We start from the raw sequence: 57,671 nt of genomic DNA, 5'->3' as shown, positions 1-57,671 counted from the left end.
TACCCTGACCTATCCGCATATCGGTAATACCGGCACCACGCCGGAAGATGCCGAGTCCGATCGGGTCTGGTCGGCTGGCCTGGTCATTCGTGACTTGCCGCTGATCGCCAGCAACTGGCGTAACACCCTGTCGCTGTCCGACTACCTCAAGGCCAACAATGTGGTGGCCATTGCCGGTATCGACACGCGTCGCCTGACCCGCATCCTGCGTGAGAAGGGCGCGCAGAATGGCTGCATTCTGGCCGGCGACAACATCACTGAAGAGGCAGCGATCGCGGCTGCTCGTGGCTTCCCGGGCCTCAAGGGCATGGACCTGGCCAAAGTCGTCAGCACCAAGTCCAGCTACGAATGGCGCTCCAGCGTCTGGGAGCTGAAAACCGACAGCCACGCGACCATCGAAGCTGCCGACCTGCCTTACCACGTGGTCGCCTACGACTACGGCGTCAAGCTAAACATCCTGCGCATGCTGGTCGCTCGCGGTTGCCGCCTTACCGTTGTGCCGGCGCAAACCCCGGCCAGCGAAGTATTGGCGCTCAACCCGGATGGCGTGTTCCTCTCCAACGGCCCTGGTGATCCGGAGCCATGCGACTACGCCATCCAGGCGATCAAAGAAATTCTGGAAACCGAGATCCCGGTTTTCGGTATCTGCCTGGGCCACCAACTGCTGGCGCTGGCTTCCGGCGCCAAGACCGTCAAGATGGGCCACGGTCACCACGGTGCCAACCACCCAGTCCAGGATCTGGACACCGGTGTGGTCATGATCACCAGCCAGAACCACGGTTTTGCCGTCGACGAAGCAACCCTGCCGGCCAACGTTCGCCCAATTCACAAGTCGCTGTTCGACGGTACCCTGCAAGGTATCGAGCGCACCGACAAGAGCGCGTTCAGCTTCCAGGGTCACCCTGAGGCAAGCCCAGGCCCGACCGACGTCGCGCCATTGTTCGACCGTTTCATCGATGCCATGGCCAAGCGCCGCTGAGCATCTGGCGAGAAGGCCCTGAACCGGTGCAAGCCGCGTTCAGGCGCCGCCCCCAAGATTGTTCAATGCGGCTTGCCGACTGACCTGCGGAATTGAGTGACAACCCATGCCAAAACGTACAGACATTAAAAGCATCCTGATTCTCGGCGCTGGCCCGATCGTTATCGGCCAGGCCTGTGAATTCGACTACTCCGGCGCCCAGGCTTGCAAAGCCCTGCGCGAAGAGGGTTACCGCGTCATCCTGGTGAACTCCAACCCGGCCACCATCATGACCGACCCGGCCATGGCCGACGCTACCTATATCGAGCCGATCAAGTGGCAGACCGTTGCCAAGATCATCGAGAAAGAGCGTCCAGACGCGCTGCTGCCGACCATGGGTGGCCAGACGGCCTTGAACTGCGCACTGGATCTGGAGCGCGAAGGCGTTCTGGAAAAGTTCGGCGTGGAAATGATCGGTGCCAATGCTGACACCATCGACAAGGCCGAAGACCGCTCGCGTTTCGACAAGGCAATGAAGGCTATCGGCCTTGAGTGCCCGCGCTCCGGTATCGCCCACAGCATGGAAGAAGCCAACGCAGTGCTCGAGAAGCTCGGCTTCCCGTGCATCATCCGTCCGTCCTTTACCATGGGTGGCACGGGTGGCGGTATTGCTTACAACCGTGAAGAGTTCGAAGAAATCTGTGCCCGTGGTCTGGACCTGTCGCCGACCAAGGAACTGCTGATCGACGAGTCGCTGATCGGCTGGAAAGAGTACGAGATGGAAGTGGTCCGCGACAAAAAGGACAACTGCATCATCGTCTGCTCCATCGAGAACTTCGACCCGATGGGCGTGCACACCGGTGACTCGATCACCGTTGCTCCAGCACAGACCCTGACCGACAAGGAATACCAGATCATGCGCAACGCCTCGCTGGCGGTGCTGCGTGAGATCGGCGTTGAAACCGGTGGTTCCAACGTTCAGTTCGGCATCTGCCCGAATACCGGTCGTATGGTCGTGATCGAGATGAACCCGCGGGTATCGCGTTCTTCGGCCCTGGCGTCGAAAGCCACCGGTTTCCCGATCGCCAAGATCGCTGCCAAGCTGGCCATTGGTTACACCCTGGATGAGCTGCAGAACGACATCACTGGCGGTCGTACCCCAGCGTCTTTCGAGCCGTCCATCGACTACGTCGTGACCAAGCTGCCGCGTTTCGCCTTCGAAAAATTCCCGAAAGCTGATGCCCGCCTGACCACCCAGATGAAATCCGTGGGTGAAGTCATGGCGATTGGTCGCACCTTCCAGGAATCTCTGCAGAAAGCACTGCGCGGTCTGGAAGTCGGTGTATGTGGCCTGGATCCGAAAGTCGATCTGGCTTCGCCGGAAGCTGCAAGCATTCTCAAACGCGAGCTCACCGTTCCAGGCGCCGAGCGTATCTGGTACGTGGCTGACGCCATGCGTTCGGGTATGACTGTCGACGAAATCTTCGACCTGACCATGATCGACCGCTGGTTCCTGGTACAGATGGAAGACCTGATCAAGGAAGAAGAGAAGGTCAAGACCCTGGCGCTGTCGGCTATCGACAAAGACCTGATGCTGCGCCTCAAGCGCAAAGGCTTCTCCGATCAGCGTCTGGCCAAGCTGCTGGGCATTACCGACAAGAACCTGCGTCGTCACCGCCACAAGCTTGAAGTGTTCCCGGTCTACAAGCGCGTTGACACCTGCGCCGCCGAGTTCGCAACTGATACCGCCTACCTGTACTCGACCTATGAGGAGGAGTGCGAAGCCAATCCGTCGACCCGTGACAAGATCATGATCCTCGGTGGCGGCCCTAACCGTATCGGTCAGGGTATCGAGTTCGACTACTGCTGCGTACACGCGGCATTGGCTCTGCGTGAAGACGGGTACGAGACCATCATGGTCAACTGCAACCCGGAAACCGTTTCCACCGACTACGACACCTCCGACCGCCTGTACTTCGAGCCGCTGACGCTGGAAGACGTGCTGGAAGTGGTGCGGGTCGAGAAGCCCAAAGGTGTCATCGTCCACTACGGCGGCCAGACCCCGTTGAAACTCGCTCGCGCCCTGGAAGAAGCCGGCGTACCGATCATCGGTACCAGCCCTGATGCCATCGACCGCGCTGAAGACCGTGAGCGTTTCCAGCAGATGGTTCAGCGCCTGAACCTGCTGCAGCCGCCAAACGCCACCGTGCGCAGCGAAGACGAAGCCATCCGTGCTGCCGGTGTGATCGGTTACCCGCTGGTGGTGCGTCCTTCCTACGTGCTGGGCGGTCGCGCCATGGAGATCGTCTACGAACTGGACGAGCTCAAGCGCTACCTGCGTGAAGCGGTGCAAGTGTCCAACGACAGTCCGGTACTGCTTGACCACTTCCTCAACTGCGCCATCGAGATGGACGTGGATGCGGTCTGCGACGGCACTGACGTGGTTATCGGTGCGATCATGCAGCACATCGAACAGGCGGGTGTTCACTCCGGTGACTCGGCGTGCTCGCTGCCGCCTTACTCGCTGCCAGCCCATGTTCAGGACGAAGTCCGTGAACAGGTCAAGAAAATGGCCCTGGAGTTGGGCGTTGTCGGCCTGATGAACGTCCAGCTGGCCCTGCAGGGTGACAAGATCTACGTGATCGAGGTCAACCCGCGTGCTTCGCGTACCGTGCCATTCGTTTCCAAGTGCATCGGTACGTCCCTGGCGATGATCGCTGCGCGCGTAATGGCTGGCAAATCGCTCAAGGAAATCGGCTTCACCAAGGAAATCATTCCTAACTTCTACAGCGTCAAGGAAGCGGTGTTCCCGTTCGCCAAATTCCCGGGTGTTGACCCGATCCTCGGCCCAGAGATGAAATCCACGGGTGAAGTCATGGGTGTGGGCGATAGCTTCGGTGAAGCCTTTGCCAAAGCCCAGATGGGTGCCAGTGAAGTGCTGCCGACCGGCGGTACTGCGTTCATCAGCGTGCGTGACGACGACAAGCCACAGGTGGCCGGTGTCGCTCGTGACCTGATCGCCCTGGGCTTCGAGGTGGTTGCCACTGTCGGCACTGCCAAGCTGATCGAAGCGGCTGGCTTGAAAGTGCGCCGCGTGAACAAAGTGACCGAAGGTCGTCCGCACGTGGTCGACATGATCAAGAACGACGAAGTGTCGCTGATCATCAACACCACCGAAGGTCGTCAGTCGATCGCTGACTCCTACTCAATTCGTCGCAATGCGTTGCAGCACAAGATCTACTGCACCACCACCATTGCGGCCGGTGAAGCTATCTGCGAAGCGTTGAAGTTCGGTCCGGAAAAGACCGTTCGCCGCTTGCAGGATCTCCATGCAGGACTCAAGGCATGACTAAATACCCAATGACCGTCCAGGGCTTCAAGGCCCTGGAAGAGGAGCACGCCTTTCTGAGCAAGGTCGAGCGTCCACGCTTGAGCCAGGCTATCGGTGAGGCGCGCGAGCTTGGTGACCTCAAGGAAAACGCCGAATACCACGCTGCTCGTGAAGAGCAGGGCATGGTCGAGGCGCGTATCCGTGACATCGAAGGTCGTCTGCAGAACTCGGTGGTGATTGACGTCACCACCATCGCTCATACCGGCAAGGTGATCTTCGGTACTACCGTTGAAATCGCCAATGTCGAGACTGACGAGAGCGTGAAGTACAAGATCGTTGGCGAAGATGAAGCTGATATCAAGGCCGGCAAATTGTCGGTCGGCTCGCCCATTGCCCGCGCCTTGATGGGTAAGGAAGAGGGTGACGTGGTAGCGGTTAAAACGCCTAGCGGTCTGGTTGAGTACGAGATTGTCGAAGTCGCACATATCTGATCGTCGCCGCGGCTTTGCCGCGGCCACGGTAATCTGGCAACTGACTCAGGTGTTCTGGGTCGGTGGCCTGTGGATGTTGCATTTCGGTCTGCTGCCGGCGTTGGGCAAGATAGGCCTGGCACCATTGCTGATCGAAGATATCGGCAGCCTGATGGCATCACTACTGGTGGCGTTTGCGGCGTTTTGCGCGGGCGTACAAAGTGTGGTGCTGGTTCAGGCGCAGGGCTTGTCCAGTATTTGGCGGGACGTGCGTGGTCAGCTACTGCTAATGGCGATGCTGGCGTGTGTGGCGTATTTCGCCGTGCGCGTGGGATTGCCTCAGGAACTGCGCTGGCAATTGTTCTGCTATCTGGTGCTGGGCTTGACCGGCTTGTTGCTGGTCATGCAGCCCGTGCCGGGCAGGGCGCGCCAGGCGCGCCACTGACCGGGGCGAACATCACTTGTAGCGATGGATGTTCGAAAGCTGCTTGTTTGGCTGTGGGTTGCGGCGGTAGATCAGCGCTTTTTTGCCGATGGTCTGTACCAGTTCGGCGCGACCGGCCTTGCACAGTGCAGCGATTGCGGCAGCACGTTCTTCACGATCTTCCGAGCGAATCTCTACCTTGATCAACTCGTGATCAGCCAGAGCGCGTTCGAGTTCGGCGATAACGCCCTCAGTCAGCCCATTGCCTGCCACAATCAGAACTGGTTTCAGATCGTGGCCAATGGATTTGTACTGTTTCTTCTGCTCGTTATTGAGCGGCATAATCTGACCCTTGTGTCTGATTCTGTAAAAATGGCGGCCATTTTACCCGAGGGCCCGTGGATCCGCCCAGTTAATCACGACCCTAATCATCGAGGTGCCCAGTGGCGCGTTCCAAGACAAGCCTTGGCTGGCTAAAAGAACACTTCAACGATCCTTACGTCAAAAAGGCGCAAAAGGACGGATATCGCTCGCGTGCGAGCTATAAATTGCTGGAAATTCAGGAAAAGTACCGGATTATCCGCCCAGGTATGAGCGTAGTCGACTTGGGTGCAGCCCCAGGTGGCTGGTCTCAGGTCACCAGTCGTCTGATTGGTGGTCAGGGCCGGTTGATTGCATCGGACATCCTGGAAATGGACAGCATTCCGGATGTGACCTTTGTTCAGGGTGACTTCACGCAGGATGAAGTGCTGGCTCAGATTCTCGAGGCGGTAGGTAATTCACATGTGGACCTTGTGATTTCCGATATGGCCCCCAATATGAGTGGTACGCCTGCTGTGGATATTCCCAAGGCCATGTTTCTCTGCGAACTGGCCCTTGATCTGGCGACCCGGGTACTCAAGCCGGGTGGCGATTTTCTGATCAAGATCTTCCAGGGCGAAGGTTTCGACGTTTATCTGAAGGACGCTCGTCAGAAATTCGACAAGGTCCAGATGCTTAAACCTGATTCATCGCGTGATCGCTCCCGTGAGCAGTACTTGCTGGCGCGGGGCTATAAAGGCGAGTAAGGCTTCAGGCCGGTGGCTTTCAGGGTATTCGATAGTTTTTTCCAATCGGATGTCATGCCTGACCTGGACGAACATCGTGTAGTCTAGGTTTCACAAAGGGTTACAGACGGCGCCTGCAGATGTGTAGGTTATGTAGTAAGTTAAGCCGGTGAATATCATGCGAGGCACGGCTGCGCCGTCAGCCGGCTTCAGAGGGTAGCTAATTGAACGATATGGCAAAGAACTTGATCCTGTGGTTGATCATCGCAGCCGTCCTGGTGACGGTGATGAACAACTTCTCCAGCCCGAATGAGCCGCAGACCCTCAACTATTCCGACTTCATTCAGCAGGTCAAGGATGGCAAGGTCGAGCGCGTTGCGGTCGATGGCTATGTCATCACCGGCAAGCGAACCGATGGCGACAGCTTCAAGACCATCCGTCCGGCAATTCAGGACAATGGCCTGATCGGTGACCTGGTCGACAATCACGTTGTGGTCGAAGGCAAGCAGCCTGAGCAGCAGTCCATCTGGACGCAACTGCTGGTGGCAAGCTTCCCGATCCTGGTGATCATTGCTGTATTCATGTTTTTCATGCGCCAGATGCAAGGTGGTGCAGGTGGCAAGGGCGGGCCGATGAGTTTCGGCAAGAGCAAGGCGCGCCTGTTGTCGGAAGATCAGGTCAAGACCACCCTGGCCGATGTCGCAGGTTGCGATGAAGCCAAGGAAGAAGTCGGTGAGCTGGTCGAGTTCCTGCGCGATCCGGGCAAGTTCCAGCGCCTGGGTGGCCGTATTCCCCGTGGCGTGTTGATGGTCGGTCCTCCGGGTACCGGTAAAACCTTGCTGGCCAAGGCAATTGCCGGCGAAGCCAAGGTGCCGTTCTTCACCATCTCCGGTTCGGACTTCGTCGAAATGTTCGTTGGTGTGGGTGCCAGCCGTGTTCGCGACATGTTCGAACAGGCCAAGAAACACGCCCCTTGCATTATCTTCATCGACGAGATCGATGCTGTTGGTCGTCACCGTGGCGCCGGCATGGGTGGTGGTCACGATGAGCGCGAGCAGACGCTCAACCAGTTGCTGGTTGAGATGGACGGCTTCGAAATGAACGACGGTATTATCGTCATCGCTGCCACCAACCGTCCTGACGTACTCGACCCGGCACTGCTGCGTCCTGGTCGTTTTGACCGCCAGGTTGTGGTCGGACTGCCGGATATCCGCGGTCGTGAGCAAATCCTCAAAGTACATATGCGCAAAGTGCCGGTCGGCGAGAACGTCAATCCAGCTGTGATTGCGCGTGGTACGCCTGGCTTCTCCGGCGCCGACCTGGCCAACCTGGTCAACGAGGCGTCGCTGTTCGCTGCGCGTGGTGGCAAGCGCGTCGTCGAAATGAAAGAGTTCGAACTGGCCAAAGACAAGATCATGATGGGCGCTGAGCGCAAGACCATGGTCATGTCCGAGAAAGAGAAGCGTAATACCGCCTATCACGAAGCAGGTCATGCCATTGTCGGTCGTGTCGTGCCTGAGCATGATCCGGTCTACAAGGTGTCGATCATTCCTCGTGGCCGTGCCTTGGGCGTTACCATGTTCCTGCCTGAGGAAGACCGTTACAGCTTGTCCAAGCGCGCGTTGATCAGTCAGATCTGCTCGTTGTATGGCGGCCGTATCGCCGAGGAAATGACACTTGGTTTCGACGGTGTAACCACCGGTGCCTCCAACGACATCATGCGCGCCAGCCAGATAGCGCGGAACATGGTCACCAAATGGGGCCTTTCCGAGAAACTGGGTCCGCTGATGTACGCCGAGGAAGAAGGCGAGGTGTTTCTGGGTCGCAGTGCCGGCTCCCAGCACGCCAGCGTTTCCGGCGAAACGGCCAAGCTGATTGACTCCGAGGTGCGCAGCATCATCGATCAGTGCTACGCCACCGCCAAGCAGATCCTCACCGATAACCGTGACAAGCTCGACGCCATGGCGGACGCCTTGATGAAGTACGAAACCATCGATGCCGAACAGATCGACGACATCATGGCCGGTCGTACCCCGCGTGAGCCGCGAGATTGGGAAGGTGGGTCAGGCACTTCGGGCACCCCTGCGCAACAGGGTGATCGTCCGGAATCGCCGATCGGCGGCCCAGCGGCACAAATCTAAGGGCTCTTATGACCTCACAGCAGTACCCAACCCGGTTGCCTTGCGGCAACCGGGTTCTTGATTTGTCCCGTACCCATGTCATGGGTATTCTCAATATCACGCCTGATTCCTTTTCCGACGGTGGCCGCTTCAACCAGCGGGATGCAGCCTTGCGCCATGCTCAAGCAATGGTCGCTGCCGGTGCCACCCTGATCGATATCGGTGGCGAATCCACTCGACCTGGCGCCCGTGCGGTTTCTGCGCTTGAAGAGCTCGAGCGGGTCGCGCCCATGGTCGAAGCGATCAATCGCGAGTTGGATGTCATTATCTCGGTCGATACCTCGACGCCCGCGGTCATTCGCGAGTCGGCCAGACTCGGTGCCGGATTGATCAATGACGTGCGCTCACTCAGTCGCGATGGTGCCCTCGATGCGGCTGCGGCAACCGGCTTGCCGGTTTGCCTCATGCACATGCGGGGCGAACCCGGCGATATGCAGGACAATCCGCATTACCAGGATGTCACCGCTGAAGTAGCGAGCTATCTTGAACAAAGGATGGCGGCCTGCGCGGCGGTGGGTATCGAGGCCGACAAGATCATCCTCGATCCCGGCTTTGGCTTTGCCAAGACGCTTGCGCACAACCTCAGCCTGTTCAAGCACATGGAAGCCCTCTATCGCCTGGGGCGGCCATTGCTGGTTGGTGTATCGCGCAAGAGTATGATCGGGCAGACCCTCGATCGTCCGGTCGAACAGCGGCTTTACGGCAGCCTTGCTCTGGCTGCGCTGGCGATGACCAAGGGTGCAAGCATCCTGCGTGTTCATGATGTCGCCGAAACCGCAGATGTAGTGCGAATGATTGCAGCGGTGCAAACCGCAGAATAAGTGTGATGGAGCATCTATGAGCAAAAAATACTTTGGGACCGACGGTATTCGTGGTCGCGTTGGTGAGTACCCGATCACCCCGGATTTCATGCTCAAGCTCGGTTGGGCGGCAGGCATGGCCTTTCGCAAGCAGGGTGCTTGCCGGGTGCTGGTTGGCAAGGACACGCGTATTTCCGGCTACATGTTTGAATCTGCCCTGGAAGCCGGTTTGTCTGCCGCCGGTGCAGACGTCATGCTCCTCGGGCCGATGCCAACGCCGGCTATTGCCTACCTGACCCGCACATTCCATGCTGAAGCAGGCATCGTTATCAGTGCCTCGCACAATCCTCATGACGATAACGGCATCAAATTTTTCTCCGGGCAGGGTACCAAGCTGCCGGACGATATCGAGCTGATGATCGAAGAGTTGCTCGATCAGCCGATGACCGTGGTCGAGTCGAGCAAGCTGGGCAAGGTTTCACGAATCAACGACGCTGCCGGGCGCTATATCGAATTCTGCAAGAGCAGCGTGCCGACCAGCACCGATTTCGCCGGACTCAAGCTGGTTGTCGACTGTGCTCATGGCGCTACCTACAAGGTTGCCCCAAGCGTGTTTCGTGAGCTTGGCGCCAATGTCACCGTGCTGTCGGCGCAGCCGGACGGCCTGAACATCAATGAGAACTGTGGATCGACCCATATCGAGTCGCTGCAGGCGGCTGTGTTGGTGGGGCATGCAGACCTGGGCATTGCCTTCGACGGTGATGGTGACCGGGTACTGATGGTCGATCACACCGGGGCCATTGTCGACGGCGACGAGCTGTTGTACATCATTGCTCGCGATCTGCATGAGCGCGACAAGCTCAAAGGCGGGGTGGTTGGCACCCTGATGAGTAACCTGGGTCTGGAGCTTGCGCTCAAGGATCTGGATATTCCGTTCGTGCGTGCCAAGGTTGGCGACCGTTACGTGATGGCCGAGCTGCTGGAGCGTGAATGGGTTCTCGGCGGCGAAAACTCGGGGCACGTCGTATGTTTCAGTCACACCACTACAGGTGATGCGATCATTGCAGCGTTGCAGGTGTTGATGGCCCTCAGGCGCCGCGGAGAGACCCTCGCACAGGCCCGCCAGTCGCTGCGCAAATGCCCGCAGGTGTTGATCAATGTGCGCTTTGGCGCAAGCAAGGTCGACCCACTGGAGCACCCTGCCGTGAAAGAAGCCAGTGCCCGGGTAACCGAGGAAATGGGTGGGCGTGGGCGCGTGTTGTTGCGCAAGTCCGGTACAGAGCCATTGGTGCGTGTCATGGTCGAAGGCGACGATGAAAACCAGGTTCGCGCGCACGCTGAAGCCCTGGCAAAACTGGTAAGTGAAGTTTGCGTTTGAAATACGCTTGCCAGCAGTGATCGGGTTGGGTAACATCTGCGCCCACTTTGACCGACGAGGTACAGCATGCGTCGCCGTATGGTAGCTGGTAACTGGAAGATGCACGGTACCCGCGCCAGCGTCGCTGAGCTGATCAAGGGCTTGAGTAATATGGCCCTGCCGAGCGGTGTTGAGGTCGCGGTGTTTCCTCCCTCGCTGTACATCAGCCAAGTGGTTGATGGGTTGCAGGGTAAGTCGATAACCGTTGGCGCTCAGAATTCTGCGGTACAGCCTGAGCAAGGCGCGTTGACTGGTGAAATTGCACCGAGTCAGTTAGCTGAAGCAGGTTGCGAGCTGGTATTGATTGGGCACTCGGAGCGCCGCCAGATCATTGGCGAGAACGACGAAGTTCTCAATCGCAAGTTCGCTGCAGCACAGGCTTGTGGTTTAAGGCCAGTGCTCTGTGTAGGGGAAACCCTCGAAGAGCGCGAAGCGGGAAGAACGCTTGAGATTGTAGGGCGTCAGCTGGGTAGCATCATCGAGCAGTTCGGTGTTGCAGCCTTCGCCAAAGCGGTGATTGCCTATGAGCCTGTATGGGCCATTGGTACAGGGCTGACAGCCACGCCACAGCAAGCGCAGGATGTGCACGCAGCCATCCGCGCCCAACTGGCGGCAGAGAATCCTGAAGTAGCACAGAATGTGCAGCTTCTATACGGCGGCAGCGTGAAGGCGGCCAATGCGGCTGAGCTGTTCGGCATGCCGGATATCGATGGGGGGCTCATAGGTGGAGCTTCCCTGAACGCAGACGAATTCGGTGCAATTTGTCGCGCCGCAGGAAACTGAAAAATGCTGGAAACAGTCGTAGTAGTTTTTCATCTGTTGGGCGCACTGGGTTTGGTAGTGCTGGTGTTGTTGCAACAGGGTAAAGGTGCGGAAGCGGGTGCATCTTTCGGCGCAGGTGCTTCAAATACTGTGTTCGGAAGCCAAGGTTCTGCTACCTTTCTTAGTAAGTTTACTGCTATACTAGCTGCCTCTTTCTTCTTAACTGCTCTTGGGTTAGGATACTTTGCTAAAGAGAAAGCTCATGAGCTGACTCAAGTAGGGTTGCCAGATCCAGCGGTACTGGAAGTGAAGCAGCAAAAACCGGCAACAGATGATGTACCGGTGCTCCAAGAGCAAAAGGGCGCAGCCACTAACACTGGCGATGTTCCTCCCGCTCAAGAGCAGAAGTAACGGGTTTCAAAGTAGTATTGCCGAGGTGGTGGAATTGGTAGACACGCAACCTTGAGGTGGTTGTGCCCATAGGGTGTAGGGGTTCGAGTCCCCTTCTCGGTACCAATTGAAACAAGATAGCCCGCTACAGCGGGCTTTCTTGTAGGTGGAGGTTAGATTGACCCTGATAGGGTTCGGTCGTATACTTTCGCCCCAGCTTTGTCGCGGGGTGGAGCAGTCTGGTAGCTCGTCGGGCTCATAACCCGAAGGTCGTTGGTTCAAATCCAGCCCCCGCAACCAGTATCAGCGGAGCCCCTATTTCAGGGGCTTTTTCTTGGCTGAACAGTCATAGCGCCGGTATTCAACGGCGTTTCAGGGATGGGCGCTTTGCCCATTTTTTATTTGCATAGCATGCACGAGGGGGTTCAGGTGTCGAGCAAGCTAGAACAGTTGCAGGCCTTGTTGGCCCCGGTGGTCGAGGCTCTTGGCTATCAATGCTGGGGGATCGAATTCATCTCTCAAGGCAAACATTCGGTACTGCGTATTTATATCGATAAAGAGGATGGAATCCTGGTTGATGACTGCGCGATTGTCAGTCGTCAAATCAGCGGTGTCCTTGATGTCGAAGATCCGATCAGTTCCGAATATACCCTTGAAGTGTCCTCTCCTGGCATGGAACGCCCACTGTTCACTTTGGAACAGTACGCTTCGCATGCCGGCGAACAAGTTAAGATCAAGCTGCGTACGCCCTTTGAAGGTCGTCGTAACTTTCAGGGCCTTCTCCGTGGCGTGGAGGAGCAGGATGTGGTCGTTCAAGTTGATGATCAAGAATTCCTGTTGCCGATCGATTCGATCGACAAGGCCAACATTATTCCCAGTTTTGACTGAGACGTGCCGGATCCCGCGGACCGCGCGGATCCAATGGCTTGCGAAAGGCGAGGCGTACGATGAGCAAAGAAGTACTGCTGGTTGTTGAGTCGGTATCCAACGAAAAAGGCGTACCGGCCGGCGTAATTTTTGAAGCGCTGGAAGTGGCTCTGGCCACTGCAACCAAAAAGCGTTTTGACGACGAAGTAGACCTGCGTGTGGAAATCAACCGCCACACCGGTAGCTACGAAACCTTCCGTCGTTGGACGGTCGTCGAAGAGGCGGATCTGGATGATCCAGCAATCGAAGTCTGGCCGGCGAAGATCAAGGATTCTCATCCTGAAGCTAAAGTCGGCGACGTAATCGAAGAGAAGATCGAATCGATCGAGTTCGGTCGCATTGCCGCCCAGACCGCCAAGCAAGTCATCGTCCAGAAGGTCCGTGAAGCCGAGCGTGCGCAAGTGGTAGATGCCTACCGCGAGCGTCTGGGCGAGATCATCTCTGGCACGGTCAAGAAGGTTACTCGAGACAACGTCATCGTTGACCTGGGCAACAACGCCGAAGCGCTGTTGGCCCGTGAAGACATCATCTCTCGCGAGACTTTCCGTGTAGGTGTGCGTCTGCGCGCCCTGCTCAAGGAAATTCGCACCGAGAACCGTGGCCCACAGCTGATCCTGTCGCGTACTGCGCCACAGATGCTGATCGAGCTTTTCCGCATCGAAGTGCCGGAAATTGCCGAGGGCCTGATCGAAGTTATGGCCGCGTCCCGTGATCCCGGTTCGCGCGCCAAAATCGCCGTACGCTCCAAGGACAAACGCATTGACCCACAAGGTGCCTGTATCGGCATGCGTGGTTCGCGTGTCCAGGCAGTGTCCGGTGAACTGGGCGGCGAACGTGTGGATATCGTCCTGTGGGATGATAACCCTGCGCAGTTCGTCATCAACGCAATGTCGCCGGCTGAAGTCGCGGCGATCATCGTCGATGAAGATGCCCACGCCATGGACATCGCAGTGGGCGCCGATAACCTGGCCCAGGCGATCGGTCGTGGCGGCCAGAACGTGCGTCTTGCCAGCCAGTTGACCGGCTGGACCCTGAACGTGATGACCGAGTCGGACATCCAGGCCAAGCAGCAAGCTGAAACCGGTGACATCCTGCGCAACTTCATCGACGAGCTGGAAGTCGACGAAGAGCTGGCCCAGGTGCTGGTCGATGAAGGCTTCACCAGCCTGGAAGAGATTGCCTACGTACCGTTGGAAGAAATGCTCAACATCGACGGCTTTGACGAAGAAATCGTCAACGAGCTTCGTGCTCGCGCCAAGGATCGCTTGTTGACCAAAGCCATCGCTACTGAGGAAAAGCTGGCAGACGCCCATCCGGCCGAAGACCTGCTCTCGCTTGAGGGTATGGACAAGGATTTGGCGATGGAACTGGCGGTGCGCGGCGTAGTTACCCGCGAAGACCTGGCCGAGCAGTCGATTGACGACCTGCTCGACATCGACGGCATCGACGAAGAGCGTGCCGGCAAGTTGATCATGGCCGCCCGAGCCCATTGGTTCGAGTAATTAGGCGCGGCCTGAGGAGAGAAGTGCATGACGCAAGTCACGGTGAAAGAATTGGCCCAAGAGGTCGCTGCACCGGTAGAGCGCCTGCTGCAGCAGATGCGTGAGGCAGGTCTGCCGCACACCGACGCCGGTCAGGTAGTGACCGATAATGAGAAGCAGGCTCTGCTGGCTCATTTGAAGAGCAGCCACAAGGCGAAGGTGGAAGAGCCGCGCAAGATTACCTTGCAGCGCAAGACCACCAGCACCCTGCGTGTTGCCGGTAGCAAGAGCATCAGCGTAGAAGTACGCAAGAAGAAAGTATTCGTTCAGCGCAGCCCGGAAGAAATTCAGGCCGAGCAGAAGCGTGAGCTCGAAGAGCGCCGCGCAGCGGAGAATGCCGCTCGCGAGAAAACCGAGTCCGAAGCACGTCAGCGTGCAGCGGAAGAAGCTCGTCGCCAGCCAGCCGCCGCTGCACCTGCCCCGGCAGTTGCTGCTCCGGTTGCCCCGGCACCTGCTCCGGTCGTCGCGCCTGCAGACGCCGCACCGGCACCGGTTGCCGAGCGCAAGAAAGACGACGTGCGTCGCAACGACAAGTCGCGTGACGATGATCGTCGTGGCGGTGAGCGCCGTAACGAAGCGCCACGCGTTTCGGTAAAGGTCAAGGAAAAGGAAAAGGCGCCAACTCCGCGCGCTGCTCCGCGTACCACCGACGAAGAAAGCGATGGTTTCCGTCGTGGTGGTCGTGGCAAGGGCAAGCCGAAGAAGCGTAATGCTCACGGCTTCCAGAGCCCGACCGGCCCGGTTATCCGCGACGTACAGATCGGCGAGACCATCACGGTTTCCGATCTGGCCAACCAGATGTCCGTCAAGGGTGCTGAAGTCGTCAAGTTCATGTTCAAGCTGGGTACCCCAGTGACCATCAACCAGGTGCTCGATCGCGAGACAGCTCAACTGGTTGCTGAAGAACTGGGCCACAAAGTTACCCTGGTCAGCGATACCGCCCTGGAAGACTCCCTGGCCGAATCGTTGAAGTTCGAAGGTGAGACTTCTGCCCGTGCACCTGTTGTGACCGTAATGGGTCACGTTGACCACGGTAAGACCTCGCTGCTCGACTACATCCGTCGTGCCAAGGTTGCTGCTGGCGAGGCTGGTGGTATTACTCAGCACATCGGCGCCTACCACGTAGAAACCGATCGCGGTATGGTCACTTTCCTCGACACCCCAGGTCACGCCGCGTTTACCGCCATGCGTGCCCGTGGTGCCAAGGCCACCGACATCGTGATCCTCGTGGTCGCGGCAGACGATGGTGTGATGCCGCAAACCCGTGAAGCTGTCCAGCACGCCAAGGCCGCTGGTGTTCCACTGGTTGTCGCGGTGAACAAGATTGACAAGCCGGGCGCCGATCTCGATCGCATCCGTAACGAACTGGCCGTTGAAGGCGTTACCTCCGAGGACTGGGGTGGAGACACTCCGTTCGTCAAGGTATCGGCGAAGATGGGTACCGGTGTCGACGAACTGCTCGAAGCCGTTCTGCTGCAAGCAGAGATCCTCGAGCTCAAGGCTACGCCGTCGGCTCCAGGTCGTGGTGTAGTCGTCGAGTCGCGTCTGGACAAGGGTCGTGGTCCGGTTGCTACCGTTCTGGTTCAGGACGGTACTCTGCGCCAGGGCGACATGGTCCTGTGTGGTTCGAACTACGGCCGTGTACGTGCCATGCTCGACGAAAACGGCAAGCCTGTTAAGGAAGCCGGTCCGGCTATCCCGGTCGAGATCCTCGGTCTGGACGGCACTCCGGATGCCGGTGACGAGCTGTCGGTAGTGGCTGACGAGAAGAAAGCCCGTGAAGTTGCCCTGTTCCGTCAAGGCAAGTTCCGCGAAGTCAAACTGGCTCGCGCCCATGCTGGCAAACTCGAGAACATCTTCGAGAACATGGGCCAGGAAGAGAAGAAAACCCTCAACATCGTTCTCAAGTCCGATGTACGTGGTTCTCTCGAAGCCCTGCAAGGTTCCCTGAGCGGCCTTGGCAACGACGAAGTACAGGTTCGCGTGATTGGTGGCGGTGTCGGTGGTATCACCGAGAGCGACGCCAACCTGGCCCTGGCTTCCAATGCGGTACTGTTCGGCTTCAACGTTCGTGCCGATGCTGGCGCACGTAAGATCGTCGAGCAGGAAGGTCTGGATATGCGTTACTACAACGTTATCTACGACATCATTGAAGACGTCAAGAAAGCCTTGACCGGTATGCTCGGCAGCGATGTTCGCGAGAACATCCTCGGTATCGCCGAAGTGCGTGACGTGTTCCGTTCGCCTAAGTTCGGCGCCATCGCAGGCTGCATGGTCGTGGAGGGTGTGGTTTACCGCAACCGTCCGATCCGTGTATTGCGCGAAGACGTTGTTATCTTCGAAGGCGAGCTGGAATCGCTGCGTCGCTTCAAGGACGATGCGTCCGAAGTGCGTGCCGGCATGGAATGCGGTATCGGCGTGAAGAGCTACAACGACGTCAAAGTCGGCGACAAGATCGAAGTCTTCGAAAAAGTCCAAGTCGCTCGTACGCTTTAAGCATCGAGTATGGGAAGCGCGAAACGCCCGTCGCAAGGCGCTCGTTAGCGGTTCTGAACGCAACGCCCGGTCAGGCTCAAGCCTGACCGGGCGTTTGCCGCTTTAGTTACAGGTAGCAAAAATGGCCAAAGAATATAGCCGTACCCAACGCATTGGCGATCAGATGCAGCGCGAGCTGGCTCAACTGATTCGTCGCGAAGTCAAAGACCCACGCGTCGGCCTGGTGACAATCACCGCCGTCGATGTCAGCCGCGATGTCGGTCACGCCAAGGTGTATATCACCGTGATGGGCGAGGACAGCGCTGAAGACATCAAGCAAAGCGTTAAAGTGCTCAATTCAGCTGCAGGTTTCCTGCGTATGCAACTGGGCAAGGAAATGAAGCTGCGCAGCGTGCCGCAACTGCATTTCCACTACGACGAGAGCGTTACGCGTGGCGCCCATCTGTCGGCGCTGATCGAGCGTGCTGTTGCCGAAGACAGCCAGCACCAGGCCGCTGAAACCCCGGACACCAAGGAGTAAGCGGTGGCCCAGGTCAAACGTATTCGTCGTAACGTCAGCGGCATCATCCTGCTCGACAAGCCTTTGGGGTTCACCTCCAATGCCGCGCTGCAGAAGGTTCGCTGGTTGCTCAATGCCGAAAAGGCCGGGCACACCGGTAGCCTTGACCCGTTAGCCAGTGGCGTTTTGCCGCTGTGCTTCGGCGAGGCCACCAAGTTTTCCCAGTACCTGCTCGACTCCGACAAGGGGTACGAAACGGTTATGCAACTGGGCCAGACCACCACTACCGGCGATGCCGAAGGCGAAGTCCTGAAGACGCGCGACGTGACCGTCGGTCGCACCGATGTCGAAGCGGTTTTGCCACAATTTCGTGGTGAAATCAGTCAGATACCGCCGATGTACTCCGCCCTCAAACGCGATGGCCAGCCGCTGTACAAGCTCGCTCGTGCAGGGGAAGTAGTGGAGCGCGAGGCGCGTTCTGTTACTATTAAGCGCTTGGAGTTGCTCGAGTGCGAAGGCACCCGGGTACGCCTCTCGGTTGGTTGCAGCAAAGGCACCTACATCCGCACGCTGGTCGAGGATATCGGCGAGCAGTTGGGGTGTGGCGCCTACGTCGCCGAACTGCGTCGCACTCACGCCGGGCCTTTTGAATTGGCCCAGACCGTGACCCTCGAAGAACTTGAAGCGGTTCACGCTGAAGGTGGCAACGAAGCAGTCGATCGCTTCTTGATGCCCTCCGACAGTGGTCTGCAAGACTGGCCTTTGCTGCAGTTCTCCGAGCATAGTGCTTTCTACTGGTTGCATGGCCAACCGGTCAGGGCGCCCGAAGCGCCGAAGTTCGGCATGGTTCGGGTGCAAGATCACAACGGTCGCTTCATTGGTATCGGTGAAGTGAGCGAAGACGGGCGCATTGCGCCACGTCGTTTGATTCGGTCGGAATGATCGAAACCTTCAGTTTCAGGCTTCGGCCTGAAACTGGCGGTAAAAGAGGATGGCTGTTAATAGGCATGGTCATGCCTCACTTTATGAATACAGGGATTTGTCCCTGGCCTATTGGAAACCGTTTGTTCGGTTTCCCTTGATTTGGAGAAGCCAGATGGCACTCAGCGTTGAAGAAAAAGCAAAGATCGTTGGCGATTACCAGCAAGCTGCCGGTGACACCGGTTCGCCAGAAGTGCAAGTTGCACTGCTGACCGCCAACATCAACAAGCTGCAAGGCCACTTCAAGGCCAACGGCAAAGACCACCACTCCCGTCGTGGTCTGATCCGTATGGTTAACCAGCGTCGTAAGCTGCTGGACTACCTGAAGGGCAAAGACGCCACTCGTTACAGCGCCCTGATCGGTCGCCTGGGTCTGCGTCGCTAATAGCGGCCTGGCCAGTGGTGTGCGCGGCGTGCTGCATTCATCGCTTCCAATGCCTGGCATCGGGAGTGATGAGTACGCCGCGCGTATCTATGAGGTTGGTTGTCTGCCTCGCCTAAGCGGTTTACCGCAAGGGCAGGGCAGGCTTCCAGCCTCTAGTTTTATCTGGACTGCCAACAGGGCCGATTCCCTGTTCTGCCCAAGAATTCGCAAGAACCAGTTCCCCCAGAGCCACTGAAGAAGGTAGGAAACCGTGAACCCGGTAATCAAGAAATTTCAGTTCGGTCAGTCGACCGTAACCCTCGAGACGGGCCGTATTGCTCGTCAAGCGTCCGGCGCCGTATTGGTCACCGTCGATAACGATGTCACCGTGCTGGTGACCGTGGTCGGTGCCAAACAGGCTGACCCAGGCAAAGGCTTCTTCCCCCTGTCCGTTCACTATCAGGAAAAGACCTACGCCGCCGGCAAGATCCCTGGTGGTTTCTTCAAGCGTGAAGGCCGTCCTTCCGAGAAAGAAACCCTGACCTCGCGTCTGATCGACCGTCCGATCCGTCCGCTGTTCCCAGAAGGTTTCATGAACGAAGTGCAGGTTGTCTGCACCGTCGTTTCCACCAGCAAGAAGACCGATCCGGACATCGCTGCGATGATCGGTACCTCGGCTGCCCTGGCAATCTCCGGCATTCCGTTCGAAGGTCCGATTGGCGCTGCGCGCGTTGCTTTCCACGAAAGCACCGGCTACCTGCTGAACCCGACTTACGAGCAGCTGGCTGCTTCTAGCCTGGATATGGTCGTCGCCGGTACTTCCGACGCCGTACTGATGGTTGAATCGGAAGCCAAAGAGCTGACCGAAGACCAGATGCTGGGTGCCGTACTGTTCGCCCACGATGAATTCCAGGCTGTTATCCAGGCTGTGAAAGAACTGGCTGCCGAAGCTGCCAAGCCTACCTGGGACTGGACTGCCAAAGCCGAGAACACCCCACTGCTGAGCGCCATCCGTGGCGAGTTCGGTGCTGCGGTTTCCGACGCCTACACCATCACTGTCAAGGCCGACCGTTACGCTCGCCTGGGCGAGCTGCGCGATCAGGCGATCGCCAAGTTCTCCGGCGAAGAAGGTCAGCCAGCGGCTTCCGAAGTCAAAGAAATCTTCGGTGAAATCGAATACCGCACCGTTCGCGAAAACATCGTTAACGGCAAGCCACGTATCGACGGCCGCGACACCAAGACCGTACGTCCGCTGAACATCGAAGTTGGTGTTCTGCCAAAAACTCACGGTTCGGCTCTGTTCACCCGTGGCGAAACCCAGGCACTGGTCGTTGCGACCCTGGGTACTGCCCGTGATGCCCAGTTGCTGGACACTCTCGAAGGCGAGAAAAAAGACCCCTTCATGCTGCACTACAACTTCCCACCGTTCTCGGTAGGCGAGTGTGGTCGCATGGGTGGTGCAGGTCGCCGTGAAATCGGTCACGGTCGTCTGGCTCGCCGTTCGGTTCAGGCTATGTTGCCTGCCGCCGACGTGTTCCCGTACACCATCCGCGTGGTTTCGGAAATCACCGAGTCCAACGGCTCCAGCTCCATGGCGTCGGTTTGCGGTGCTTCCCTGGCGCTGATGGATGCCGGTGTACCGATGAAGGCACCTGTTGCCGGTATCGCCATGGGCCTGGTTAAAGAAGGCGAGAAATTCGCTATTTTGACCGACATCCTCGGTGACGAAGACCACCTGGGCGACATGGACTTCAAGGTTGCTGGTACCGCTAAAGGCGTTACCGCACTGCAGATGGACATCAAGATCAACGGTATCACCGAAGAGATCATGGAAATCGCCCTGGGCCAGGCCCTGGAAGCGCGCCTGAACATCCTCGGCCAGATGAACCAGATCATTGGTCAGTCCCGTAGCGAACTGTCGGAAAACGCGCCGACCATGATCGCCATGAAGATCGACACCGACAAGATCCGTGACGTCATCGGTAAGGGCGGCGCGACCATTCGTGCAATCTGCGAAGAGACCAAGGCTTCGATCGATATCGAAGACGACGGCTCGATCAAAATCTTCGGCGAAACCAAGGAAGCGGCTGAAGCTGCCCGTCAGCGCGTTCTGGGCATTACCGCTGAGGCCGAGATCGGTAAGATCTACGTCGGTAAAGTAGAGCGCATCGTTGACTTCGGTGCCTTCGTTAACATCCTGCCGGGCAAGGACGGTCTGGTTCACATCTCTATGCTGAGCGATGCTCGTGTCGAGAAAGTGACCGATATCCTCAAAGAAGGCCAGGAAGTTGAAGTACTGGTACTGGACGTGGACAACCGCGGTCGTATCAAGCTGTCGATCAAAGACGTTGCTGCTGCCAAGGCATCCGGCGTTTAAGAACGTAGCTTGAGAAGAAGGACCCTTCGGGGTCCTTTTTTTATGCCCGGAAAATTACCTTGTGGACTTGCATCTTGCATGCAGGATTTTTCTCCGGCTTGCAAATTGCACGATTGAATGTTTTGCGTATTTTTCTAACCTGTTGTTTTTTAAAGAAAAAAACTAACCTAAAAACCTGGCACAGGCTCTGCAATGGTATTCGTACACCTGCTGCCAGGATTTACGGCGCAGATTTTTCGAAAAACAGGAGTGTCTCGTATGAAGAAGTTCGCTATTGCTGCCGCTACTGCCACCGCTCTGACGCTGACCATGGCCAACGCGGCGTTTGCCCAACAAACCGCCCAGGCTCCGATGACCCTTGCTGCCGGTGAAATGACCAAGGCAACTGAAGCGGGTTCTGACACCTGGATCACCACCAAGGTCAAAGCTGATCTGATGACTGAAAAAGGCGTACCAGGCACCGATATCAAGGTTGAGACCAACAAAGGCGTTGTCTCCCTCTCTTCGGACGTAGCTGTCACTGCTTCGCAGAAAGAAATGGCGGTAGCAATCGCCAAGAAAATCAAAGGTGTTCAAGCCGTTTCGGCTGACGGCCTGAAAGCCGAGTAAGGTTTTCCCGACTCGCTGAGCTTTAAAGGTTCATGCGAAAGACCAAAAGGACTTGGTCACTCAAAGCCCCGGCACTGATTGCCGGGGCTTCTTTTTGATCGCGGCGCAGGCCCGACCCTAGTGACTCACTCCGCATCCAGATGCAATGGCGTGATCACTCGGCCATCGGCTTCAGCTTGACCCAAGCTGGCATCGATGAAGTACACCCGGTCATCCTCAAGCTTGCCTTTATCGACCAGGTAGTCCTTGATGCTGCTGGCCCGGGCCTGGCCCAGTTGACGTAGCAGCAGCGCGCTTTCTCCCCAGGATTTGAGCACTGCGTCACGCAACTGGTTGCTGCGTTGCTCACGGTCCAATTGCTCCCACTCAGCCGGTGGCTGCTGTTTCATCCGGGTACGGTAGATGCCTTCGAGCATGGCCGGTTTATCGCTCTCAGGAACAGTCAGATCCGATGCCTGGGCGGGAACCTTGTCGCCACGACGCTGGAGAATCTTGTAGTAGGTGCTTTGATACTCCCGTTCCAGGCGCTGCTGGGCAATCAACGGCCCGTCACTGCTCTGGGCGCTGGTACCTTCGATCTCCAGGCGTAGGGCAGGGCGCTCCTTGAGTGCCGCTGCCAGCTTGTCCAGGGCGCTCTGTGCGTCGGGCGCCAAGTCGCTGGAGCCTGCGGCGAAGGCGACGTTACCGAGGTCCTGGGCATCACCGCCGCTGATCAGTCCACCAATGAATTTGAACGGCGCCTGGGCCGCACGCAGCACCAGGTTACGCAGGGTTTGCCAGACGATCGGCATCACACTGAATTGCGGGTCGTTCAAGTCGCCGGTAACTGGCAGCTCGATGGAAATCTTGCCATCGGTATCTTTGAGCAAGGCCACTGCCAGGCGAATAGGCAGGTCTACGGCATCCGGGCTGTCGACTTTTTCACCCAATTGCAGTTGTTCGACCACCACCTTGTTTTCGGCCTTGAGCTTGCCCTGAGTGATGATGTAGTGCAGATCGATGTTCAGGCGACCCTTACGGATACGGAACCCGGCGAACTTGCCGGAGTAGGGCGTCAGGGTAGTCAGTTCGACACGTTTGAAGCTGGTAGCGATATCCAGGCTTGCCATCGGGTCGAAGGGGTTCAATGCGCCTTTGATGGTCACAGGCGCGTAACGATCGACTTTACCCTTGATGTCGACCTTGGCCGGTTTGGGCTGACGATTGTCGATCGTGCCGATTTGCCCGTTCAACTGCTGGATAGCCGTCGCGAAGTTGGGGGTCAGGCTGAAGTCGGCAAAGTTCGCCGAGCCGTCGTTGATGTCGATGGCGCCGATGCGAATGCCTAGTGGCTTGTCGCTGCTGGCGGGGGCTTTGCTTTTTGCCGGGGCACTGCTTTGCGCGGTGGCTGGCTGTGGGATCAGCAGGTCATCGACGTTGGTGGTGCGATCTTCATTGATCATGAAGCGCGCGTAGGGTTGCTTCAAGCTGACTTTGCCAATGCTCAATGCATCACCATGACGATAGGACACGCCGTCCAGGTTCAGTTGCTGCCATTTGACGAAGTCGCGATTCTTGATCGTATCCAGCGTGTGTAACTGGTTGACCTGTGCTTTGCCATCGATGTTGAACGCCAGTGGCTCGGTGCTCTTGAGGTCAACATTGAGGTCGCTGCCGAGCATGCCGCTGCGCAGTTCGAGGCGAATGAACGGGCTGATATAGGCTTGGGCGATTCGTAGGTCGATGTCCTGGGTGCTGACCTTGAGTTTCGCGGTGACGGGTGCCAGGTTGACCTCGCCGGCGGCCTGCAATTTGCCTTGTTTGCCCACGCCGGTATCGAGCTTGAGATTGAAAGGCGACTGATTGAGGCTGTCGAAGTTCTGCAGATCCAGATTCAGCGGTCCGACATCCAGGGCTACCGGCTCTTTCTGGGAGCGGTCGGCCAGATGAACCTTATAGTTGCGCAGTTGCACATCCTTGAGCAGTACTTGCCAAGGCTTTGCCGGCTCGGCAGGGGGGGATTGCTGACCATCAGGTTCGGCGGCAGCGGGTTCGGCTTTCTCTTTTGCCGTGGGCTTGGCCGGTTGACTGGCGAACAGTTTTTGCCAATCCAGTTGGCCATCTGCCTCCAGGGCTGCCCAGGTTTCGAGCTGTTCGCTGCGGATCTTGCCGACCGTGACCACCTGTTTGGCGAGGTCGATCGACGTTTCGCTGACATCCAGGCGAGCCAGGCGCGCGAGTGGTCGACCGTCCGGAGCCTTGATGGCAAAAGGCGCAATGCTCACCGAGGTGTTGTCCAGCAACAGCTCGGTTTCTTTCGAGAGGTTCAGTTTGTAGTGGGTGTCGAGGCTTACCACGCCTTCTTCCAGCACCAACGGCACTGCATCGCGTACATACGGCCAGAAGGCTTTCATCTTGCCGTCGGTGACCTTGAGGGTACCTTCCGAGGCGATGGGTACCAAGCTCAGGGTGCCGCTCCAGTCGATACGACCACCTGCCGGCCCGATGGCGACCAGGGTCATGTCGCTGCTGTCGTCAGGCAGCGTGCTGAGGTTCTTGAGCTCCAGATTCATCGAGTCGTACAAGAACTCGATCGGTTCGCTGGGGCGCAGGTCCTGGAAGTGCAGGTAGCCTTCGTTGAGCTTTATGCTGCCAATGCGCAATGGGAACGGATCACTGGCCGGCTCTTCGGCCTTGGGCTCGCTGGGCGGCAGTTTGAACAGTTGTGTGAGATTCAGCGTGCCATCGCTGGCGAACAGCAGCTCGGTGCGGGGCTTGTCCAGCTCCACACCAGCAAGGTGCAGGGCGCCAGTCCACACGCTGTCGAGCTGCAGGTTGGCGTACAGGCGCTCGAAGCCGACCTGCTCCTTGCCCGGCTCGCCTATCTGCAGGCCCCAGAGTGTCAGCTCGAGGCTGAACGGGTTGAGCTCTATACGCTGCAGATGGGCAGGTACCGTAGCGTAGTTGGTCAACTGCTGGTTGGCGATGCGCAAGGCAACGCCTGGGAGAATCAGAAAGCCAAGCAGGCTGTACAGGGCCAAGGCGGCCAACATGGCGCCGATGGCGCGTTTCAATCCTTTGGGCATGTGCGGCGTCGTCTATCTGTAACGGAAGTGCTTGGAGTATGGCACGTAAAATCGGTTCCGAAGCTAGCTCGGAATAACCGCTTTTTTCTTTCAGAGCTGCAGAATCAAGGTCTTGAGGGGGGGCTGAGCGTCCTGCGAAGGAAAGTCACTGGCCGGTGTCAGCACCTGACAGTCGCGCACCGGTCGGCCTGCTTTTTCCGCGCAACGCAGTACTTGTTCGCGCCAATCGGGGAGGCTGACTTTGGCCAGGTTGTTACAACAGATCAGCACGCCATCTTCGGCAGTGCTAAGCAGTGCGGGCTTGAGCAGGCTTTGATAGTCACGCAACAGGTCGACAGTACCGAACGCGCTTTTGGCCCAGGCAGGCGGATCGAGAAACACCAGATCGAACTGGCGCTGTTCCAGGCGCGGGTAGGCTGGCAGCTTGTGCCCGCGGCGCTGGCTGATGGGCAAACCGGCGAACTGGCGAATGGCGGGAAAGTAGTCGGATTGGATGAAGCTCATCGGCGCTAACTGAGGGTTAAGCGCAGCATTTTCCTTTCCCACTGCCAGATTGCCCTCGGCAAAGTCCAGATTGCATACCTCGCTGGCACCCCCCGCTGCAGCACTAAGCCCTACACCACAGGTATAGGCAAAAAGGTTGAGCACGCGTTTTCCGGCGCTGTGTTGCTTTACCCAGCCGCGAGCGTTGCGCAGGTCGAGAAACAGCAGGGGATCCTGGCCGCCATGGCGGCCACGGACGCGATAGTTCAGGCCCCACTCGTGGCCGACATGATCCGCCAGGGCTGCTTCGCTGGCCTGGTATACCGGGTCACGGCGGTCGATGCGGCTGTTACCTTGGGAGCGGTCGTTGTAGACCAGCAAAAGCTCGAGCCCCAGTTGCGCTTCTATCGTGGCGTGAAGTTCGAGCAAGGCGCTGGTTTCCAGCGTCTGGTGGAAGCTCTGCACCAATAGTTGCGGGCCGTAACGGTCAATGGTCAGGCCGCTGGCGCCCTCCTGGCTGCCGTGAAACAGGCGATAGCAGTCGGTGCCTTGGGCATGCAGTTCAGCGATAAGGCCCTGGCGGGCGTCGAGGGCGGCGCGCAGCGCCTGATTCAAGAGGGACATGCACGTGGCCTTGGTTTGCGGACGTGCAGTTTATCAGCTCATGCCGTAGGCGGGGCCGTTGCGGCCCCGGCTACCTTCCAATTTCAGCGCTCGATTGCCAGTGCCACACCCTGGCCGCCACCGATGCACAGGGTAGCCAGCCCCTTGCTCGCATCACGCTTGATCATTTCGTGCAGCAGCGTCACCAGTACGCGGCACCCCGAGGCACCAATCGGGTGACCCAGCGCGATCGCGCCACCGTTGACGTTGACCTTGCTGGCATCCCAGCCCAATTCTTTGCCTACCGACAATGCCTGGGCAGCGAAGGCTTCGTTGGCTTCGATCAGGTCCAGGTCGCTTAGCGCCCAGCCGGCTTTTTCCAGGCAGCGACGGGTGGCGCTGACCGGGCCGATGCCCATGATTGCCGGGTCGACACCGGCATTGGCGTAGGCCTTGATTCGCGCCAGGATCGGCAGCCCCAGTTGCTGGGCCTTGGCAGCACTCATCAGCATCACGGCAGCGGCGCCATCGTTCAGGGACGAGGCGTTGCCGGCAGTGACGCTGCCGTCTTTCTTGAAAGCGGGCTTGAGCTTGCTCAGGGACTCGGCGGTGGTGCCGGCGCGCGGTTGTTCGTCAGTGGCAAAAGCAACCGGATCGCCCTTGCGTTGCGGAATCAGGATCGGGGTAATTTCGTCGACGAAGCGCTGCGCTTCTATGGCTGCGGCAGCCTTTTGCTGGGAGGCGGCAGCGAAAGCGTCCTGCTCTTCACGGCTGATGCCGTATTTTTCCACCAGATTCTCGGCGGTGATACCCATGTGGTAGTCATTGAAGGCATCCCATAGGCCGTCACTGATCATGCTGTCGATCAGGGTACTGTGGCCCATGCGCAGACCTGTGCGGGCGCCAGGCATTACGTAGTTGGCCAGGCTCATGTTTTCCTGGCCGCCGGCAATGATGACTTCAGCATCGCCACAGCGAATGGCCTGGGTGGCCAGGTGCAGGGCCTTGAGCCCGGAACCGCAGACTTTGTTCAGAGTCATGGCCGGCACGGCGTGGGGCAGGCCTGCCTTGATTGCGGCCTGACGTGCAGGGTTCTGCCCGGCGCCTGCAGTCAGTACCTGGCCGAGGATGACCTCATCGACCAGTTCGGCATCGATGCCTGTCTGGGTCAGCAATTGGCGGATCACAGCAGCGCCGAGATCTACTGCGGGAATGGCGGCCAGCGCGCCTTGGTAGCTACCGACAGCTGTACGGGTAGCGGCAACAATAACGACATCTTGCATGGCGCAGGTCCTCACTCTTATTCATTGTGGTGTCAGAACGGCACAGGCCTATCGGGCCCTGATCGACCGTCATGGTGGCATAGATGCGCGGCTTACGGCCATTGGCGAACCGGCTGCTCGCCTTCAGTCGATACCCATGCGTCGTCGTGCCCTGTGCGCAGAGCCATCGCGCATGGCCCAGCGCAGGACGGGGGCAGTGGTCTTTATCCCCAAACGAAGCACGCCGCGCTGCCACGCCGGTTGCTGGAGTTGCAGCAAGTCGCTGGCCCAATCAGGCAGCAGGTCGATGCCTGCATGCAGCATCAGACTTCCTACAGGCTTGGCCAGACGGCTGGGGGCCGGGGCATCGAGCAGCACTTGCACCACCTCGTGGCTACGCTCATCGCAGTGCAGGTGAGGGCGCATCGCTTGCAGGTAGTCGCTTACCTGTTGGCACGAGCGTGGTACGTCACGAGCGCCCAGGCGCTCTGCAATCAGGGCAATCTCGGCGTAATAGGCATCTTGCTCGGCAACTGGCAGGTGCGGGTTGCGGTAACGCAGGTGGGCGGCAAGAAAGCTGCTGACCTCCGCCACATGCACCCACGTCAGCAGGTCGGGATCACTAGCAGCGTAAGGGCGACCGTCAGCAGAGGTGCCGACTACCTGCAAATGAATGGTCCGGACCTTTTCGATCAGCCAGTTGGCATCGCGGCTGGAGCCGAAGGTGGTGCCAGAGATGAACTGGCTGGTACGGCGCAGGCGCCCCAGCAAGTCTTGGCGAAAGTTGGAATGATCCCAGACCCCGGCCAAGGCCAGGGGGTGTAGCAGCTGTAGAAGCAAGGCACTGATACCGCCGACCAGCATGCTGGGAAAATCGCCGTGTACACGCCAACTGATGCTTTGCGGGCCGAATAACCCTGGATCGCCCTTGGGGGTTTCCAGATCAAGCTGTCCCAGGGACAAGCCGGTCAGGCTCATCACCTGGGTTTCGATACGGCGGCGAATCATTTCCATAGCTACCTTGTGATACGGCAACCGGAAGGAATGCCGCTTACTGGTTTAGGCGTTTGTCGATCAGGCCCTGGACCACGCTGGGGTCGGCCAGCGTCGAAGTGTCACCGAGGTTTTCCAGCTCGTTACAGGCGATCTTGCGCAGGATCCGCCGCATGATTTTGCCTGAACGGGTTTTCGGCAAGGTTGGCGCCCATTGAATCAGGTCGGGTTTGGCAAAGCTGCCAATCTCCTTGCTGACCAGAGCCAGAAGCTCCTGCTTGAGCGTGTCGTCCGGATCAACGCCATTCATGGGGGTAACAAACGCATAAATACCCTGACCCTTGAGATCATGAGGGTACCCGACCACGGCGGCTTCTGCGATGGCGTCATGCAAGACCAGGGCGCTCTCGACTTCAGCGGTGCCGATCCGGTGTCCCGACACGTTGATCACATCATCGACACGGCCAGTTATCCACAGGTCGCCATCTTCGTCACGGCGAGCACCGTCCCCGGTGAAGTAGTAGCCGGGTAGCGGTTTGAAGTAGGTGTCGATCATCCGTTGGTGATCGCCATAGACGCTGCGGATCTGCCCAGGCCAACTGGCCTTGATCGCCAGCAGGCCACTGCCGGGTCCGTCGATCAGTTTGCCCTTGTCGTCGAGCAACACCGGTTGCACACCGAACATCGGCTGGGTAGCACAGCCGGGCTTGACGTGTCGGGTGCCAACCAATGGAGTAATCATGATGCCGCCCGTTTCGGTCTGCCACCAGGTGTCGACTACCGGACACCGTTGCTCGCCCACGGCATTGAAATACCACATCCAGGCTTCCGGGTTGATGGGCTCGCCGACACTGCCAAGCAGACGCAGGCTTTTGCGTGAAGTGGATTTGAGCGGTGCTTCGCCTTCGCGCATCAGGGCGCGCAGGGCGGTGGGGGCGGTATAGAAGATGTTCACGTTGTGTTTATCAACTACTTGCCAGAAGCGCGAGGCATCGGGGTAGTTGGGCACGCCCTCGAACATCAAGGTGATAGCACCATTGGCCAGGGGGCCGTAGACGATGTAGCTGTGCCCGGTCACCCAGCCGACGTCTGCGGTGCACCAGAACACTTCGCCATCGCGGTAGTCGAACACGGTCTTGAAGGTCATGGCAGCCTGTAGCAGGTAACCACCCGTGGTGTGCAGAACGCCCTTGGGTTTGCCGGTGCTGCCGGAGGTGTAAAGGATGAACAACGGGTCTTCTGCATCCATTGGCTCGGGCGGGCAATCTCCGTCTACCTGAGTGATCGCTTCGTGATACCAGAGGTCGCGGCCCTCGCTCCAGTCGATCTTGCCTGCGGTACGTTGGATCACCACCACACTGTTCACATTCGGGCAACTGAGCAGGGCCTTGTCGACGTTGTTCTTCAGCGCCACAGTCTTGCCACCGCGAACACCTTCATCGGCGGTGATGACCGTGCGGCAGTCGGCGTCGAGAATGCGATCACGCAGCGCATCGGGCGAGAACCCCCCAAACACGACCGAATGGATCGCTCCGATGCGACTGCACGCGAGCATGGCGTAAGCGGCCTCGGGGACCATGGGCATGTAAATGCATACCCGGTCCCCTTTCTTCACGCCGCGCTGCTTGAGCACATTGGCCAGGCGGCACACATGGCTGTGCAGTTCACGGTAGGTGATGACGCTGGAGTCGGCAGGGTTATCGCCTTCGCGAATGATTGCAGGCTGGTTGCCGCGTGAAGCCAGGTGACGATCGATGCAGTTGTAGCTGACGTTGAGTTGAGCGTCCTTGAACCATGTCGCTTGACCGGTGTTCATGTCGCTTTGCTGGATGCGACTCCAAGGCTTGATCCAATCCAGGATGCTGGCTTGTTCGGTCCAGAAGCTATCAGGGTCTTCGATCGATTGGCGGTACAGGCGCTCATAGTCGGCCTGATTCAGTTGCGCCGCTTTGCTGACGGCATCGGCGTGGGGGTAGGCGCTGATATCGAACATGGCGGGGTCCTGTCCTGTCTGTTTTTGTCAGGACAGTGTAGTCGGTACCCCTGGCAGTGTTCGTCCGGCCAGGGGTACCGCGGGCGATCAACCGCGGTGGCGGCTGCGGAAGAAGTTGATCAGGCCTTGGGTCGAGGCATCTTCAGCGGCGTCTTCGATGCCGCCGGTGAGACGCTGATAGACGCCTTTGCCCAGCTCCTTGCCGAGCTCCACGCCCCATTGGTCGAAGGCGTTGATGCCCCAGATCACGCTCTGTACGAATACCTTGTGCTCGTACATCGCCACCAGCGCGCCGAGACGACGTGGGCTGATGCGTTCTACTACCAGGGTGTTGCTTGGACGGTTGCCCGGAATCACTTTATGCGGTGCCAGCTTCTGCACCTCGGCTTCGCTCAAGCCTTTTTGGCGCAGTTCGGCTTCTGCTTCGGCGCGGGTCTTGCCGAGCATCAGTGCCTGGCTTTGAGACAGGCAGTTGGCATACAGCCACTGGTGGTGGTCGGCGACCGGGTTGAAGCTGACGACCGGGACGATGAAGTCGGCTGGAATCAACTGCGTGCCTTGGTGTAACAACTGGTGGTAAGCGTGCTGGCCGTTGCAACCAACGCCACCCCAGATCACCGGGCCAGTGTCGTGGCTAACCGGTGTGCCATCCTGGCGAACACTCTTGCCGTTGGACTCCATGTCCAGTTGTTGCAGGTGCTTGGTAATGTTACGCAGATAGTGATCGTACGGCAGGATCGCATGACTTTGCGCCCCCCAGAAGTTGCCGTACCAGACGCCCAGCAGGGCCAGCAGCACCGGCATGTTCTGCTCGAAGGGGGCGTTCTGGAAGTGCTGGTCCATGGTGTAGGCACCGGACAGCAGTTCCTTGAAGTTGGCGGTGCCGATGGCCAGGGCAATGGGCAAGCCGATGGCTGACCACAACGAGTAACGACCGCCTACCCAATCCCACATCGGGAAGATGTTCTCTTCGCGAATACCGAAGGCCACCGCAGCTGCCTTGTTACTCGACACGGCAATGAAGTGCTTGTACAGCTCGGCTTCCGAGCCGCCCTGCGCCAGGTACCAAACCCGTGCCGCCTGGGCGTTCTTGAGGGTTTCCAGGGTATTGAAAGACTTCGACGAAACAATGAACAACGTGGTTTCAGCGCGCAATTTCGCCGACAGTTCGTGGAACTCGCTGCCATCGATGTTCGCCAGATAGTGGCAACGCACGCCACGCTGGGCGTAGGGCAGCAGCGCTTCGGAAACCAGTTCGGGGCCGAGGAACGAACCACCGATGCCAATGTTCACCACATCGGTGATCGGCTTTTCACTGTAACCGCGCCACAAGCCGTCATGAATGCGGCCTACCAGCTCAGTCACCTGATTGAGGACTTTGTGTACCTCGGGCATCACGTTGACGCCGTTGACGTTCAGCTTGTCGCCTACTGGCCGACGCAGGGCTGTATGCAGGGCTGGGCGCTCTTCCGAGGCGTTGAGGATCTCGCCAGCGAACAGCGACTTGATGGCTTCCTGCAGACCCACTTCGTTGGCCAGGTTGACCAACAGTTCGCGGGTTTGGCTATTGATCAGGTTCTTCGAGTAGTCGAGGAACAGGCCGCAAGTGCTCAGCGACAGCTGGTCGAAACGCTGCGGATCAGCATTGAATGCATCGCGCATGCTGAAGTCCTGCATGGCATCGCGGTGCTGCTGGAGCGCCTGCCACGCAGGCAAGGTCGTTACATCATGAGGGGTGCGGTAATACGCCATCGCTGCAGGTTTCCTTATTGCGTGAACTGCGTTGGACACTGGAAATAACGACCTGTTTGCAGGCTGCTGCGCATTATAGGCACGCAGCCTGGTTGCAAGGGCATCCCAGTTTATTGCTACTCGGCGTCGAGATTCAGATGCAGGTTGTCGATCAGACGGGTTGCGCCCAGAACAGCGGCAACCAGGATCACCAGGTCGCGGTCTTCAGCCGTGGCCGGACGCAGGGTCAATGCCTGGCGGATTTCCAGGTAGTCCGGGCGAAAGCCGGCTTGCGCCAGTTGCGCCTGGCCCTGAGCAATCAGCGCCGGGTAATCACGTTGACCTTGCTGGATGGCCTTGGCCATCTCACTGAGCAGGCGATAAAGCGCAGGTGCAGTTTCACGCTGGGTTTCGTTCAGATAGCCATTGCGTGACGACAACGCCAGGCCGTCTTCGGCGCGCACGGTAGGCTCGCCAATGATCTGGATCGGCATATTCAGGTCACGTACCAGCGCGCGAATGACCGCCAGTTGCTGGAAATCCTTTTGGCCGAACACCGCCAGATCGGGCTGGACCATATTGAATAGCTTGCTGACCACTGTGGCCACACCTTCAAAATGGCCTGGGCGGCTGGCGCCACATAGCCCTTCGGAAAGTTGCGGGACGCTGACGCGGGTCTGGCCGTTCATTCCATCGGGGTACATTTCCTCGACGGTTGGAGCGAACAGCAAGTGGCAACCGGCCTGGAGCAGCTTCTCCTGGTCGGCGGTGAGGGTCCGCGGGTATTTGTCCAGGTCCTCGCTGGGACCGAACTGCAATGGGTTGACGAATATGCTCGCGACGACGAAGTCGACGCGCTGCGCCGCCTTGGTCACCAGTGCGGCATGCCCGCTGTGCAGGTTGCCCATGGTCGGCACGAAACCGATGCGTTTACCCTCGCTGCGCGCACGCGCCACGGCGGCACGCAATTCCCGGACGGTCTTGACTGTATTCATGCACTGAACCCGTGTTCGCTGCCTGGGAAGCTGACGTCCTTGACGGCGGTGACATAGGCGCTGAGCGCGCTGTGGATATCGCTCTGGCCGGCCATGAAGTTCTTCACGAACTTCGGTACCCGACCTGTCAGCGACAAACCGAGCATGTCATGCAATACCAGTACTTGCCCATCGGTCGCGCTGCCGGCGCCGATGCCAATGACTGGAATGCTCACCGCCTGGGTGATTTCAGCCGCCAACTCGCTCGGTACACATTCGAGCAGTAGCATTGCCGCACCGGCTTGTTCGAGGGCGATAGCGTCGGCACGCATTTGCCGCGCCTGGTTTTCCTGGCGGCCTTGTACCTTGTAACCACCGAGGATATTGACAGTTTGTGGGGTCAGGCCCATATGAGCGCAAACCGGCACACCGCGCTCAGCCAGCAGGCGGATGGTTTCCGCCAGCCAGGCAGCGCCCTCGACCTTGACCATATGGGCGCCTGCCTGCATCAGCGCGCCACTGTTGGCGAATGCCTGTTCGGTGGTGGCACAGGCCATGAAAGGCAGATCAGCGAGGATCAAGGCGCCTTCATTGCCGCGTTTTACACAGGCAGTGTGGTAGGCCATCTCGGCGTTGGTCACGGGCAATGTGCTGTCATGACCCTGCAGGACCATGCCCAGCGAATCACCCACCAGCAATATGTCCACGCCGGCACGGCTGGCGGCCTGGGCAAAGGTCGCGTCGTAGCAGGTCAGCATGGCTATTTTCTCACCCTTGGCCTTGAGGCTCTGCAGGGTGGTCAGGGTTACATCTGGCATGAAAAGGAATCCTCATTCAGGCGCTGTGAAAAACGACTGCGTACAACGCGTGTATTCATCTTCTGGAACAGCACATCATCGATCGTGGTGTTTGGGTTACGACCTGTTCCAGGCCTATATACGCCTTTTTGTGGCGCGCACGCGCCATTGGACGCCTATAGTCGTGAGGGAGGGGGCTTAAGTCAATTACCCCGTTACCGCATTGTTACGAATGCACTGTTACGGGCGTTACCCTGTGGGGGGACGCCCGGTTACAAGCGCTCCAGGCCGACGAACGGGCAATCTGCCAGTAACTGCTCGAGGCTGCGCTGATCGGCCAGGGTGAAGTCGGACGGGACCAATTCTGCCAATGGGTAGAGGACGAACGGTCGTGCGTGCATGTGGTAATGCGGAACCTTGAGGCGCGGGATATCGATTACTTGGTCGCCATACAGCAAGATATCCAGATCCAGGGTGCGCGGCCCCCAGCGTTCCTTGCGTTCACGGCCTTGGGCGGCTTCGATGGCCTGCAGCGCGTCGAGCAGCTCCAGCGGCGCCAGGGTGCTATCCAGGGCTGCTACGGCATTGGTGTAGCGAGGCTGGCCGGGTGACAGCGATTCGCTGCTGTAGAAGGCAGAAACAGCTGCCACTGACGTGCCCGGTAGCTCGCGCAGCGCGTTGATAGCGCTGCACAGTTGCTCCAGGGGGTCGTCCAGGTTGCTACCCAGGCCGATGTAAACGCGCTCCATGCTTATTCGCCTGCGCCGCCATCGACACGCTTGCGCTTGCTCGGGCTGCGCTTGCGTTTGCGCGGCGCTGCACCGGCGCCTTCATCACGGCTGCCCAGGTCACGGATCATGTCGCGCCGCTCGCTGTCATTACAGTCTTGATAATCGGTCCACCATTGACCGAGGCCATCGGTTTCTTCGCCTGCGCTTTCGCGCAACAGCAGGAAGTCATATCCGGCACGAAAGCGTGGGTTATCGAGCAGCAGGTCGGCGCGCTTGCCGCTACGACGTGGCAGGCGCTCTTGCATGTCCCAGATCTCGCGAATCGGCAAGGTGAAACGTTTGGGAATCGCGATACGCTGACATTGCTCGCTGATCAGCTCGTGCGCCGCTTCATTCATCGCCGGAATCGGCGGCATGCCACGGCTTTGCAGGCGCAAGGCGCGCCCCGGCAAGGCTGGCCACAACAGAGCGGCGAACAGGAAGGCTGGCGTTACCGGCTTGCCCTGCTTGATGCGTAGGTCGGTGTTCACCAACGCCTGGCTGATCAGGGTGTGGGTGTAAGTGGGATGTTCTTCCAGGGCTTCGGCGCTGGCAGGGAACAACGGGTCGAACAATTGCAGATCGACCAGCATTTCGAAGGTGTCGGCTGCGTACCCAGAAAGGAACAGCTTGAGCGTTTCCTCAAACAGACGCGCTGCCGGAATTTCGCGCAGCATCGGCGCCAGGTCGCGGATCGGCTGTACGGTGTGTTTCTCGATGCCGAAATTGAGCTTGGCGGCGAAGCGCACGGCGCGCAGCATCCGTACCGGGTCTTCCTGGTAACGCTGGGTAGGATCACCGATCAGGCGGATCAGACGGTTGCGGATGTCGTGTACGCCGTTGGCGTAATCCAGAATGCGCTCGCTGACCGGATCGTAATACAGGGCGTTGATGGTGAAGTCGCGACGTTGCGCGTCTTCTTCCAGGGTGCCATAGACGTTGTCACGCAAAATTCGCCCGCTCTCATTACGCGACGAGGTGTGGGTGTCTTCTGCTTCGCTTTCCGGATGGTTGGCGCGGAAGGTGGCAACCTCGATGATTTCGCGACCGAAATGGATGTGAACCAGCTTGAATCGACGACCGATGATGCGCGCGTTGCGAAACTCTGCGCGAACTTGCTCGGGGGTGGCGCTGGTAGCGACATCGAAGTCCTTGGGGGTGATCCCCAGGAGTTGGTCGCGCACGCAGCCGCCGACCAGATAGGCCTGGTAGCCAGCATTTTGCAGGCGCTCGACGATGCTCACCGCATGACGACTGAATTGGCCACGTTGCAGCGAGTGTTGACCGCTATTGATCACTTCAGGCGTGGTGCGCTTGTGGTGCGGACCACGTACGGGAGGACGGAACGACTGGAACAGCTTCTTCAGCATGGGATGCACTGTTTGAAGGAATGTTCGGCCAAAAACGAAGAATGGCCGCATGATGGGCGGGGATTCTAGCATTTACTCGGGGGATGGTGTAGGCGGTAGCAAAGAGGGCTGGTGCGAGGGGGAGAAACTACAAGGGGAGCCGAAGCTCCCCAAGAAGTAGTTGCGTGCTCTTATTATTTTTTTGCCGGGCTTTTTGTTTTTGTTGAGCGCCCTATCCACAAAACGCAAAGCTTGTGGACGATCTCCCTAACCGGGATTCAAGAGCAAACGGATTGCTTTGGTCGCTGACGTTGTAATGATCATGTGATCCAACCAGTTCAGGCCCTGCTTGAGTGCAGTTTTTATTGTTCTCTGCCTGGTTGTGGGGCAAGCCCCAAAAACAACTCCTCTCCAAAAGAATCAGTTAGCTGCGCCTCCGCCGTCTTGTTCTTATTGTGCGTGAGCCGATTCGTCTTATTTTTATTGTATTTTGCAGTGCTTGTTATTGTTCTTGTACCAAACATATAGCAGGTGCCGTGCCAACTTTTGCAAACCCCAGTAAAACAAGGGGTTGGAGGGGTTTTGGGGTGGTGGGCGGGCAAAAAAAAGCCGGGGCTTCGTTACCTTTAGCCCCGGCTTTTGTTACGAGATTGAGTCAAGGTAACAGTTTTTTCACATTTGCCTGTGTTACCGCCTTGCGCCTCGATGACAGCTGAAAGGGATCAGCTGTCGCTGGTTGCTCCGCTCTTGCGCCGCGGGATACCCAGGCGCTGGCGGCGTTCCCACAAACACTTGCGGCTGACGCCCAGTTTGCGTGCCAGCTCGGTTTCGGTCATGTGGTCCTGATGCTCGAGCACGAAGTGCTGGAAGTAGTCTTCCAGCGACAGGTCTTCGGTGGGCTCATGACTTGTACTGCTTGGCGTGCTGCCGTTGCCGGACAGGGCGAACGGATCGTCGTCCTCCAGGTCGCTCAGCTCGATGTCGATGCCCAGCAGGTCTGCGGAAATTTCCGGGCTCTCGCAGAGAATCACCGCCCGCTCAACGGCGTTTTCCAGTTCGCGGACGTTACCCGGCCATGAGTAGTGACGAATGGCCTGCTCGGCATCGTGACCGAAGCGCAGGTCAGTACGGCCCACGCGCGCACTTTGGCGGGCGAGGAAGGCATTGGCGATTTCGTTGACGTCGGCGCCGCGCTCGCGCAGGGCGGGGAGCTTGAGGGCGATTACGTGCAGGCGGTAATAAAGGTCTTCACGGAACTGGCCGATCTTGGCCAGGCTTTTCAGATCACGGTGGGTGGCTGCAATAAGGCGCACGTCGACCTTTTGTGACTGCACCGAACCTACCCGGCGAATCTCGCCTTCCTGCAGAACGCGCAGCAGGCGAGCCTGTGCCTCGAGTGGCAGCTCGCCAATTTCGTCGAGGAACAGGGTGCCGCCATCGGCTGCTTCGACCAGGCCGGCGCGTCCTGCACTGGCGCCGGTAAAGGCGCCTTTTTCGTGGCCGAACAGTTCCGACTCGATCAGGGTTTCCGGAATGGCAGCGCAGTTCACCGAAATCATCGGTGCCTTGGCGCGGCGCGAGAGGTTGTGCAAGGCGCGCGCAACCAGCTCCTTGCCGGTGCCCGATTCACCCTGGATCAGCACATTCGAATCTGTAGGCGCGACCTTGCGGATCTTGCTGTACAGATCCTGCATGGGAGGGCAGGAACCGATAATGCCGATCTCGCCATTGGCGGCGTTATTACTGCTCTTGTCCGCGGTAGCAGGCTTGCCATTGGCACGTGCTTCGACAGCAGCGGCTGGAGCGTTCTGGCGATCACGCAGGATGCGCGCCACAGCCTGGAGCATTTCGTCATGATCGAAAGGCTTGGCGATGTAGTCTACTGCGCCCATCTTCATCGAATCGACGGCAGAGCGCAGGCTGGCGTAGCTGGTCATGATCAGCACCGGCGTACCTTGACCGAGCTTGATCAGTTCGGTGCCGGGTGCACCCGGCAGGCGCAGGTCACTGACAATCAGGTCGAAGGTGGCAATGCTGAAGCGCTCCTGGGCTTCCTGCACCGATCCGGCCTCGCTGACCTGGTACTGGTTGCGCTCCAGCAATCGGCGCAAGGCCGAGCGGATAATGGTTTCGTCTTCGACGATCAGAATGTGCGGCATTGATTCAATTCTCTCGACGGTCTCAGTTCACAGCGGACGTCGCTACGACATGACGTGGCAGGGTCACTCGGATCCGGGTGCCACGCTGGCTTTGAGTATCGGCCGGGCTGTCGATGGTGATTTGTCCATAATGCTCTTCCACGATGGAATAGACCAGAGCAAGCCCCAGTCCGGTACCTTCGCCCGGGTCCTTGGTAGTGAAGAAGGGTTCGAACAGACGATCCATGATGTTTTTCGGAATGCCGCTGCCTTCGTCCTCGACGATCAGGTCAACGGTATGCTCGCTGGATTCGCTCTTGACGCGCACGGCGCTGCCGGGCGGTGAAGCATCGCGAGCGTTGGACAGCAAGTTGATCAGAACCTGGGCCAAGCGTTGCGGGTCGCCATCGACCCAGTGCTCGGGGTCGCACAGGTTGAAAAACTGTACTTCGAAATTGCGCCGGTTCAAGGCCAGCAAGCCAATGGCGTCCTGGGCCACTTCGGCCAGGCACACCGGCTCGTCACTTTGTTGATGGCTGCCCGCATGGGCAAAGCTCATCAACGATTGGACGATGCGGGAAATGCGTTTGGTCTGTTCGAGAATCTGGCTGCTCAATTCTGTGATTTCGCCGTCATCCTCGCGCTCTTCGCGCAGGTTCTGCGCCAGGCACGCGATACCGGTAACCGGATTGCCAATCTCGTGAGCCACACCGGCGGCGAGACGACCGATGCTGGCCAGCCGTTCCGAGTGCACCAGCTTGTCTTCCAGGGCCTGGGTTTCGGTGAGGTCTTCGACCAGTACCACCAGGCCGCTGTTACCTGGCGCCAAAGGTTCATCAATGGCCGCTTTGTGCAGGTTAAGCCAGCGGGTCTGACCGTCCAGGCCCAGCCGTTGTTTGTGCAAGTGCTCATCGGGAATATTGGTGAAACCCAGCAACAATCCACGCCAGGGCTCACCGATTGTGGTCAGGCGCGAGCCCACCACACGCTTGGCGGGAATGCCGGTGAGCTCTTCCATGGCCTTGTTCCACATCAGGATCTCCTGATCCTTGGCCAGCGAGCAGACGCCCATCGGCAGTTCCTGCAATGTTTGGCGATGGTAGCGGCGCAGGGCGTCGAGCTCGGCTGCAAGACCGGTCAGGCGCGAGTGATAGTCTTCCAGTCGGCTTTCGATGAAGTGAATGTCTTCGGTAACATAATTTTCGTTACCGGACTTGTAGGGCAGAAAGGTCTCGACCATGTCCTGGGCCACGCTCGGCCCCATCAAGCCCGAGAGGTTGGCTTCAATACGATCGCGCAGACGGCGCAAGGCGTATGGGCGGCGCTCGTCGAATGGCAGATAAAGATCACGCAACGCCTGTTCCACTTCCTTCTGCGCAGCTTTTGCACCCAGGGGCTTGGCCAGTTGGGTGGCGAACTCCTGAGGCGACGCGGCATGCAGTTCACGCCGTTGCGGACGCCGAACGTTATCCACGGCGCAAGCTTCGGCAGCGCTGACTTCTTCGCTACTGGCGTTGGTGAACAGCGAAATCAGGGTGAACAGCAGTACGTTGGCGGCCAGCGAGGCAATAGCTGCCATGTGCCAACTGGTGTCGTCGAGCACATAGATCATGTTCAGCAGCGGAATGTAGAAACCTTGCAGATTGCCTACCAGCGGCAACAGCATGGTCACCATCCACACCAGAATCCCGGCGAGCAAACCGGCAATGAAGCCCCGGCGGTTGGCGGTCGGCCAGTACAGTACCGACAGCACACCTGGCAAGAACTGCAGCGTTGCGACGAAGGCAACGATACCGAGGTTGGCGAGGTCTTGCTGGCTGCCCAGCGTCAGGTAGAAACCAAAGCCTGCGGCGATGATCGCTACGATCAGTGCGCGACGGGTCCATTTCAGCCAGCGATAGATGTTGCCCTCCGCGGGTGGCTGGTACAGCGGTAGCACCAGATGGTTCAGGGCCATGCCCGACAGCGCTAGGGTGGTCACGATGATCAGGCCACTTGAGGCCGATAGCCCGCCGACATAGGCAAGCAGCGCCAGCGCCTGGTTGTTGGCCGCGATGCCCAGGCCCAGGGTGAAGTATTCAGGGCTGGTGCTGGCGCCCATCTTCAAACCGGCCCAGAGGATCAGCGGTACAGCCAGACTCATCAGCAGCAGGAACAACGGCAGCCCCCAGCTGGCGCTGACCAGCGAGCGAGGGTTGAGGTTTTCGGTAAAGGCCATGTGGTACATGTGCGGCATGACGATGGCCGAGGCGAAGAACACCAACAACAAGGTGCGCCAGGGTCCTTCTTGCAGCGGTGTATGCAAGGCCGCGAGGGCGGTCTGGTTCTGCAGCAACCAGACTTCCAGCTGGTGCGGCCCGCCAAAGACCCCGTACAGCGCATAGAGGCCAATGCCACCCAATGCCAATAGCTTGATGACCGACTCAAAGGCAATGGCAAAAACCAGGCCCTCGTGTTTTTCCCGGGTGGCGATGTGCCGCGAGCCGAAAAAGATGGTGAACAAGGTGATCAAGGCGCAGAACGCCATCGCGACCCGGGCCTTGACTGGCTCACCCGTCAGAATGCTGATGGAGTCCGCCACTGCCTGGATCTGCAGGGCCAGTAATGGCAGTACCCCGATCAACATGAACACAGTGGTCAGTGCCCCAGCCCAGGTACTGCGGAAGCGGAAGGCGATCAGATCAGCCAGCGATGACAGCTGGTAAGTGCGGGTGATCTTGAGAATGGGGTAAAGCAGTACCGGCGCGAGCAGGAAGGCGCCAGAAACACCCAGGTAACAGGCGAGGAAGCCGTAGCCATATTGATAGGCGAGGCCGACCGAGCCATAGAAAGCCCAGGCACTGGCATAGACACCCAGCGACAAAGTGTAGGTAAGGGGGTGGCGAATGATTGAGCGCGGGATCATGCCGCGTTCACTGACCCACGCTACGCCGAACAGCACCAACAGGTACGCGGCGCTGATCAGGATCATCTGGGTCAGACTAAAGCTCATCGGCATCACGTTGGCTCTGCAGGATAAAGGTCACGACGATCAGGATCAGCCAGAGCAGGTAAGGGCGATACCAGGCACCGGTTGGCTCGATCCACCAGTCCATGATGGCCGGGGAGAACAGATAGATCCCCACAACCAGAAGCAGGACCAAACGATAGATATACATGCTGGCCTCAAAGGTTAGGGTGCGCTTGGGCTGGATTTATTATTGGCGCAAATGGCTGAGCCGATGGTAACGGATGGGCTGGCGCCTGCAAACGGCCTCGCGCGTTTTAGCCAAAGTTTTGAATTTATTGGTCTTTTACAGCCACTGCACGCCCGATCGCTGGCACCCACAACACGGACGCGTTAGTGAAGGTCTGCTTCAGGTACGCTGTGGCGCCGAGCTATGGCGCTGGGGTTCCAATGCTGGGCGGCGTGAGCCAGTACTTCGGCTGGCGTGCCCTGCTCCATTGCTGAATCGGTGTTCTGGCCGAGGGCGCGCAAGGCACGCAGGATCAGGGGCGTGGCGTGCTCGGTAGGCAGCGGTGCAGAGCGATAGCTTTTGCCAAGCTTGTGGCCATCCGGCTGAGTAATGAGCGGTACGTGCAGGTAACGGGGTTGCGACAGACCCAGCAGTTCCTGCAGGTATAGCTGGCGCGGGGTGTTGTCCAGCAGATCTGCGCCGCGCACGATATCCGTTACTCCTTGCCAAGCGTCATCGAGCACGACCGCCAGTTGATAGGCATACAGCCCGTCGCGTCGACGTATGACGAAGTCACCAACCTCCTGCCCCAGGTGTTGTTCGAACGCCCCCTGGACACGGTCTTCGAACCGGTAGATCAACTCCGGAACACGCAGGCGAATCGCGGCATCCTGCTGTCCGTGGCCGGCATTGCGGCATAAGCCGGGATAAATGCCGTTGTAACCTTCCAGTTGTTTACGCGAACAGGTGCAGGCATAAGCCAGACCTTGGCGAAACAAGCGCTCAACCACCTCGGCATAGGCGTCGTGGCGCAGGCTTTGATAAACCACTTCTCCGTCCCATTCCAGGCCGTAGCTTTCCAGGGTGCGCAGGATCGCTGCCTGGGCGCCGGGGGCTTCGCGGGGAGGATCGATATCTTCCATGCGCAGGAGCCAGGTGCCACCGACTGCTCGGGCATCGAGCCAGGAGGCGAGGGCAGCGACCAGCGAGCCGAAGTGCAGGAATCCGCTTGGGGTGGGGGCAAAGCGCCCGATGTAGCGAGGAGTGTTCATGCTCATGAGGCAATCGATACAGCCATGAATGAAACGGGGCGCCTTGAGCGCCCCGTTCGAGTGAAATCAGGCCTTACCGACCTGTTTCTCTTTGATTTCCGCCAGGCTCTTGCAGTCGTAGCACAAGTCTGCGGTTGGGCGGGCTTCCAATCGGCGAATACCGATTTCCACGCCGCAGCTTTCACACCAGCCGTATTCTTCGTCTTCGATCAGTTGCAGGGTTTTATCGATCTTCTTGATCAGCTTGCGTTCGCGGTCGCGGTTACGCAATTCGAGGGCGAACTCTTCTTCCTGGCTGGCGCGATCGGCTGGGTCCGGGAAGTTGGCTGCCTCGTCTTTCATGTGGTCCACAGTCTTGTCTACGCCTTCCATCAGCTCCCGCTTCCAGTTCTGAAGGAGCTTGGCGAAATGTTTGCGCATGGGCTCGCCCATATACTCCTCACCCTTTGCTTCTTTATAGGGTTCGAAGCCGCGAACGAGTTGACTACTTTGTTGCTTTTCTTGGGTGGACATGAATAGACCGCCTCTCACTCTTCTAATCCATTGCGCAGGCTGCTCCATCTCCGGCGCCCGCCGGCCCTGCGACTGCGAGCCGCCGAACTTACCAGATCGAATCGGGGCGCGCTACTCCCAGGTGTCTTCGTTGTTGACAGCAGGTTTAGCCACACGTTCGACTCGGTGCGCAGGTAGAATCATTATTCTAGACCTATTTGAGAGAAGGTTGATGGCCCACTCCTACAGTGCGCGCAGCCGCGCCATAGAACCCTTTCACGTAATGGCCCTGCTGGCTCGTGCCAACGAACTGCAAGCCAGCGGGCGTGATGTGATCCACCTGGAAATCGGCGAACCGGACTTCACCACCGCCGCACCGATCGTCGAGGCCGGTCAGGCTGCCTTGGCTGCCGGGCATACTCGCTATACCGCCGCGCGTGGCTTGCCGGCCTTGCGTGAGTCTATCTCTGGCTTTTACCAGCAGCGGTATGGATTGAGCATCGACCCCGAGCGAATTCTTGTGACCCCCGGTGGCTCCGGTGCCTTGCTGCTGGCCAGCAGCTTGCTGGTCGATCCGGGCAAACACTGGCTGCTGGCGGACCCTGGTTACCCTTGCAACCGGCACTTTCTGCGCCTGGTCGAAGGTGGCGCACAGTTGGTGCCTGTCGGTCCTGAGGTCAACTATCAGCTGACGGCCGATCTGGTTGAGCGCTATTGGGATCAGGACAGCGTTGGCGCGCTGGTGGCGTCGCCAGCCAACCCGACTGGCACCGTGCTTGATCGTACCGAGCTTGCTGGTCTATCGGCGGCGACCCGCGCCCACAATGGCCACTTGGTGGTCGATGAGATCTATCACGGCCTGACCTACGGCATGGACGCTGCCAGTGTGTTGGAAGTCGACAATGATGCCTTCGTCCTAAATAGCTTTTCCAAATATTTCGGGATGACCGGCTGGCGTCTCGGCTGGTTGGTCGCCCCGCCCGCAGCCGTAGGTGATCTGGAGAAGCTGGCGCAGAACCTGTACATCAGCGCGCCGAGCATGGCCCAACATGCCGCGCTGGCGTGTTTCGAGCCGCAAACGTTGGCCATTCTGGAAGAACGCCGTGGCGAATTTGCCCGCCGTCGGGACTACCTGTTGCCAGCGCTGCGTGAACTGGGCTTCAAGATTGCCGTGGAGCCGCAAGGCGCCTTTTATCTGTATGCCGACATAAGTGCCTTTGGAGGTGATGCCTTCGCGTTCTGCCAGCACTTTCTGGAAACAGAGCATGTGGCCTTTACGCCGGGTCTGGACTTTGGCCGCTATCAAGCCGGGCATCATGTTCGCTTTGCTTACACCCAAAGCCTGCCGCGTCTTCAGGAGGCTGTAGAACGAATAGCCCGTGGATTGCGGAGCTGGCAAGGCTGATGCGATTTTCCCCAACACTCGAAACTGCCCGACTGCTGCGTCGCTATAAGCGCTTCCTGGCCGATATCGAGCTGGCCAGTGGTGAGCAGATCACCATCCACTGTCCTAATACCGGCTCAATGCTCAATTGCATGGTGGAGGGTGGGCAAGTCTGGTTCAGCCGCTCCAACGACCCCAAGCGCAAGTTGCCTGGCACCTGGGAAATCAGTGAGACCCCGCAAGGGCGCCTGGCATGTGTGAACACCGGACGGGCCAATGCGTTGGTTGAAGAGGCCCTACGTGCCGGGGTTATAAGCGAACTGGCCGGCTTTACCGGGTTGAGGCGCGAAGTTGCTTATGGCGAGGAACGTAGCCGCATCGATTTTTGCCTGGAGTATGCCGAGGGGCCCGCTTATGTCGAGGTCAAAAGCGTGACGCTCGGTTTTGACGGCTCAGCGGTGGCAGCCTTTCCCGATGCCGTGACCCAGCGCGGCGCCAAACATTTGCGCGAGCTGGCGGCGCTGGCCCGACAAGGGGTTCGTGCCGTACAGCTGTACTGTGTGAATCTCAGCGGTGTGGAGGCTGTCAGGCCGGCCGCAGAAATCGATGATGCCTATGCACAAGCTCTGCGTGCGGCGGTAGCAGAAGGCGTTGAGGTGCTGGCCTACGGCACGCGGATTGATGGTGAACAGATCTACATTGATCGGGCGCTACCGGTATTGCTCACTCAATAAGCCAGATGCCCTGGCTGTCTTCGAGGCAATCCAGGGCATCCAGGTGTTCCCCGGCGCAGGGGCCGGCGACACATTCGCCGGACTCGATCAGAAACAGTGCTCCATGGTGACCGCATGCCACCAGGCTGCCACTGCTGTCGAGAAACTGATTGGGCTCCCAGTTCAGGGCTATTCCCCGGTGAGGGCACCGGTTGCGATACAGGTAGACCTGGCCTGTGCGGCGTACGGCAAACAACGCGCGGCCGTTGATTGTGAAGCCGCGGCTTTGACCTTCGCTCAATTGCTCGGGTAAACAAAGAAAGTGCATAACGAACGGTACCTGAATCAGTCTCGGCTTGCTGCGTGAACGCCAACAATTCTCGGATCGTTAGCGTTTGTTTATTGTGCCGGACGCTTTATACCGTGTGGCCTGGGCTGATTCCAGGCAAAAAAAAGACCCGGCAAAGTGCCGGGTCAATAACCGTGATTAGCCTGATGAGGAGATAATCTGAGAGTCCGAACCAGGGGCTTTCAGCTTATCCAACCAGTCTCGCGACCAGTTGTGATAATCATAACGATTCTCATTACGGTGTCAACTGTCCTCTTTCGAAATTCTCAATTATTTTTCTGAACAGGTTTGGCATCGAGTTGCTGGTTCAAGGCTTCCTTGCGGTCGGCCGGAATTTCATTCCAATGCACACCGAGCAAGGCGCCTTCAATCGCGTAGAGCAGCACTTTCGACGCTCGAAAGCCTCTAGTGCGTACAGCTTTGTAGGCATTCACTGCACCCAGACGACGTAGATCCGAAGCACTGTGGATGCCGACCGCATGCAACCACTGCGCAGAAGTCTTGCCTAGGTTTTTCAGATGCTGGAGTTCATCGTTCATCAAGCCTCCTTGCGACGGCTGAACGGGTCTTCAGAAGGAATCGCTGGCGGGTCAATGAGCAGTGTAGCGGCACTTCGAAAATACGCGGCGTTTTGCCATCCGTAGGCCGACAAGTAGCCACGAGCCCCCGCCAGCGCTTGGCTGGCGGGGGCTGTAGTAGAGGCGTTAGCGGGTGTTGTAGCGCAAGCGAGTGCCGAAATTGACCGACATGAGAATCTCGTCGGCGCTCAACTCAACCGGGAAATAAGTACCGGAGATTTGTGCGTGCGCCAAGCTTGCGCCTTCCAGTGGGTTTTCTCGCAGGTCCAGACCACGCAGGTCGGCGGCGCGGAAATAGGCATCGGTGAAATCGATCCCGGTGGTGTCCAGCGCACGCAAGTCGAGGCCGCGAAAATCACCGCCGCGAAAGTCGATGTGGATGTCCATGGGCTTTTCGCGGTTGAAGCTGGCGATCTGTTCGTCATGCACCAGCGCATACAGTGCGCTGTCCAATTGCCTTGGCTGATTCATGAAGGCGCCTCCCTGTTGGACTTGTGATGACACTATAGTGCCATCATTGCGGGGGCGCCTGAGTTCAGGCGGGAAGTGTCGACTGCTTCACGTCCCGAATGAATTACAGCCCAGGTAGGCGCTGGCGAATCTGTTCGACCAGCAGGTCGAGGCTTCCGCTTTCATTGGTTTCGACGCGTTTGCTTTGCAGCAGCTCTTCGGCGCTCAGCGGGTCGCGGCTGGCTTGCTGGGCTTGTACGACTTCCAGGGTCGCATCGGACGGGTCGTCGTTGTCCGCCTGACGCTGTGCCAACCAGCTGGCGATCACTGCCTGAGGTGCGTTGCAGTCAATAATCAGAAACGGCACGCCGGTTTCGCTGGCCACGTGGGCTGCAGCGCGACGTTGATCCTGCTTGAGGTAAGTGGCGTCAATGACCACCGGGAAGCCGGCGCGCAGCACGGTCTCGGCCAATTGGTGCAAGCGCTGGTAGGTGGCGTGGCTGGCGTCTTCGCTATAAATGCCGGCCTTCAGTTGGCCTGCGCTGTCGCTTGCCTGTTCACCATACATGCGCTTGCGTTCCACGTCCGAGCGCAGGCGAATGGCGCCCAGTGCGTCGACCAGACGCATGGCTACGTGACTTTTGCCAACGGCAGAAACACCATGGGTGATAGCCAGGAAGCGTGAAGGAATAGCGCTGTAGCTTTCTGCCAGGTTGGCGTAGTTGCGGTAGGTGCGCAGAGTCGTGGCGCGTGCTACGGCATCGGCTCCGCTTGGCATGCTGAACAAAGCGACCTTGGCCCGCACCAGCGCACGGTAGGCTTTGTAGAAATTCAGCAGTTCCAGGCCCGCATAGTCACCCGTCAGTTCCAGATACTGGCTGATAAAGCGGCGCGACAGAGACTTCAGGCCGCGGTCTTCCAGGTCCATTGCCAGAAACGCAGCATCGGCATAGACGTCGGTCAGGCGGAAGGGCTCGTTGAACTCGATGCAATCGAAGATCACCACCTTGCCGTCGATCAGGGTGGCGTTGCCCAAGTGAATATCACCGTGACACTCGCGAATGAACCCTTCAGCCTTGCGCGCTTCGAGCAGGCCGTGCAGGCGCTTGAAGCTGTCCTGTGCCCAGGCTTGCAGCGCATCGAGTTGCAGCAGATCGGCCTTGTCGCTCAGGAATGGCCGGATCTGCTCGAAGTTCTGTTCCACCGGCATCATCACGCTGTCTGGCGTGCCCAGCGGATGCTCCACTGCAACCTTGGGAGCGTTCAGGTGGAACTCGGCGATCTGCCGGGCCATCTGGTCGATGTGTGCGGCGGTCAGTTCACCATTGGCCTGAAGGGTGCTGAGCATCTGCTCCTGAGGGAACTGGCGCATCTTCAGGACGTACTCGATCGGTTCGCCCTCGCCGCCCAGTTGCGGCGCCTCGGCACTTCCGCAGATCGGCAACACTTCCAGATACAAACCTTCGGTCAGGCGCTGGTTGAGGCGCAGTTCCTCGGCACAGAAGTGCGCGCGCTGGGACAGCTCGGTAAAGTCGAGAAAGCCGAAGTTCATTGGCTTCTTGATCTTGTAGGCATAGTCGCCAGTCAGCAGCACCCAGGAGATATGCGTCTCGATGAGCTGGAACTCTCTCACCGGGTGAGGGAACAGGGCGGGGTTCTGTAGCGCGGTGATCAAAGCTTGGCTCACGGGCGATCCTTCTGGGTCTTGGTGATTTCGAGTGGGCCATTATGGCGGCTAGCGAGGCTGGTGCAAACCGCCGGAGGGCGTCTGTCGATGATCAATAAAGTGCGTATAATCCGCCGCCATGACTCGAACCCGATCCCCCCGTACCCCGAAAAAACGTCCGTCTGGCCGCTCCCGTGCCTGGCTGGGCTGGGCCATCAAGCTCAGCCTGGTTGGTCTTGTGGTGCTGGCCGGCGTCGCGATCTACCTCGATGCAGTGGTCCAGGAGAAGTTCTCCGGCAAGCGCTGGACGATCCCGGCCAAGGTTTACGCACGGCCATTGGAACTGTTCGTCGGACAGAAGCTGAGCAGAAACGACTTTCTCATCGAACTCGATGCGCTGGGCTATCGCCGCGAAAGCGTGGCCAATGGTCCAGGCGCGGCTGCTGTCAACGGCAACACCGTTGATCTCAATACCCGCGGTTTCCAGTTCTATGAAGGCATGGAGCAGGCGCAAGCGGTGCGTGTGCGCTTCTCTGGCGACTACGTTGCCGGGCTAAGCTCGATCAATGGCTCCAAGCTCGACGTAGTTCGGCTGGAACCGTTGATGATCGGTGGCCTGTATCCCAAGAACCTGGAAGATCGCATTCTGATCAAGCTCGATCAGGTGCCGCCGTATCTTCTGGAAACCCTGGTTGCCGTTGAAGACCGCGACTTCTATAGCCACTTCGGCGTATCGCCGAAGTCGATCGCCCGTGCGGTCTGGGTCAACACTTCGTCGGGTGCGATGCGCCAGGGCGGCAGTACCCTGACGCAACAGTTGGTGAAGAACTTTTACCTGACCAACGAACGCAGCCTGAGCCGCAAGCTTACCGAGGCCATGATGGCCCTGCTGCTCGAGCTGCACTACGACAAGCGCGAGATCCTCGAGGCCTATCTCAATGAGGTGTTCGTCGGCCAGGATGGTCAGCGGGCGGTGCATGGTTTCGGTCTGGCCAGTCAGTTCTTCTTCAGTCAGCCGCTGTCCGAATTGAAGTTGCATCAGGTGGCGTTGCTGGTGGGCATGGTCAAGGGGCCTTCCTACTACAACCCGCGCCGTTACCCGGAGCGTGCAACGGTACGGCGTAACCTGGTACTGGATCTGTTGGCCGAGCAGGGCGTAGCCACGCCTGAAGCCGTCGCTGCTGCGAAGAAAATGCCACTGGGTGTGACTAAGCGTGGAAGCCTGGCCGACAGTTCGTTCCCGGGTTTCCTCGATCTGGTCAAGCGCCAGTTGCGCCAGGACTATCGAGACGAAGACTTGACTGAAGAAGGCCTGCGCATCTTCACCAGTTTCGACCCTATCCTGCAGATGAAGTCCGAATCGGCCATGGCTGACACCTTCAAGCGCCTGGCAGGTCGCAAAGGTGCCGACGAGGTCGAAGCTGCGATGGTTGTGACCAACCCTGAAACCGGTGAGGTACAGGCGTTGATCGGTAGTCGCCAGGCAGGTTTTGCCGGTTTCAACCGGGCCATTGACGCCGTGCGGCCGATCGGCTCGCTGGTCAAGCCTGCGGTTTACCTGACGGCCCTGGAAAAGCCGAGCAAGTACACGCTTACCAGTTGGGTGCAAGATGAGCCGTTCTCGGTGAAAGGCGCAGATGGCCAGGTATGGCGACCGCAGAACTACGATCGCCGCTCCCATGGCACCATTTATCTGTACCAGGGCCTGGCTAACTCCTACAACTTGTCGACCGCCAAGCTTGGTCTGGAACTGGGCGTGCCGAATGTGCTCAAAACCATTGGGCGCCTGGGTGTAAATGTCGATTGGCCGGCGTACCCATCGATGATGTTGGGAGCTGGAGGCATGTCGCCAATGCAGGTCGCAACCATGTACCAGACCCTAGCCAACGGTGGTTTCAATACACCGATGCGCGGCATTCGCAGTGTACTGACCGCCGAAGGCGAGCCGCTCAAGCGATACCCGTTCCAAATCCAGCAGACCTTCGATCCGGGGGCCATCTACCTGGTCCAGAACGCCATGCAGCGCGTCATGCGCGAAGGTACCGGACGTTCGGTCTACAGCGTGCTGCCAAGTTCGCTGAATCTGGCGGGCAAGACCGGCACCAGTAACGATTCACGTGACAGCTGGTTTGCAGGTTTCAGCCAGGATCTGCTGGCGGTGGTCTGGCTTGGCCGTGATGACAATGGCAAGACGCCATTCACCGGTGCCACGGGTGCACTGCAGGTCTGGACCAGCTTCATGCGCAAGGCCGACCCCTTGCCGCTGGATATGCCGTTGCCTGACAACGTGGTGCAAGCCTGGATCGATCCACATTCCGGGCAGGGTTCCGACAGCAGTTGCCCAGGCGCAGTACAGATGCCGTATATTCGCGGCAGTGAGCCGCCTGCTGGTGCCCCTTGTGGCGGCACGCAGGACCCCGCCGAGTCTGTAATGGACTGGGTTAAAGGCTGGATGAATTAAGCACTAGGCAAAGAGGGTGTGAAGTGAACAAGTGGTTGTTTCCTGCCTTGACGGCACTGGCTTTGCTCAACGGTTGCGCCAGCGTACAACGCGGCTCAATTCCCGTGGTCGATTCGAGCACGCGCGTCTCCAACGGTGAGCGGGTCACGGCCAACCGTGGCGCTCCGGTAAATGCTGGCTCTCGCCAGGCCCAGGCCGTGCCGCAGGATTCCGGCGTCACTGTCATGGTTCCGCAAGGTGCCGGCGCAGCGCCGATTCAAACATTCCCAGCATCTACAGCGCCGGCCTCGATCAGTACTGGCCCGATCACACCGGGGCCAAGCAGTTCGGCACCGTTTGACAGTGGTTCGACCAATGCCGGTAGCTATGTCATGCCCAGCACTACGGCACCCAGCGCTCCTAGCGGCATTCCGCGCAGTGCAGCTGCCAGCGGTGGCTTGTCGGCTGACGAGCAGCTTGATGGCCCTGTCCTAGCGCTGCTTACCACCGCTCAGCAACAGCAAGGCAGTGGTGATTACAATGGCGCATCCTCGAGCCTTGAGCGTGCCCAGCGTATTGCTCCGCGCGAGCCACAAGTGCTTTACCGTCTGGCCCAGGTGCGTTTGGCGCAGGGAGACGCTGCCCAGTCCGAGCAATTGGCCCGTAGGGCGCTGACTTACGCCAATGGTCGCCCGGACCTGCAAGCAGGGCTTTGGGGAATTATTGCGCAGGCGCGTGAAAAACAGGGGGATTCGGCTGGTGCAGCATTGGCACGGCAGAAAGCCCAGGTGAATCTGTAATGGACCCGCGCATCCTCGATATTGCCGATCATCTGCTGCTGATCGAGCACGAACTGCGCAATCAGGGCTGGTGGAGCGTCGTATCCCCTAGCGCTCAGGCGTTGGCCAGCACTGTGCCTTTTGCCGTCGATAGCATGAACTTCGATCAGTGGTTGCAGTGGATTTTCCTGCCGAAAATGAAAGAGATCCTCGAGCGCGGCCTGGCGCTACCCAGTGCCTCCGGCATTCTGGTCATGGCTGAAACGGTTTATATCGATCGCCCGGACGAAAGCCGCGAGCTACGCAGGCTGCTAGCAGAGTTTGACCAATTGATCAGTCCATCTGCCTGAATTTCCCTCTTTTCCCCCTTGGAGCCACAGATTGTGGCTCTTTTTGTTTGTATTCTTTGCTTTTCTGCTGCGCTAGCCGAAATTAGTGGTGGCAGTGCTTAGTCCTCGCTAAAAATTGGCAATAATTTTTCTTGACTTGCGAGCGCCGAAAAATAAGAATCCAGATTCCGCTGTAGAGGGACTGCCAGAAGCAGACCCGCTAAGCAGATCATGAGGCGCACACCCGCGCCGACCTGTTACACCCCGCAACGCGTTACCTCGCGCTGGGTGGGAAAACCCCGCAACACTCTGGGGCGCTCCCAATACTTGCTCAGTCAGTGCTGACGTAGTCGGCGATTCCGTCGCTCATGCTCTGCTTGGCAGTAAACCTATTAAGACCCGTCCACCGTGGGCGGTATTCTGGCGTTTTAGAGGTGAACAACGTGGAGCTTTTATCTGGCGCTGAGATGGTCGTCCGCTTTTTGCGTGACGAAGGCGTTAAGCACATCTATGGGTACCCTGGTGGTGCTCTCCTGCATGTTTACGATGCCCTGTTCAAAGAGCCGGAAGTGAATCACATCCTGGTTCGTCACGAGCAGGCAGCAACCCATATGGCGGACGGCTATGCCCGTGCTACCGGCAAGGCCGGCGTGGTACTGGTAACTTCCGGCCCAGGCGCGACCAATGCCATTACCGGTATTGCCACCGCGTACATGGACTCCATTCCGATGGTCATTCTGTCCGGTCAGGTGCCTAGCACTATGGTCGGTACCGACGCCTTCCAGGAAACCGACATGATCGGTATTTCCCGGCCGATCGTGAAACACAGCTTCATGATCAAGCATGCTTCGGAAATCCCGGAGATCATGAAAAAGGCGTTTTATCTCGCCCAGTCGGGTCGTCCAGGCCCGGTGGTCGTCGATATCCCGAAAGACATGACCAATCCGGCAGAGAAGTTCGAGTACGTTTACCCGAAAAAGGTCAAGCTGCGCTCCTACAGCCCGGCCGTTCGTGGTCACTCGGGGCAAATCCGCAAGGCCGCGGAAATGCTGTTGGCGGCCAAGCGCCCGGTGGTTTACGCCGGTGGCGGCGTGATTCTCGGTGGTGGCTCTGCTGCCCTGACCGAAGTTGCGCAAATGCTCAATCTGCCGGTTACCAATACCTTGATGGGCCTGGGTGGCTATCCGGGTACCGATCGCCAGTTCCTCGGCATGCTGGGTATGCACGGCAGCTACACCGCGAACCTCGCCATGCACCACGCCGATGTGATTTTTGCGGTGGGTGCACGTTTTGACGACCGCGTTGTCAATGGCCCGGCCAAGTTCTGCCCGAACGCCAAGGTTATCCACATCGATATCGACCCTGCGTCGATCTCCAAGACCATCAAGGCCGACGTGCCGATTGTGGGTCCGGTCGATAGCGTGCTGACCGAAATGGTCGCCATCTTGCGCGAAATTGGCGAACAGCCAGAAAAAGCTGCCATGGATGCCTGGTGGAAGCAGATCGAAGAGTGGCGTGGTGACCGCGACATGTTCCCTTATGAAAAGGGCGACGGTAATGTCATCAAGCCGCAGACTGTAATCGAGACCCTGTGTGAAGTGACCAAAGGCGATGCCTTCGTTACCTCGGACGTTGGTCAGCACCAGATGTTCGCGGCGCAGTACTACCGCTTCAACAAACCCAATCGCTGGATCAACTCCGGTGGCCTGGGCACCATGGGCTTCGGTTTCCCGGCGGCCATGGGTATCAAGCTGAACTTCCCGGATCAGGACGTTGCCTGTGTGACCGGTGAGGGCAGTATCCAGATGAACATTCAGGAGCTGTCGACCTGCCTGCAGTACGACCTGCCGGTAAAAATCGTCAACCTGAACAACGGCGTCTTGGGCATGGTCCGCCAGTGGCAGGACATGGCCTACAACAGCCGTCATTCGCACTCCTATATGGAATCGCTGCCTGACTTCGTCAAGCTGGCTGAAGCCTATGGGCACGTGGGCATTCGCATCACCAGCCTGAAGGATCTCAAGCCCAAGCTCGAAGAAGCGTTCGCCATGAAAGACCGCCTGGTGTTTATCGACATCCAGGTCGACAACAGCGAACACGTCTACCCGATGCAGATCAAAGACGGCTCTATGCGCGACATGTGGCTGAGCAAGACGGAGCGTACCTAATCATGCGGCACATTATTTCCCTGCTGTTGGAAAACGAACCCGGTGCCCTGTCTCGCGTCGTTGGTCTGTTCTCGCAGCGTAACTACAACATCGAAAGCCTGACTGTAGCGCCTACCGAAGACCCGACCTTGTCGCGTCTGACGTTGACCACAGTCGGTCATGATGAGGTGATCGAGCAGATCACCAAAAACCTGAACAAGCTGGTTGAAGTCGTCAAGCTGGTCGACCTCTCGGAAAGCGCGCACATCGAACGTGAACTGATGCTGGTAAAGATCAAGGCCACGGGTGCACAGCGCGCCGAGATCAAGCGCACCACCGATATCTATCGTGGGCAGATCGTCGATGTCAGCAGCAGCGTCTACACCGTGCAGTTGACTGGCGCCAGCGACAAGCTTGACAGCTTTATTCAGGCCATCGGTACCGCGTCCATTCTCGAAACAGTGCGCAGTGGCGTCACCGGCATTGCCCGTGGCGACAAAGTGCTCAGCATCTAAATCAAAAAATTAGCTATGGCCTTATCGGGCCGAGATAACAGGGGTATTTCATGAAAGTTTATTACGATAAAGACTGCGACCTTTCGATCATCCAGGGCAAAAAAGTTGCCATCATCGGTTACGGCTCCCAAGGCCACGCGCAAGCGTGCAACCTGAAAGACTCCGGTGTGGATGTCACTGTCGGTCTGCGTAAAGGCTCTGCTACCGTTGCCAAGGCCGAAGCTCACGGTCTGAAAGTTGCTGATGTTGCAACTGCTGTTGCCGGTGCCGACCTGGTCATGATCCTGACCCCGGACGAGTTCCAATCCCAGCTGTACAAGAACGAAGTCGAGCCGAACATCAAGAAGGGCGCCATCCTGGCCTTCTCCCACGGTTTCGCCATTCACTACAACCAGGTTGTGCCACGCGCTGACCTGGACGTGATCATGATCGCGCCAAAAGCGCCAGGTCACACTGTGCGTTCCGAGTTCGTCAAAGGTGGCGGTATCCCTGACCTGATCGCTGTCTATCAGGATGCTTCGGGCAACGCCAAGAACGTAGCGCTGTCGTACGCTGCAGGTGTTGGTGGCGGTCGTACCGGCATCATCGAAACCACCTTCAAGGACGAGACTGAAACCGACCTGTTCGGCGAACAAGCCGTACTGTGCGGTGGTACCGTTGAGCTGGTCAAAGCTGGTTTCGAAACGCTGGTTGAAGCTGGCTACGCGCCAGAAATGGCCTACTTCGAATGCCTGCACGAACTGAAGCTGATCGTTGACCTCATGTACGAAGGCGGTATCGCCAACATGAACTACTCGATCTCCAACAACGCCGAATACGGCGAGTACGTAACCGGCCCTGAAGTTATCAACGCCGAATCCCGCCAGGCCATGCGCAACGCTCTGAAGCGCATCCAGGACGGCGAATACGCCAAGATGTTCATCAGCGAAGGTGCTACTGGCTACCCATCGATGACCGCCAAGCGCCGTAACAACGCCGCTCACGGCATCGAAGTCATCGGCGAGCAGCTGCGCTCGATGATGCCTTGGATCGGTGCTAACAAAATCGTCGACAAGGCCAAGAACTAATCTTGTCCTGATGCGATGAAAACGCGGCTTCGGCCGCGTTTTTTCGTTTAGACGGTCAGCTTCTGGTATAAAGCTTCATCGTCTGCTGTCGAACCCTCGTCGCAGACATCTGTCGAAACTTTCCACACCGTTGCAAGGTAATGTCCATGAGCGAACGTCCCGAAGAGCCGAACAAGGCCTCTGACGCCGAAAGCCTGCTACCGATCGATGAGCATGTTGAAGAAGGGCATGACGCCGAAGGACGCAAGGTTCGGCATCGCGGCATCTATCTACTGCCCAACCTGTTCACCACCGCGAACCTGTTCGCCGGTTTTTACTCCATCATCAACTCCATGAGTGCCCAGGCTGCCCTGAGTGCTGGTGATCCACGCGAAGCGAGCAAGTATTTTGCGTTTGCCGCTATCGCAATCTTCGTCGCCATGGTGCTCGACGGCCTTGATGGTCGCGTTGCCCGTATGACCAATACCCAAAGTGCCTTTGGCGCCGAGTACGACTCGCTGTCGGACATGGTCGCGTTCGGTGTTGCTCCGGCGCTACTGGCATTCGGCTGGGCGCTGGGCGACATGGGCAAGGTCGGCTGGATGGTTGCCTTCATTTATGTTGCGGGCGCGGCGCTTCGACTGGCTCGCTTCAACACCCAGGTGGGCAAGGCCGACAAGCGCTACTTTATCGGTCTGGCCAGTCCGGCAGCAGCCGGCGTGGTTGCGGGTACTGTCTGGGCTTTCAGCGACTACGGTATTCAGGGCTCCAAGTTGTCGTTCCTGGTTGCACTGCTGGTTGCGGCGGCAGGCATGCTGATGGTCAGCAACATCAAGTACAACAGCTTCAAGGAGCTGGATCTCAAGGGGCGTGTACCGTTCGTAGCGATCCTGGCAGTGGTGCTGGTGTTCGCTGTAGTCTTCAGTGATCCACCGCGCATTCTGCTGCTGGTGTTCCTTGGCTATGCGGCATCCGGCCCGGTGCAGTACTTGCTGCGTATTCGTCGCCGGAAAAACATCGAGTGATGTAATTTCGCTCTGGCTCCGTAGTCTACTGGTGCATCAGTCCTCCAGTTCTACGGAGCCTTCATGCTTATCAAACTGTCCAAAGCATCTGCTTGCAAAGAGGCGGATGTCACTTCTGAATCTCTTTATGTATCGCGCCGCGCCATGCTGGGTGGGTCGCTGGCTGCCCTGGCAGTAACTGCGTTGCCGCGCTGGGCGGGAGCTGCGCAAATGTCGCGATACGCTGACGTCGAGGCGGGCAGGGCGCCCGGCTGGTTCAACGAAAAGCTTGCCGCAACGCAATGGCAAGCCGTCACTGCGCCGGGGGAGGCCATTACCCCATTCAAGGACTCGACTCACTACAACAACTTCTACGAGTTCGGTACGGATAAAGGTGACCCTGCTGCGAATGCCGGCAGCCTGAAAACCGAGCCTTGGACCGTGGTGGTCGATGGTGAAGTCGGTAAGCCTGGGCGATATGCCCTCGAGGACTTCATGAAGCCCTACCAGCTTGAGGAGCGAATCTATCGTTTGCGCTGCGTCGAGGCCTGGTCGATGGTCATACCTTGGCTCGGCTTTCCACTTTCGGCGTTGCTCAAACAGGTGGAGCCAACCTCGAAGGCTCGTTTCATTCGGTTTGAAACGCTGCAGGATCCCAAAACCATGCCGGGACAACGCTCCAGCTTCGCCCTGATCGACTGGCCTTATATAGAGGGCTTGCGTATGGATGAGGCGATGAATCCGTTGGCAATTCTGGTGGTGGGTATGTATGGGCGAGAGCTACCCAATCAGAATGGTGCGCCGCTGCGCTTGGTGGTGCCGTGGAAATACGGCTTCAAGAGTATCAAGTCGATTGTTCGCATCAGCCTTGTCGAGCAACAGCCGCATACAACCTGGCAAGCAATTGCGCCCGAAGAGTATGGCTTCTATGCCAACGTCAATCCCGAGGTCGATCACCCGCGCTGGACCCAGGCGCGAGAGAGACGTCTGCCAAGTGGATTGTTCAGTCCCAATGTGCGACCTACGCAGATGTTCAACGGTTACGCCGAGGAAGTGGCGGGTTTGTACAGTGGGCTCGACCTGCGGAAGAACTATTGATGCGCTACCCACTGTTTCGTTTCGGTATCTTCGTCCTGGGTAGTATTTGGCCACTTTGGTGGCTGTACGAGGCTGACATGAACGCGCTGGGGCCAGACCCGGGAAAAATCCTGGTTGATCGATTGGGGCTGGGGGCGTTGATCTTCCTTCTGATTACCTTGGGCATGACGCCGTTGCAGCGTCTGACGGGGTGGGCGGGGTGGATCGTTTCGCGTCGACAGCTAGGGTTGTGGTGCTTCGCTTATATCGTGCTGCACATCACTTCCTATCTGGTTTTCATTCTGGGATTGGACTGGGGGCAGTTGGGGGTAGAGCTGAGCAAGCGTCCTTACATTATTGTGGGGGCGTTGGGGTTTATAGGTCTGCTCGCTTTGGCGCTGACGTCCAATCGCTATAGTCAGCGGCGCTTGGGCGCACGCTGGAAGAAGTTGCATAAACTGGTCTACGTGATTCTTGCGCTGGGTTTATTGCACTTTCTCTGGATTGTGCGCGCGGATCTAAAGGAGTGGATCGTTTATGCGGCTATCGGTGCGGTGTTGATGGTGTTGCGTATCCCAGCTTTTGCTCGGCGAATTCCGCGTTTGATAGGTCGAAAAGCAACGGCTGCATCGAAAGCGTAAATAAGCTCTTGACGTACGATTTAATTTCTCTATAATTCGCCCCACTTCTGGCGTAGTCGGAACTGAAAACTCCTTGATATTCAATGAGTTAGATGTTTCAGGT

The 57,671-nt window shown here is 58.4% G+C and carries 49 protein-coding genes and 2 tRNA genes (1 of these 51 running past the window's edge); 31 read left to right on the top strand and 20 right to left on the bottom strand.

Features of this window, described 5'->3' with window-relative positions; translation table 11 throughout:
* The 4 genes from carA to V0R60_RS21455 all read left to right on the top strand — a co-directional run.
* On the top strand, positions 1–979 hold the 3' portion of the coding sequence (gene carA, locus V0R60_RS21470) for a glutamine-hydrolyzing carbamoyl-phosphate synthase small subunit (protein ID WP_136474434.1). It extends 158 nt beyond the left edge of the window; 979 of the gene's 1,137 nt are visible here — the last part of the coding sequence; the start codon falls outside the window, past its left edge; the stop codon is at positions 977–979.
* Between the two features lie 106 nt (positions 980–1,085).
* Entirely contained in the window at positions 1,086–4,307 is a 3,222-nt protein-coding gene (gene carB / locus V0R60_RS21465) for a carbamoyl-phosphate synthase large subunit (RefSeq protein WP_136474435.1), read from the top strand.
* A complete protein-coding gene (gene greA, locus V0R60_RS21460) occupies positions 4,304–4,780 on the top strand; it encodes a transcription elongation factor GreA (protein ID WP_136474436.1) in 477 nt (158 codons plus the stop codon). The genes carB and greA overlap by 4 nt, the downstream gene beginning before the upstream one ends.
* Positions 4,758–5,204, top strand: a complete 447-nt coding sequence (locus tag V0R60_RS21455) for an MFS transporter (RefSeq protein ID WP_178084170.1) — start codon at positions 4,758–4,760, stop codon at positions 5,202–5,204. The genes greA and V0R60_RS21455 overlap by 23 nt, the downstream gene beginning before the upstream one ends.
* A gap of 12 nt (positions 5,205–5,216) precedes the next feature.
* On the opposite strand, the gene yhbY is transcribed toward V0R60_RS21455, so the two are convergent.
* Complete coding sequence (gene yhbY / locus V0R60_RS21450; protein WP_038606752.1) at positions 5,217–5,525, bottom strand: ribosome assembly RNA-binding protein YhbY; 309 nt, start codon at positions 5,523–5,525, stop codon at positions 5,217–5,219.
* 101 nt (positions 5,526–5,626) lie between these two features.
* Between yhbY and rlmE the strand changes: the two genes are divergently transcribed.
* The 16 genes from rlmE (at position 5,627) to V0R60_RS21370 (ending at position 21,572) form a co-directional block, all read left to right on the top strand.
* Positions 5,627–6,250 (top strand): 23S rRNA (uridine(2552)-2'-O)-methyltransferase RlmE, encoded by a 624-nt coding sequence (gene rlmE, locus V0R60_RS21445; protein WP_136474437.1) that lies wholly within the window; start codon positions 5,627–5,629, stop codon positions 6,248–6,250.
* A 212-nt stretch (positions 6,251–6,462) separates the two neighbouring features.
* A complete protein-coding gene (ftsH, locus tag V0R60_RS21440; RefSeq protein WP_136478869.1) occupies positions 6,463–8,370 on the top strand; it encodes an ATP-dependent zinc metalloprotease FtsH in 1,908 nt (635 codons plus the stop codon).
* 8 nt (positions 8,371–8,378) lie between these two features.
* The gene (folP, locus tag V0R60_RS21435; protein ID WP_330080695.1) at positions 8,379–9,230 is read left to right on the top strand and encodes a dihydropteroate synthase; all 852 of its coding nucleotides are present in this window, start codon (positions 8,379–8,381) and stop codon (positions 9,228–9,230) included.
* A gap of 16 nt (positions 9,231–9,246) precedes the next feature.
* On the top strand, positions 9,247–10,587 hold the full coding sequence (gene glmM / locus V0R60_RS21430) for a phosphoglucosamine mutase (RefSeq protein ID WP_136474439.1): 1,341 nt from the start codon (positions 9,247–9,249) through the stop codon (positions 10,585–10,587).
* Between the two features lie 66 nt (positions 10,588–10,653).
* Complete coding sequence (gene tpiA / locus V0R60_RS21425; protein WP_330080696.1) at positions 10,654–11,409, top strand: triose-phosphate isomerase; 756 nt, start codon at positions 10,654–10,656, stop codon at positions 11,407–11,409.
* Positions 11,410–11,412: 3 nt separating this feature from the next.
* Complete coding sequence (gene secG / locus V0R60_RS21420) at positions 11,413–11,799, top strand: preprotein translocase subunit SecG (RefSeq protein ID WP_136474441.1); 387 nt, start codon at positions 11,413–11,415, stop codon at positions 11,797–11,799.
* 19 nt (positions 11,800–11,818) lie between these two features.
* A tRNA-Leu gene (locus V0R60_RS21415) sits at positions 11,819–11,904 on the top strand.
* A 97-nt stretch (positions 11,905–12,001) separates the two neighbouring features.
* Positions 12,002–12,078 (top strand) — tRNA-Met (locus tag V0R60_RS21410).
* Positions 12,079–12,207: 129 nt separating this feature from the next.
* Entirely contained in the window at positions 12,208–12,666 is a 459-nt protein-coding gene (gene rimP, locus V0R60_RS21405; RefSeq protein WP_168198507.1) for a ribosome maturation factor RimP, read from the top strand.
* A gap of 59 nt (positions 12,667–12,725) precedes the next feature.
* On the top strand, positions 12,726–14,207 hold the full coding sequence (gene nusA, locus V0R60_RS21400; protein ID WP_136474442.1) for a transcription termination factor NusA: 1,482 nt from the start codon (positions 12,726–12,728) through the stop codon (positions 14,205–14,207).
* A gap of 27 nt (positions 14,208–14,234) precedes the next feature.
* Positions 14,235–16,742 (top strand): translation initiation factor IF-2, encoded by a 2,508-nt coding sequence (gene infB, locus V0R60_RS21395; protein ID WP_136474443.1) that lies wholly within the window; start codon positions 14,235–14,237, stop codon positions 16,740–16,742.
* Between the two features lie 121 nt (positions 16,743–16,863).
* Positions 16,864–17,262 (top strand): 30S ribosome-binding factor RbfA, encoded by a 399-nt coding sequence (gene rbfA, locus V0R60_RS21390; protein ID WP_136474444.1) that lies wholly within the window; start codon positions 16,864–16,866, stop codon positions 17,260–17,262.
* A 3-nt stretch (positions 17,263–17,265) separates the two neighbouring features.
* Positions 17,266–18,183 (top strand): tRNA pseudouridine(55) synthase TruB, encoded by a 918-nt coding sequence (gene truB, locus V0R60_RS21385; RefSeq protein ID WP_136474445.1) that lies wholly within the window; start codon positions 17,266–17,268, stop codon positions 18,181–18,183.
* A 154-nt stretch (positions 18,184–18,337) separates the two neighbouring features.
* The gene (rpsO, locus tag V0R60_RS21380; protein ID WP_136474446.1) at positions 18,338–18,607 is read left to right on the top strand and encodes a 30S ribosomal protein S15; all 270 of its coding nucleotides are present in this window, start codon (positions 18,338–18,340) and stop codon (positions 18,605–18,607) included.
* 250 nt (positions 18,608–18,857) lie between these two features.
* Complete coding sequence (gene pnp / locus V0R60_RS21375) at positions 18,858–20,963, top strand: polyribonucleotide nucleotidyltransferase (RefSeq protein WP_136474447.1); 2,106 nt, start codon at positions 18,858–18,860, stop codon at positions 20,961–20,963.
* A gap of 258 nt (positions 20,964–21,221) precedes the next feature.
* Entirely contained in the window at positions 21,222–21,572 is a 351-nt protein-coding gene (locus tag V0R60_RS21370) for a BON domain-containing protein (RefSeq protein ID WP_136474448.1), read from the top strand.
* A 125-nt stretch (positions 21,573–21,697) separates the two neighbouring features.
* Here the strand turns inward: V0R60_RS21370 and V0R60_RS21365 are convergent, their stop codons facing one another.
* The 15 genes from V0R60_RS21365 to dksA all read right to left on the bottom strand — a co-directional run bounded on the left by V0R60_RS21365 (position 21,698) and on the right by dksA (position 42,471).
* Positions 21,698–24,637, bottom strand: coding sequence for a DUF748 domain-containing protein (locus V0R60_RS21365; protein WP_136474449.1), 2,940 nt, complete (start codon positions 24,635–24,637; stop codon positions 21,698–21,700).
* 90 nt (positions 24,638–24,727) lie between these two features.
* Positions 24,728–25,744, bottom strand: coding sequence for a class I SAM-dependent rRNA methyltransferase (locus V0R60_RS21360; protein WP_330080697.1), 1,017 nt, complete (start codon positions 25,742–25,744; stop codon positions 24,728–24,730).
* An 83-nt stretch (positions 25,745–25,827) separates the two neighbouring features.
* Positions 25,828–27,006 carry an acetyl-CoA C-acetyltransferase gene (locus tag V0R60_RS21355; protein WP_136474451.1) on the bottom strand — a complete coding sequence of 393 codons (1,179 nt, stop codon included), beginning with the start codon at positions 27,004–27,006 and terminating at the stop codon, positions 25,828–25,830.
* A 123-nt stretch (positions 27,007–27,129) separates the two neighbouring features.
* The gene (locus V0R60_RS21350) at positions 27,130–27,999 is read right to left on the bottom strand and encodes an oxygenase MpaB family protein (protein WP_136474452.1); all 870 of its coding nucleotides are present in this window, start codon (positions 27,997–27,999) and stop codon (positions 27,130–27,132) included.
* Between the two features lie 37 nt (positions 28,000–28,036).
* Entirely contained in the window at positions 28,037–29,971 is a 1,935-nt protein-coding gene (acs, locus tag V0R60_RS21345; protein WP_330080698.1) for an acetate--CoA ligase, read from the bottom strand.
* Positions 29,972–30,058: 87 nt separating this feature from the next.
* On the bottom strand, positions 30,059–31,723 hold the full coding sequence (gene pgi / locus V0R60_RS21340) for a glucose-6-phosphate isomerase (RefSeq protein ID WP_330080699.1): 1,665 nt from the start codon (positions 31,721–31,723) through the stop codon (positions 30,059–30,061).
* A 116-nt stretch (positions 31,724–31,839) separates the two neighbouring features.
* Positions 31,840–32,697 (bottom strand): pantoate--beta-alanine ligase, encoded by an 858-nt coding sequence (gene panC / locus V0R60_RS21335; protein ID WP_330080700.1) that lies wholly within the window; start codon positions 32,695–32,697, stop codon positions 31,840–31,842.
* Positions 32,694–33,494 carry a 3-methyl-2-oxobutanoate hydroxymethyltransferase gene (gene panB, locus V0R60_RS21330; RefSeq protein WP_136474456.1) on the bottom strand — a complete coding sequence of 267 codons (801 nt, stop codon included), beginning with the start codon at positions 33,492–33,494 and terminating at the stop codon, positions 32,694–32,696. The genes panC and panB overlap by 4 nt, the downstream gene beginning before the upstream one ends.
* 251 nt (positions 33,495–33,745) lie before the next feature.
* Positions 33,746–34,222: a 2-amino-4-hydroxy-6-hydroxymethyldihydropteridine diphosphokinase gene (gene folK, locus V0R60_RS21325; protein WP_330080701.1), complete on the bottom strand. Its 477-nt coding sequence runs from the start codon at positions 34,220–34,222 to the stop codon at positions 33,746–33,748.
* Between the two features lie 2 nt (positions 34,223–34,224).
* On the bottom strand, positions 34,225–35,613 hold the full coding sequence (locus V0R60_RS21320; protein ID WP_168198427.1) for a polynucleotide adenylyltransferase PcnB: 1,389 nt from the start codon (positions 35,611–35,613) through the stop codon (positions 34,225–34,227).
* A gap of 701 nt (positions 35,614–36,314) precedes the next feature.
* Positions 36,315–37,751, bottom strand: coding sequence for a sigma-54-dependent transcriptional regulator (locus tag V0R60_RS21315; protein WP_136474459.1), 1,437 nt, complete (start codon positions 37,749–37,751; stop codon positions 36,315–36,317).
* A gap of 22 nt (positions 37,752–37,773) precedes the next feature.
* On the bottom strand, positions 37,774–40,728 hold the full coding sequence (locus V0R60_RS21310; RefSeq protein WP_330080702.1) for a sensor histidine kinase: 2,955 nt from the start codon (positions 40,726–40,728) through the stop codon (positions 37,774–37,776).
* The gene (locus V0R60_RS21305) at positions 40,712–40,888 is read right to left on the bottom strand and encodes a hypothetical protein (RefSeq protein WP_003250005.1); all 177 of its coding nucleotides are present in this window, start codon (positions 40,886–40,888) and stop codon (positions 40,712–40,714) included. The genes V0R60_RS21310 and V0R60_RS21305 overlap by 17 nt, the downstream gene beginning before the upstream one ends.
* Positions 40,889–41,070: 182 nt before the next feature.
* Complete coding sequence (gene gluQRS / locus V0R60_RS21300) at positions 41,071–41,958, bottom strand: tRNA glutamyl-Q(34) synthetase GluQRS (protein ID WP_136478871.1); 888 nt, start codon at positions 41,956–41,958, stop codon at positions 41,071–41,073.
* 66 nt (positions 41,959–42,024) lie between these two features.
* Complete coding sequence (dksA, locus tag V0R60_RS21295) at positions 42,025–42,471, bottom strand: RNA polymerase-binding protein DksA (protein WP_136474461.1); 447 nt, start codon at positions 42,469–42,471, stop codon at positions 42,025–42,027.
* A gap of 211 nt (positions 42,472–42,682) precedes the next feature.
* On the opposite strand from dksA, the gene V0R60_RS21290 reads away from it, so the two are divergent.
* Positions 42,683–43,855 carry a pyridoxal phosphate-dependent aminotransferase gene (locus V0R60_RS21290; RefSeq protein ID WP_330080703.1) on the top strand — a complete coding sequence of 391 codons (1,173 nt, stop codon included), beginning with the start codon at positions 42,683–42,685 and terminating at the stop codon, positions 43,853–43,855.
* Positions 43,855–44,568 carry a DNA/RNA nuclease SfsA gene (gene sfsA / locus V0R60_RS21285; protein ID WP_136474463.1) on the top strand — a complete coding sequence of 238 codons (714 nt, stop codon included), beginning with the start codon at positions 43,855–43,857 and terminating at the stop codon, positions 44,566–44,568. Before V0R60_RS21290 ends, sfsA begins: the two co-directional genes overlap by 1 nt.
* Here sfsA and V0R60_RS21280 read toward each other — a convergent pair.
* The 4 genes from V0R60_RS21280 to V0R60_RS21265 all read right to left on the bottom strand — a co-directional run bounded on the left by V0R60_RS21280 (position 44,558) and on the right by V0R60_RS21265 (position 47,611).
* On the bottom strand, positions 44,558–44,875 hold the full coding sequence (locus V0R60_RS21280; RefSeq protein WP_330080704.1) for a Rieske (2Fe-2S) protein: 318 nt from the start codon (positions 44,873–44,875) through the stop codon (positions 44,558–44,560). The genes sfsA and V0R60_RS21280 overlap by 11 nt on opposite strands.
* Positions 44,876–45,162: 287 nt before the next feature.
* Complete coding sequence (locus V0R60_RS21275) at positions 45,163–45,435, bottom strand: TfoX/Sxy family protein (protein WP_136474465.1); 273 nt, start codon at positions 45,433–45,435, stop codon at positions 45,163–45,165.
* 165 nt (positions 45,436–45,600) lie between these two features.
* Positions 45,601–45,945, bottom strand: coding sequence for a pentapeptide repeat-containing protein (locus tag V0R60_RS21270; RefSeq protein WP_136474466.1), 345 nt, complete (start codon positions 45,943–45,945; stop codon positions 45,601–45,603).
* Positions 45,946–46,048: 103 nt separating this feature from the next.
* On the bottom strand, positions 46,049–47,611 hold the full coding sequence (locus tag V0R60_RS21265) for a bifunctional aminoglycoside phosphotransferase/ATP-binding protein (protein ID WP_330080705.1): 1,563 nt from the start codon (positions 47,609–47,611) through the stop codon (positions 46,049–46,051).
* A 118-nt stretch (positions 47,612–47,729) separates the two neighbouring features.
* On the opposite strand from V0R60_RS21265, the gene mrcB reads away from it, so the two are divergent.
* The 9 genes from mrcB to msrQ all read left to right on the top strand — a co-directional run bounded on the left by mrcB (position 47,730) and on the right by msrQ (position 57,568).
* Positions 47,730–50,051: a penicillin-binding protein 1B gene (gene mrcB / locus V0R60_RS21260; RefSeq protein ID WP_136474468.1), complete on the top strand. Its 2,322-nt coding sequence runs from the start codon at positions 47,730–47,732 to the stop codon at positions 50,049–50,051.
* Positions 50,052–50,074: 23 nt separating this feature from the next.
* Positions 50,075–50,830: a tetratricopeptide repeat protein gene (locus V0R60_RS21255; RefSeq protein ID WP_136474469.1), complete on the top strand. Its 756-nt coding sequence runs from the start codon at positions 50,075–50,077 to the stop codon at positions 50,828–50,830.
* Positions 50,830–51,159 (top strand): YqcC family protein, encoded by a 330-nt coding sequence (locus tag V0R60_RS21250; RefSeq protein ID WP_330080706.1) that lies wholly within the window; start codon positions 50,830–50,832, stop codon positions 51,157–51,159. Before V0R60_RS21255 ends, V0R60_RS21250 begins: the two co-directional genes overlap by 1 nt.
* Positions 51,160–51,581: 422 nt before the next feature.
* On the top strand, positions 51,582–53,306 hold the full coding sequence (locus V0R60_RS21245; protein WP_136474471.1) for an acetolactate synthase 3 large subunit: 1,725 nt from the start codon (positions 51,582–51,584) through the stop codon (positions 53,304–53,306).
* A 2-nt stretch (positions 53,307–53,308) separates the two neighbouring features.
* On the top strand, positions 53,309–53,800 hold the full coding sequence (ilvN, locus tag V0R60_RS21240) for an acetolactate synthase small subunit (protein WP_010223016.1): 492 nt from the start codon (positions 53,309–53,311) through the stop codon (positions 53,798–53,800).
* A gap of 50 nt (positions 53,801–53,850) precedes the next feature.
* Positions 53,851–54,867, top strand: a complete 1,017-nt coding sequence (gene ilvC / locus V0R60_RS21235; protein ID WP_136474472.1) for a ketol-acid reductoisomerase — start codon at positions 53,851–53,853, stop codon at positions 54,865–54,867.
* Positions 54,868–55,013: 146 nt separating this feature from the next.
* Complete coding sequence (gene pssA, locus V0R60_RS21230; RefSeq protein ID WP_133216259.1) at positions 55,014–55,871, top strand: CDP-diacylglycerol--serine O-phosphatidyltransferase; 858 nt, start codon at positions 55,014–55,016, stop codon at positions 55,869–55,871.
* Between the two features lie 63 nt (positions 55,872–55,934).
* Complete coding sequence (msrP, locus tag V0R60_RS21225) at positions 55,935–56,948, top strand: protein-methionine-sulfoxide reductase catalytic subunit MsrP (protein WP_330080707.1); 1,014 nt, start codon at positions 55,935–55,937, stop codon at positions 56,946–56,948.
* Positions 56,948–57,568 (top strand): protein-methionine-sulfoxide reductase heme-binding subunit MsrQ, encoded by a 621-nt coding sequence (gene msrQ, locus V0R60_RS21220; RefSeq protein WP_330080708.1) that lies wholly within the window; start codon positions 56,948–56,950, stop codon positions 57,566–57,568. Before msrP ends, msrQ begins: the two co-directional genes overlap by 1 nt.
* Positions 57,569–57,671 lie beyond the last annotated feature (103 nt).

The sequence above is a fragment of the Pseudomonas auratipiscis genome (genome assembly GCF_036324085.1).
In the GTDB taxonomy this organism is placed as follows: Bacteria; Pseudomonadota; Gammaproteobacteria; order Pseudomonadales; family Pseudomonadaceae; genus Aquipseudomonas; species Aquipseudomonas auratipiscis.
Note: the sequence above shows the minus strand (reverse complement) of the source record. Positions and strands in the feature narration are given on the sequence as shown.

Bases quoted from the DNA above. Each gene is read 5' to 3' on its own strand.
- gluQRS (WP_136478871.1), bottom strand. From the start codon at position 41,958: ATGAACACTCCTCGCTACATCGGGCGCTTTGCCCCCACCCCAAGCGGA.
- V0R60_RS21320 (WP_168198427.1), bottom strand. From the start codon at position 35,613: ATGCTGAAGAAGCTGTTCCAGTCGTTCCGTCCTCCCGTACGTGGTCCG.
- greA (WP_136474436.1), top strand. From the start codon at position 4,304: ATGACTAAATACCCAATGACCGTCCAGGGCTTCAAGGCCCTGGAAGAG.
- msrP (WP_330080707.1), top strand. From the start codon at position 55,935: ATGCTTATCAAACTGTCCAAAGCATCTGCTTGCAAAGAGGCGGATGTC.
- V0R60_RS21355 (WP_136474451.1), bottom strand. From the start codon at position 27,006: ATGCAAGATGTCGTTATTGTTGCCGCTACCCGTACAGCTGTCGGTAGC.
- ftsH (WP_136478869.1), top strand. From the start codon at position 6,463: ATGGCAAAGAACTTGATCCTGTGGTTGATCATCGCAGCCGTCCTGGTG.
- nusA (WP_136474442.1), top strand. From the start codon at position 12,726: ATGAGCAAAGAAGTACTGCTGGTTGTTGAGTCGGTATCCAACGAAAAA.
- V0R60_RS21280 (WP_330080704.1), bottom strand. From the start codon at position 44,875: ATGCACTTTCTTTGTTTACCCGAGCAATTGAGCGAAGGTCAAAGCCGC.
- sfsA (WP_136474463.1), top strand. From the start codon at position 43,855: ATGCGATTTTCCCCAACACTCGAAACTGCCCGACTGCTGCGTCGCTAT.
- V0R60_RS21275 (WP_136474465.1), bottom strand. From the start codon at position 45,435: ATGAACGATGAACTCCAGCATCTGAAAAACCTAGGCAAGACTTCTGCG.
- V0R60_RS21310 (WP_330080702.1), bottom strand. From the start codon at position 40,728: ATGCCGATGAGCTTTAGTCTGACCCAGATGATCCTGATCAGCGCCGCG.
- panB (WP_136474456.1), bottom strand. From the start codon at position 33,494: ATGCCAGATGTAACCCTGACCACCCTGCAGAGCCTCAAGGCCAAGGGT.
- V0R60_RS21365 (WP_136474449.1), bottom strand. From the start codon at position 24,637: ATGCCCAAAGGATTGAAACGCGCCATCGGCGCCATGTTGGCCGCCTTG.
- dksA (WP_136474461.1), bottom strand. From the start codon at position 42,471: ATGTCCACCCAAGAAAAGCAACAAAGTAGTCAACTCGTTCGCGGCTTC.
- ilvN (WP_010223016.1), top strand. From the start codon at position 53,309: ATGCGGCACATTATTTCCCTGCTGTTGGAAAACGAACCCGGTGCCCTG.
- pgi (WP_330080699.1), bottom strand. From the start codon at position 31,723: ATGGCGTATTACCGCACCCCTCATGATGTAACGACCTTGCCTGCGTGG.
- pssA (WP_133216259.1), top strand. From the start codon at position 55,014: ATGAGCGAACGTCCCGAAGAGCCGAACAAGGCCTCTGACGCCGAAAGC.
- panC (WP_330080700.1), bottom strand. From the start codon at position 32,697: ATGAATACAGTCAAGACCGTCCGGGAATTGCGTGCCGCCGTGGCGCGT.
- tpiA (WP_330080696.1), top strand. From the start codon at position 10,654: ATGCGTCGCCGTATGGTAGCTGGTAACTGGAAGATGCACGGTACCCGC.
- glmM (WP_136474439.1), top strand. From the start codon at position 9,247: ATGAGCAAAAAATACTTTGGGACCGACGGTATTCGTGGTCGCGTTGGT.
- V0R60_RS21315 (WP_136474459.1), bottom strand. From the start codon at position 37,751: ATGCCGCACATTCTGATCGTCGAAGACGAAACCATTATCCGCTCGGCC.
- V0R60_RS21290 (WP_330080703.1), top strand. From the start codon at position 42,683: ATGGCCCACTCCTACAGTGCGCGCAGCCGCGCCATAGAACCCTTTCAC.
- acs (WP_330080698.1), bottom strand. From the start codon at position 29,971: ATGTTCGATATCAGCGCCTACCCCCACGCCGATGCCGTCAGCAAAGCG.
- infB (WP_136474443.1), top strand. From the start codon at position 14,235: ATGACGCAAGTCACGGTGAAAGAATTGGCCCAAGAGGTCGCTGCACCG.
- V0R60_RS21250 (WP_330080706.1), top strand. From the start codon at position 50,830: ATGGACCCGCGCATCCTCGATATTGCCGATCATCTGCTGCTGATCGAG.
- rpsO (WP_136474446.1), top strand. From the start codon at position 18,338: ATGGCACTCAGCGTTGAAGAAAAAGCAAAGATCGTTGGCGATTACCAG.
- V0R60_RS21360 (WP_330080697.1), bottom strand. From the start codon at position 25,744: ATGTCCCTCTTGAATCAGGCGCTGCGCGCCGCCCTCGACGCCCGCCAG.
- yhbY (WP_038606752.1), bottom strand. From the start codon at position 5,525: ATGCCGCTCAATAACGAGCAGAAGAAACAGTACAAATCCATTGGCCAC.
- mrcB (WP_136474468.1), top strand. From the start codon at position 47,730: ATGACTCGAACCCGATCCCCCCGTACCCCGAAAAAACGTCCGTCTGGC.
- ilvC (WP_136474472.1), top strand. From the start codon at position 53,851: ATGAAAGTTTATTACGATAAAGACTGCGACCTTTCGATCATCCAGGGC.
- V0R60_RS21350 (WP_136474452.1), bottom strand. From the start codon at position 27,999: ATGGAAATGATTCGCCGCCGTATCGAAACCCAGGTGATGAGCCTGACC.
- msrQ (WP_330080708.1), top strand. From the start codon at position 56,948: ATGCGCTACCCACTGTTTCGTTTCGGTATCTTCGTCCTGGGTAGTATT.
- carB (WP_136474435.1), top strand. From the start codon at position 1,086: ATGCCAAAACGTACAGACATTAAAAGCATCCTGATTCTCGGCGCTGGC.
- secG (WP_136474441.1), top strand. From the start codon at position 11,413: ATGCTGGAAACAGTCGTAGTAGTTTTTCATCTGTTGGGCGCACTGGGT.
- V0R60_RS21270 (WP_136474466.1), bottom strand. From the start codon at position 45,945: ATGAATCAGCCAAGGCAATTGGACAGCGCACTGTATGCGCTGGTGCAT.
- V0R60_RS21305 (WP_003250005.1), bottom strand. From the start codon at position 40,888: ATGTATATCTATCGTTTGGTCCTGCTTCTGGTTGTGGGGATCTATCTG.
- rbfA (WP_136474444.1), top strand. From the start codon at position 16,864: ATGGCCAAAGAATATAGCCGTACCCAACGCATTGGCGATCAGATGCAG.
- V0R60_RS21370 (WP_136474448.1), top strand. From the start codon at position 21,222: ATGAAGAAGTTCGCTATTGCTGCCGCTACTGCCACCGCTCTGACGCTG.
- folK (WP_330080701.1), bottom strand. From the start codon at position 34,222: ATGGAGCGCGTTTACATCGGCCTGGGTAGCAACCTGGACGACCCCCTG.
- folP (WP_330080695.1), top strand. From the start codon at position 8,379: ATGACCTCACAGCAGTACCCAACCCGGTTGCCTTGCGGCAACCGGGTT.